The sequence below is a fragment of the Stenotrophomonas sp. KH_052 genome, assembly GCF_057838755.1.
The window spans coordinates 2,103,113-2,160,783 of the sequence record NZ_CM174475.1; the positions used below are offsets into that span (position 1 = coordinate 2,103,113).

Below are 57,671 nucleotides of genomic sequence, written 5' to 3' on the forward strand. Positions count from 1 at the left end.
GTGCGCAATTGGTTGCATCCGTAGCTATCTGCAGCGCGGCGGGGCTGGACGCTGGCGCGTGCCGCTGGCACGCTTGCCCGTTCTTCACGCCCCGCGCTGGACCGTCATGACCGATTCCCGCATTGCCTCGCTGCAGCAGGCCTGTCCCGGCCTGAAGCTGAAGACCGACCCGGCCGACCTGGAGCATTACGGGCGCGACTGGACCCGGCGCTGGACGCCGGCGCCGCTGGCGATCGCACTGCCGGCCACGGTCGAGGAAGTGCAGGCGGTGATGCGCTGGAGCGCAGGCGAGGGCGTGGCCGTGGTGCCGTCCGGTGGCCGCACCGGCCTCTCGGGTGGCGCGGTGGCCGCCAACGGCGAGCTGGTGCTCAGCCTGGAACGGATGAACAAAGCACTGGCCTACGACGCGGTCGATCGCACCCTGGTGGTGCAGGCCGGCATGCCGCTGGAGGCCGTGCACAACGCCGCGCTGGATCACGGCCTGATCTACCCGGTGGATTTCGCCGCGCGCGGGTCCTGCTCGATCGGCGGCAACATCGCTACCAATGCCGGTGGCATCCGCGTGATCCGCTACGGCAACACCCGCGAGTGGATCGCCGGGCTGAAAGTGGTCACGGCTGATGGCGAGTTGCTGGAGCTCAACAAGGGCCTGATCAAGAACTCCAGCGGCTACGACTTCCGCCAGCTGCTGATCGGCTCGGAAGGCACGCTGGGCGTGATCGTCGAAGCCACGGTGAAATTGACCGATCCGCCGCCGGCCAGCAATGTGATGCTGCTGGCCGTGCCCAGCTTTGAAGTTCTGATGCAGGTGTTCGCCGCGTTCCGCGCGCGCCTGCAGCTGCAGGCCTTCGAATTCTTCACCGACCGGGCGCTGGAGCACGTGCTGGCGCATGGCGCGCAGGCACCGTTCGACGAGGTGCATCCGTACTACGTGGTCACCGAGTTCGCCGCGGGCGACGAGGCCCAGGAAGCGGCTGCGATGGCCGCGTTCGAGGACTGCATGGGTAATGGCTGGGTCAGCGATGGCGTGATCAGTGCCAGCGACGCGCAGGCCGCGCAGCTGTGGCGCCTGCGCGAAGGCATCACTGAGTCGCTTGCCCGTTACAAGCCCTACAAGAACGATGTTTCGGTGCGGATCTCGTCGATGCCGGCGTTCCTGGCCGAGACCCAGGCGCTGATCGGGCAGGCCTATCCGCATTTCGACGTGGTCTGGTTCGGCCACATCGGTGACGGCAATCTGCACATCAATGTGCTCAAGCCGGACGACACCAGCGACGCTGATTTCGTGGCGCAATGCGAGCACGTAACCAAGCTGTTGGCGCAGGTGCTGGCCCGCTTCGATGGCAGCATCTCGGCCGAGCACGGTATCGGTCTGGTCAAGAAGGGCTACCTGGACAGCACCCGCGGCCCGGCCGAGATCGCGCTGATGAAGGCGGTCAAACGCGCGTTCGATCCCCAAGCGCGGCTGAATCCCGGCAAGCTGTTCGACGTTTGAGTCGGGCAAATCCTTCACGCACCCGTTACGCTCCACGCTTCCTAACAACCGGCTTCGAACCGATGACCCGTCCGCTTCTGCTGCTCGCCCTGCTGTCCCTGCCGCTGGCCGGCTCCGCTTCCAGCTTCGCCGGCACGTCGGCCGGTTCGGCCACGGGTGCTTCCTCCGGTTCCTCGGGCAGCAGCTCGGGTGACGACAAGGTGGTGCTGGCTGCACGCGACGATGCCGCTGCGTTCGTCGCAAGCGACGGCCAGATCCGTGGTGCCCGCCTGCAGGCGGCGCTGGTCCACCTGCGTGAGCAGAGCACTGCCGCACAGCAGCAGAGCGATCTGGAACTGGCCCGCACCCTGTTGGCACGTTGATCCGGGCCGCATGACACCCGTGTTGAATGCCGCCGGGCATCGCCCGGCGCCACCGAAACGCGGGTGGCTTGTCGCATTGGCGTGGCTGGGCATTCCCGCGGCATATGCCGCTGACCGCCTGCAGCTGGACCCCGCCGGCCTCGACCCGGCGCAGCAGCAGCTCGCCCGCCAGACCCTGGCCGATGTGCAGTCGCTGTTGCCGGAAGGCCTGCTGCACGCCTTGCCTGCGCAGGTGCGGGTGGCCTGGCGCGATGACCTGCCGGCCGACGTGCACGGCCGAACCTTCGACGGACGCATCGCGCTGCGACGAGGGTTGCTGGACGACGGCATGCCCGGCGCCCGCCGTGCGCGCCGCAGCGCGCTGGTGCATGAACTGACCCATGTCGCCGACCGTGGCGGTGCGAACTGGTCGCGCACTGCGCGTTGGCGGGACCTGGCTGGGTGGCAGCGCAAGCCGTGGCACTTCGGCCGCGGCGACAACGACTTCCGTGACCGCAGTCCGGATGCCTATGAACTGAAGAGTCCGGCCGAGTACCTGGCGGTGAACGCCGAGCATTTCGTGCTCGACAGTGAATTCGCCTGCCGGCGACCGGCACTGGCGCAGTGGTACCAGGCGCATTTTGGAACGCCGCCTTCGTTGCCGCAGCCGCATTGCGCTACGACACTGCCGTTGCTGCAGGCCGAACCGGAAGAGGGCGCGGCGTCGTTGCTGCGACTCGACCCGGCACGCGTCTACGCGGTGGACTACCTGTTTGCCGAAGGCAGCGCGCAGCCGATGAGCCGCTGGGGCCACAGCATGCTGCGGCTGGTGATCTGCCGGCCGGGCCGGGAGCCGGGGCCGGATTGCCGGTTGGACCTGGAGTACCACCGGGTACTGTCGTTCCGTGCGTTCGTCGGTGACGTGCAGATTTCCAACTGGCGTGGGCTGACCGGCGGTTATCCCTCGCGGCTGTTCGTGCTGCCGCTGCAGCAGGTGGTGGACGAATACACCAAGGTTGAGCTGCGTGGGTTGCAATCGCTGCCATTGCAGTTGGAGCGCAGCGAGATCGCCAGCCTGCTCGAGCGCACCGCACAGGTGCACTGGAGCTACGACGGACGCTACTACTTCGTCAGCAACAACTGCGCGGTGGAAACCGCAAAGCTGCTGCAGGCCGGCGTGCCGAGGCTGGGCGAGGCCGGGCTGGCCCAGCTCAGCCCGCGTGGCCTGAAGCGCCGGCTGGCACGGCTGCAGATGCTCGACGAACAGGTGCTGGTCGATCGCGGCGCGGCGCAGGCGCAGGGCTATTACTTCGCCTCGGCGCGTGATCACTACCAGCAGTTGTTCGGCGTGGCGGCAGCCCAGCTGGCATTGCCCGCACGCGATGTACGCGGCTGGTTGAAGCTGCCTGCACAGCAACGGGCACCGTGGTTGCTGAAGGGCGACCTGCGCGCCAGCGCCGGCCTGCTGCTGCTGGAACAGGCCGCACAGCGGCGTGCCGAGCTGCGCGCACGTGACGTGCTCAAGCGCCGGTTGCTGGCCGCGCCCGACAGCGCAGAAACCCGCAGCCTGCGTGGGCTGCTTGAGCAGAGCGGGCAATGGCTGCGCCCGGGCACCCTGCTGCGGGACGCTGGCTACGGGCTGCCGTTGGCCGACGAACAGGCGGTGCTGACCGAGGCCGTGTCCACCGCCAGCGCACAGGCAGTACCGGCGTGGCAGGCGCTGCGCGTGCAGCTGCGTCAGCGGCTGCCGGTGAAGCAACGCGATGAGATGGATGCGATCGATGCCAATCTGGCCGCACTGGGTTCACACCTGCGCACGCAGGCAGCCAGTCCGGCTATTGACGCGGCAGTTCGATGACGAAACGGCTGCCGCCGGCACTGCCCGGCGAGCAGTAGACGCGGCCGCCGTGCGCGTCTGCGATGGCCTTGACCACCGCCAGACCCAGTCCGCTGCCGCCGCCCTGGCGTGAGCGCGAGCCATCGGCGCGCATGAACGGGGTGAAGATATCGGCGTGCAAGGCCGGGTCGATGCCCGGGCCCTCGTCCTCGATCGCCACCTGCACATGGCCGGGCGTGTCGTGCACGGCAATCCGCACCTTGCCCGGGCTGGCGTAGCGGCGGGCATTCTCCAGCAATGCCAGCAATGCCTGGCGCAACCGGGTCGGATCGCAATGGGCGGTGTGCTCTTCGCGGCTGGTTTCCAGTTCCAGCACGAAGCCGGCGGCGCGGAACTGGGGGTCGACCAGGGTCATCACCGAATGCACCTCGGCCACCACATCGGTGCGCGCACGGCGTACATCCAGCCGTGCGTTGTCGGACAGGCTCAGCACGCGCAGATCTTCGATCAAGCGCGACAGGCCTTCGACCTGGGCAAGCAGGCTGCGGAACTGGGATTCGTCCGGCTGGAAGACTCCTTCGGCCAACCCTTGCAGGCGGCCGCGAAGGATCGTCACCGGTGTGCGCAGTTCATGGGCGATGGCCGCATGCCACATCGCACGCTCGCTCTCCACGTGCTGCAGCCGCCGCGCCATGGCGTTGAAGTCCTCGACCAGGGTCGCCACTTCGCCCGGTGAGTTCTCTTCGACGCTGGCGCGCGCACCCAGATCGCCGCCGGCCAGCGCGCGCACGCTGTCCACCAGCGAATTCAACGGTGACAGGATGCGGTGGGCGAGGCGGAACGAGGCGGCGATGGCCAGTGCCAGGCCGGTCAGGATCACGCCGACCATCCATGCCAGTTCAGGGCCGGTCGGCAGCCAGCTTTCCGGCTCCTCGGTAGTGCCGGGGAAAAATTCGACCAGCACTGCATACAGCAGCCACGACGACAGGATCATCATCACGATGACGCCGATCACCATCAGCGACATCGAGACGATGATGTGGCGGCTGAGCCCGGAGCGGCGCAGGCGGGCCATCAGCGGTCGGCCATCAACCGGTAGCCGACGCCACGCACGCTGGCCGGCACATTGACCATGCCCACTTCATCCAGCTTGCGGCGCAGCTTGCTGACATGGCTGTCGACCGTGCGCTCCAGTGCCTCGCTTTCCGGCAGGCATTCATGCATCAGTTCGCTGCGGCTGAAGATGCGGGTCGGCGCCAGCGCCATGCAGTGCAGCAGCTTGAACTCGGTGAGCGTGAGCAGCACTTCGTGGCTGTAGCCTTCGCCCTCCACGTGCACGGCATGGGTGGCCGAGTCGATCAGCAGCGGGCCCGCCCGCAGCGCGGTCGGGGCGTCCACGCGCGAGGCGCGCAACGTACGCCGCAGCACGGCGCGCACGCGCGCCGCCACTTCGGCCGGATTGAATGGTTTGACCACGTAGTCATCAGCGCCCATGCGCAGTGCGGTCAGCTTGTCCAGGTCCTGGTCCAGTGCGGTCAGCATGATCACCGGCGTCTCGCCGCGCTGGCGCAGCTGGGTCAACACGCTCCATCCATCCAGGCGCGGCAGCTGCACGTCGAGCAGGACCAGGTCGGGGCGGGCGCTGCGATGCAGGTCCAGTGCGCTGTGGCCGTCGGCGGCGCGCAGCGTACGCAGTCCTTCGCGTTCCAGATAGGCGGTAAGAATGTCGGCGATCTCGGCCTCATCCTCGACGATCAGGACGAGGGCGGCGAGGGCAGGGGAGGCTTGCATGCAGGGGCGGGGCCTTAAGGTGCTTGCCTCCATCGTATCTCCACAGTTCCTCCATCGAAACCCCATCATCGCCACGCAGACTGCACGCTTCAGAACCTATCAGCCGCTTGCGCGGCATTGTGCACAGCAATGAGAACCTTCAGGACTCCGGTCGCGTTGATCGCGGCCCTCGCCTTGGCCATGACGGCCTGCTCCAGCCCCGAAGCCACGCCCGAAGCCGCACCCCGCGTGAGCGTGGTTACCGTCGGCCCGCAGGTGGTGCAGCGTGACGACGAACTGCCTGGCCGCGTGGCCGCCGTTCGCACCGCGCAGATCCGAGCGCAGGTGGGTGGCATCGTGCAGCGCCGCCTGTTTGACCAGGGCGCGGAAGTAGACGCCGGGCAGGCCCTGTTCCAGATCGATCCGGCGGCCTTCCGTGCCGATGTCGATTCGGCACTGGCCGCGCTGCAGCGCAGTGAGGCTGCCCTGGGCCGCAGTCGCGTGCAGTCGCAGCGCCTGCATGCACTGGCCGCGGCACAGGCCGTCAGCCAGCAGCACCGCGACGATGCCAGTGCCGAGTACGAACAAGCCCGTGCCGCGGTGAATGAAGCGCGCGCGATCCTGGCGCGTCGCCAGCTCGACCTGCGCTATGCCACGGTCAGCGCGCCGATTGCCGGCCGCATCGATCAGGCGCTGGTGACAGAAGGCGCGCTGGTCGGCGTGGCCGATACCGAGCCGATGGCGGTGGTACAGCAGATCGACCAGGTCTACGTCGATGTGCGCCAGCCGGCCGCCCAGCTGGAATCGCTGCAGCGCAGTGCTGCCGGTGGTGGCGAGCTGCCGGTGACGATCATCGGTGCCGCCGGCAAGCCGCTGTCCGAGCGTGGCCAGATGCTGTTCTCCGGCATCAACGTCGATGCGCGTACCGGTGATGTGATCCTCCGCATCCTGGTCGACAACCCGCAGCGCCAGCTGCTACCCGGCATGTATGTGCGCGCGAAAGTGCCGCGGGGTGCGCCGGCCAGTGCGCTGACCGTGCCGCAGCAGGCCGTGCTGCGCAGCGCCGGTGGCCAGGCCTATGCCTGGGTGATCGGTGGCGATGGCAAGGCGGTGATCCGCACGCTGGAGGTCGACGGCAGCGTTGATCGCCAGTGGCTGGTGCGCACCGGTCTGAAGGCGGGCGAAAAGGTGGTGGTCGAGGGCCAGGAACGCCTGCAGGAAGGCGTGGTGGTCGATGCGCGCGATTGGCAGATGCCGGTCGCCAGCGCCGGCGCGGTGCAGGCCGGCAGCAAGGGCTGAGCCTTTCCCGGGCCAGCCCCTCCAGGAAAATCCAACATGGCACGTTTCTTCATCGATCGCCCGGTGTTCGCCTGGGTGCTGGCGATCTTCATCATCCTGGCCGGTGTGCTGGCGATCCCGCGGCTGGCGGTGGAACGCTATCCGGCGGTTGCACCGCCCAGCGTCAGCATCTACGCCAGCTACCCGGGTGCTAGCCCGCAGACGCTGAATGACGCAGTGGTCGGCCTGATCGAGCGCGAGCTGTCCAGCGTCAAGCACCTGCTGTACTTCGAGTCATCGGTGGACACCTCCGGCGAAGCCTCGATCACTGCGACCTTCAAGCCGGGCACCAACCCGGAGCTGGCGCAGGTGGACGTGCAGAACCGGATCAAGGCGATCGAGCCGCGCCTGCCGCGCAGCGTGCGCCAGAACGGCTTGTTCGTGGAGGCTGCCGATTCCGGTTTCCTGATGCTGGTCGGCCTGCGTTCGCCGGATGCCAGCGTGAGCGAGGCGGCGCTGGGTGACTTCATGGCGCGCAACATCATCGAGGAGCTGCGCCGCATCGATGGCGTCGGCCGCGTGCAGCTGTTCGGTGCCGAGCAGGCGATGCGGGTGTGGCTGGACCCGACCCGGTTGACCGGCTACGGGCTGACCATGGGTGATGTGGCCAGTGCCATCGAGCAGCAGAACCTGGAGATCTCGCCAGGGCGCATCGGCGATTCGCCGGGCGTGCCAGGCCAGCGCATCACCGTGCCGCTGAGTGCCGATGGCCAGCTGTCCACACCGGAACAGTTCGCTGCGATCGTGCTGCGCGCCGGCGCCGATGGTTCGCGCGTGCTGCTGGGTGACGTCGCCCGCATCGAGCTGGGTGCGCAGAGCTATGCCTGGGGCACCCGCGAGGACGGCCATCCGGCGACGGCGGCTGGCGTGCAGTTGCGTCCTGGTGCGAACGCAGTGCGCACCGCGTCGGCGGTACGCGAGCGCATGGCCGAGCTGGCGCCGCTGCTGCCGCGTGGTGTGCAGTCGAGCATTCCGTTCGACACCGCACCGTTCGTCAAGATCTCGATCCAGAAGGTGGTGCAGACGCTGCTGGAAGCGATGCTGCTGGTGTTCGCGGTGATGTACCTGTTCCTGCAGAACTGGCGCTACACGCTGATTCCGGCGCTGGTCGCACCGATCGCGCTGCTCGGCACCTTCGCGGTGATGCTGGCGCTGGGCTTCTCGATCAACGTGCTGACCATGTTCGGCATGGTGCTGGCGATCGGCATCATCGTCGACGACGCGATCGTGGTGGTCGAGGGCGTGGAGCGGATCATGGCCGAGGAGGGCCTGCCGCCGCGCGAAGCGACCATCAAGGCGATGCGCGAGCTTACCGGTGCGGTGATCGGCATCACGCTGGTGCTGACCGCCGTGTTCATCCCGATGGCCTTGGCCAGTGGCTCGGTCGGCGCGATCTACCGCCAGTTCACCGTGGCAATGGCGGTGTCGATCCTGTTCTCGGCACTGCTGGCGCTGAGCCTGACCCCGGCGCTGTGCGCGACCCTGCTGCGCCCGAATACCCATGGCCACCATGGTCGGGGTGGGCTGTTCGGTGCTTTCAATCGTGGCTTCGAGAAGATGACCGGGCGCTACCAGCGTGGCGTGGCCTCGGTGCTGCAGCGTAGTGGGCGGGTGATGGGCGTGTTCGCCGCACTGGTGGTGGCACTGCTGCTGGGCCTGCACTGGTTGCCCGGTGCGTTCCTGCCGGAAGAAGACCAGGGCTATTTCATGACCTCGATCCAGCTGCCGGCCGAAGCCACCGCCGAGCGCACGCTGGCCGTGGTCGAAGCCTACGAGCAGCACGTGGCCTCGCGTCCGGGCATCGGCTCCAACCAGTCGATCCTCGGCTACAGCTTCTCCGGCTCCGGTCCGAGTGCGGCGCTGACCTACACCATGCTGAAGGACTGGGGCGAGCGCGCCGGTGCCACCGCGGCCGGAGAGGTGGAGGCCGCGCAGAAGGCCATGTCCACGCTGGCCGAGGGCGAGGTGATGAGCGTGATGCCGCCGGCGATCGACAGCCTGGGACGCTCCTCCGGTTTCTCGCTGGCCCTGCAGGCGCGTACCGGGGAGAGCCAGGCCGAGTTGCGAGCGGCACTGCAGCGGCTGCTGAAGCTTGCCGAGGCAAGCCCGCTGCTGTCGGAGGTGCATGCCGATGGCCTGCCTGCAGGCACCAGTGTGCGGCTGGACATCGACCGCGCCAAGGCCGAGGCGATGGGCGTGGGCTTCGCCGATATCAGCAGCACGCTGTCGGCAGCGATGGGTTCGCAGTACGTCAACGACTTCCCCAACAAGGGACGGCTGCAGCAGGTGATCCTCCAGGCCGACGCGCCGCACCGGATGGAACTGGAGGACGTGCTGAAGCTGTACGTTCGCAACAGCGAAGGCGGCATGGTGGCGTTGTCCGAGCTGGTGACCCCGCACTGGACCGAGGCGCCCCTGCAGCTGCAGCGCTATCTCGGTTTCCCGGCGCTGAACCTGTCCGGCGCACCGGCATCCGGTGTTTCGACCGGCCAGGCGATGGCGGAGATGGAGCGGTTGGCGGAGAAGCTGCCGTCCGGCTTCGCCCTGCAGTGGACCAGCCAGTCGCTGCAGGAGCGCGAATCCGGTGCGCAGGCGCCGTGGCTGTTGCTGCTCTCGATGCTGGTGGTGTTCCTGGTGCTGGCGGCACTGTACGAGAGCTGGTCGATTCCGCTGGCGGTGATGCTGGTGGTGCCCTTGGGCCTGCTCGGTGCGGTCGCGGCCGTGTTGTTGCGCGGCATGCCCAACGACGTGTTCTTCAAGGTCGGCATGATCACGGTGATCGGGCTGTCGGCGAAGAACGCGATCCTCATCGTCGAGTTCGCACGCCAGCTGCAGCAGCAGGGCCGTGGCCTGGTGGAAGCGGCGCTGGAGGCGGCACGGCTGCGCCTGCGGCCGATCGTGATGACCTCGCTGGCGTTCGCGCTGGGCGTGGTGCCGCTGATGCTGGCGCAGGGCGCATCGAAGGAAACCCAGCAGGCGATCGGCACCGGCGTGTTCGGCGGCATGGTCAGCGCGACCGTGCTGGCGGTGTTCTTCGTGCCGGTCTTCTATGTAGTGGTGCAGGGCGCGCGGCAGTGGATCGCGCAGCGCCTGCGCAGACGCCGGCCGACGCCGGAAGGATCCGTGGATGGAACGGAACATCGTTGAAGATCTGCATGAACTGTAATTGAGGGCGCTGGAGCAGCGCCTGTGCGAAGCGCTGCTGGGTGATGATCACGATGCGCTGACCGCGCTGGTATCGCCGGCCTTGTTCATGATGGACGGGCAGGGTGGGCGCATGCTCGACCTGCCGTGGTTGCGCGAGTGGCTGGGCGGCCGCCTGCAGGTGCTTGGCCTGCAGTCCTGCGCGACGGAAACGCTGCTGTGTGGCCGCTTGGCGCTGCTGTCCAGCGATGTGCGCTTGTCGGTGCGCGAGCAGGGCCAGGAGCGCGAACTGAAACTGCGCCTGCTGCGGGTCTGGACCTGCAGTTCCGGCGACAGTGGTGCGCAGTTGCTGTCGATGGCGGTGCTGGCCGCATGACCGCGGTCAGGCCGCTTTCAGGCCCCGCTCACCGCCAGATGGTAGGGTCGAGCATCTCTGTAGTGTCGACAAGGAGTCGAGCCATGCGTGTAGTTCCCAGTCTGTTGGCAGCCTCCCTGGGGTTGGTCCTGGCCGCGTGCCAGCCAGCCCAACCGCCCGTCGCGGGCAGCAGCAACCCCGAACCGGCCGCCCCTCAGCCAAGCCCCAGTACCGGTGCTGGCAGCGAGACCACCTATCGCTGTGGCGATCTGGACGTGCGCGCAACCTTCAACGGTGAGGATGCGGCCACGGTGGTGATCGGCGACCGTACCTTCGCCATGACCTCCGAGCGTGCGGCTTCCGGCGCCAAGTACGGTGATGGCCAGGGCAATACCTTCTGGACCAAGGGCAGCGATGACGGCCTGCTGAGCCTGAAGGGTGAGGCCGACCGCGAGTGCCATGCGGTGGAAGCCACCGAAGGCGATGGCAGTGCCGGCAATGCAGCGTTCCGTGCCACCGGCAACGAGCCCGGCTGGCTTGCCATCGTTGACGGCGACACGCCCGGCCTGCAGGTGGAAGTCGACTACGGCGAGCGCCGCTTCGATGTGGCCAAGCCCACCGAAGGCGCTGACGGCTGGAGCGGCAAGGCGTCCGATGGCACCGACGTCAAGCTCAGCTTCCAGCGCACTACCTGCCAGGACGACATGAGTGGCGAGGCCTTCGATGCCAAGGTGAATCTGACCATCGGAACCCGCCAGTATCACGGCTGCGGCAACTTCGGCGCGAAGTAACGCGTGATTGCGCGGATCGGTGGCGCCGGGCGATGCCCGGCGTCGCTTTCTGCGGCCGCTGCGCTCGCCGGGCATGGCCCGGCGCTACCGCATGATGCATGTGATGCACGGGATTGGGCGCGGTCCCGTCCCGGTGGCGCCGGGCGATGCCCGGCGTTGATCGATCAGCCTTCGCAGGGCTTCAGGTCGAGATCGAAGTCCAGGTCATAGCGGCTGTTGATCCCGATCAGCGCTTCGCGGATCGCACAGTCACCGCGATGACGCGCGACCAGGCCGGTGAAGATCTTCTTGCGGCCCTCGCAGTACTTCGCGCTGGCCTCTTCCAGTTCGCGGCGACGCTCGTCGTCGTAGGGTTCCTCACCCGCAAAGTGCTGGCAGGTGTTTTCGCGCGCGAGGAAGGCCTGCACGTCGGTCGGCATCGCGCAGTAGATGCGCACGTCGTCGACGTCATACACATCCTCCGGAACCGGGCAGCCAGCGGCTGCACGTGCCGTGTCCAGCGCCTCATCGCCCGAGGACAGCTCGGCAGTGGGCTCCGCTTCGGCGGTAGCCTCCACGGCGGCCGGTGCCTCCACCACCGGTGCTGCCGTCACGGCCGGTTCGACAGACGCTGCGTTCGGCGCAGCATCGGCCGTGCTGTCCGTTGCCTGCGGCGAACACGCCGCAAGCAGGGACAGGCAACCGATCAGCGCAAGGCGCTTAGTCGGCACGGCCAGCGAATTCGCCGGTGGCGGTGTTCACCAGCACGCGCTCGCCGTTGACGATGTACTCCGGCACCATGATTTCGATGCCGGTGTTGAGCTTGGCCGGCTTCGGGCGCTTGGTGGCGGTGCCGCCCTTCAGTTCCGGCGGCGTCTCGATCACTTCCAGCACCACCGAGGCCGGCAGCTGGATGGCCACCGGCTGCTCGTCGATCACCTGCACGTAGATGCCGGTCAGGCCGTCGGTGATGTAGCCGGCGTCGTCGCCGATCACGTCCGCATCCAGGGTGTACGGGGTGTAGTCCTCGTCATCGAGGAACACGAAGGCGTCGCCGTCCTTGTACGAATAGGTGGACTGGCGGCGCAGCAGTTCGACTTCGACCAGGTTGTCGTCGGCATCGAAGCTGGCGTCGAGCTTGTTGCCGCCCGGCACGCTGTACATGATGAAGCGGAAGCGGACGTTGCCGCCGCGACCCTGCGGCGAGCTGCGCTCGATGTCGCGGATCTGGTACACGCCGTTGTTGAACTCGACGACGTTGCCCTTCTTGATGTCGTTGGCTTTCATGGTGATCTAGGTCGTTGGGGGAGGGCGCCGTCCCGGCGCCCGGGGGGGAATCACTTCGGAGCGAGCCGGGTGGCGCCGTCCAGGCGGATGGTCTCGCCGTTGATGTAGGTATTGCCGAGGATATGGCCGACCAGGCTGGCGAAGTCTTCCGGCTTGCCCAGGCGCGACGGGAACGGGATCGAGGCGGCCAGCGATTCCTGCACGGCTTCAGGCATGCCATCGACCATCGGGGTCCAGAACACGCCCGGCGCGATGGTGTTGACGCGGATGCCGAAGCGCGAAAGCTCGCGTGCCATCGGCAGGGTCATCGCCACCACGCCGCCCTTGGAGGCAGAGTAGGCCGCCTGGCCGATCTGGCCTTCATAGGCGGCCACGCTGGCGGTGTTGATGATTACGCCGCGCTCGCCGTCCACGCCGGCTTCGTTGTGCTGCATGCGGTTGGCCGCGGCCTTTGCAACGTTGAAGCTGCCGACCAGGTTGACCATCACCGTGCCCTGGAAGCCGGCCAGCGGCATCGGGCCCTCTTTGCCCAGCACGCGACCGGCGCCGAGGATGCCGGCGCAGTTCATCGCCACGTTCAGGCCACCCAGGAAATCGTGGGCCTGGTCGATGGCAGCCGAGACGGCCGCTTCATCGCTGACGTTGACGTTGAAATAGCGGGCCTTGTCGGCACCCAGCCCGGCAACGGCGGCAGCACCCTTGTCGTCGTTGAGGTCGAACAGGGCCACCTTGCCGCCCTGGGCGACGAGGTGCTGGGCCACGGCCAGGCCGAGGCCGGAGACGCCGCCAGTGATCACGGCACGTACGGAAGACAGCTGCATTGAACGGTCCTGCAGGTTCGAGAACCGCCGATTCTAACGGAAGCCGCGACCGTCGCCGTTGTGCACTGCGCCGCCTTTGCGGGGCGGCGCATTGCGGTGGTCAACCGGCCGCGGCCAACGCCTGCCCGGTGCGGCTGGCAGTGGCGCGGCCGAGCAGGCCGGCCAGCCAGCGACCGGTCTCGGCCAGCGCCGGCAGGTCCACGCCGCTGTCCAGGCCCAGGCCCTGCAGCAGGTAGGCCACGTCCTCGCTGGCGACGTTGCCGCTGGCCCCCTTGGCATACGGGCAGCCACCGGCGCCGGAGACGGCGCTGTCGACCACGCGCACGCCTTCTTCCAGGCAGGTGGCGATGTTGGCGATGGCCTGGCCATAGGTGTCGTGGAAGTGCACGGCCAGTGCATCCATCGGGATCTCGGCGGCAACCGCCTGCAGCATCGCCCGTGCCTTGCGCGGGGTACCGACGCCGATGGTGTCGCCCAGCGAGATTTCGTAACAGCCCATCTGGTGCAGGGCGCGTGCCACGCGCACCACGTCGGCCAGCGGTACCTCGCCCTGATAAGGGCAGCCGAGCACGGTGGAGACGTAGCCACGCACGCGCACGCCATCGGCGGCGGCGCGGCGCAGGATCGGCTCGAAGCGGGCCAGCGACTCGTCGATGCCGGCATTGGTGTTGGTGCGGTTGAACGCCTCAGAGGCGGCGGTGAACACCGCCACTTCTTCCACGCCCACCGCACGGGCGCGGTCGTAACCCTGTTCGTTCGGGACCAGCACCGGGTAGTGGATGCCCGGCCGGCGCTGGATGCCGGCATAGACCTCGGCGGCGTCGGCCAGCTGCGGGACCCACTTTGGGCTGACGAAGCTGGTCGCCTCGATGCTGCGCAGGCCAGTGGCCGACAGGCGATTGATCAGTTCGATCTTGTCGGCGGTGGAGACCGACTGCTTTTCGTTCTGCAGGCCGTCACGCGGGCCGACCTCGACGATGCGGACGTAATCGCTCATGCGCTCACCCCAGCGGCAGGGCGATGGCAGACCGCCTCGATGTTGTTGCCGTCCGGGTCGAGCACGAAGGCGCCGTAGTAGTCGGGGTGGTACCACGGGCGCAGGCCCGGCGCGCCGTTGTCACGGCCACCGGCGGCGAGGGCAGCGGCATGGAAGGCGTCCACCTGGGTGCGGCTGGCGCAGGCGAAGGCCACGTGCACGCCGTGGCTGGCGGTGCCGCCATTGCCAAGCCAGAAGAACGGCTTGCCGTCGCTGCCGAAGCCGATGTGGTCGTGGGCGCCGGTCTGTTCGGCGGTGACTTCCATCACCACGCCGATCTGCAGCGGTGCCAGTGCCTGCAGGAAGAAGGTCTTGCTGCGCGCCAGGTCGGCGCTGGTCAAACCAAGATGATCGAGCATGTTCAGGCTTCCGTGACCCAATGGGGGGCGCGCTTGTCGAGGAAGGCGCCCAGGCCCTCCTGGCCCTCGGCGGACACCCGCAGGCGCGCGATCAGGGCGGCATTGTCGCGATCCAGCGTGTCGCGGTCATGGCTGTCACGCACCTGCCGCACCAGCTGCTTGGCGCTGGAAGAAGCGATCGGGCCGGCCTTGTCGAGCAGGGCCAGCTGGCGCTGCACGGCCTCGTCCAGGCGTTCCGGCTCGACCAGCTGGTGGACCAGGCCGATGCGCAGCGCGGTCTCGGCGTCGAAATGCTCGCCGGTGGCGAACCAGCGACGGGCCTGGCGCGGGCCGATGGCCTCGATCACATAGGGCGAGATCACCGCCGGCAACAGGCCGAGGCGGCTTTCAGTCAGGCCGAAGCGGGCCGAGGTGCTGGCGATGGCGATGTCGCAGCAGGCGACCAGGCCGACGCCACCGCCAAAGGCCGCGCCATGGACCCGGGCCAGGGTCGGCTTGGGCAGCTCATCCAGGGTGCGCATCAGTCGTGCCAGCGCCAGCGAGTCCTCGCGGTTGTCGGCCTCGCTGGCGGCAGCCATGCCGCGCATCCACTGCATGTCGGCACCGGCCGAGAAGGAGGCACCGTGGCCGGCCACCACCAGCGCGCGTACCGAATCATCGCGCCCGGCCGCCTCCAGGGCGGCGGTCAGCCGGGCGATCAGGCCAGCGTCAAAGGCGTTGTGCAGCTCTGGCCGGTTCAGCCAGAGGGTGAGGACGGCGCCACTGCGCTCGATCTGCAAAGCATCGTTCATGGGATTCCAGGGTCACTCCATACCTGTATGGATCATAGCGGGCCATTGGTCATGGGCCATGACGCGACGCGGGAATGTTAGAATCGAGAACCATTTACATCCAGCAGAGAACACGCTAGATGACGCTGTCCGAACTGCCGCTGCACACCTCGGCCGTGGTCGAATCCGTGCAGGACCTGCATGCCAACGATGCCATCGCCCGCCGCCTGCGCGAGCTGGGCTTCGTCAAGGGCGAGGAAGTGCGCCTGGTGGCCAAGGGCCCGGTGGGCGGTGAGCCGCTGCTGGTGCAGGTCGGGTTCACCCGGTTCGCGCTGCGGATCAGTGAAGCCAAGCGCGTCGTTGTCGACGCCGCCAGCCAGGAACGACGTGCATGACTGCCACTGCCACCACCGCCCCGCTGCGCATCGCGCTGGTCGGTAATCCCAACAGCGGCAAGACCGCGTTGTTCAACCAGCTGACCGGCAGCCGGCAGAAGGTCGCCAACTACACCGGCGTCACCGTCGAGCGCAAGGAAGGCCGCCTGCGCGCGCCGTCCGGCCGCGAATTCGCCGTGCTCGACCTGCCCGGTGCCTACAGCCTGCATCCAGCCAGCCTGGACGAAGCGATCACCCGTGACCTGTGCCGGGGCTTCTACCCGGGCGAGGCTGCGCCGGACGTGTTGCTGTGCGTGATCGACGCCACCAACCTGCGCCTGCACCTGCGCTTCGCGCTGGAGTTGCGCGAGCTGGGCAAGCCGATGGTGGTCGCCCTGAACATGGTCGATGCGGCCCAGCGCCGCGGCATCCAGGTGGACGTGGCTGCGCTGGAACGCGAACTGGGCGTGCCGGTGGTGGAGACCGTGGCGGTGCGCAAGCAGGGTGCCAAGGCCCTGGTCGAGCGCCTGGACACCATGGTGCCGCACCTGGATGCACCGGTGCCGGGCCCGGAAGGCGGCATCGACTACCACGCCAAGGTGCGCGAGATCCTGTCGGTGGCCGTGCGCATGCCGGCGCGTACTGCAAAGGTCGACGACGCGCTGGACCGCTGGCTGTTGCACCCGGTGTTTGGGCTGATCAGCCTGGCGGTGGTGATGTTCCTGATCTTCCAGGCGGTGTACGCCTGGGCGACACCGCTGATGGACGGCATCGAGGCCGGTTTCGCCTGGCTCGCGACCTTCGTCGGCAGTGTGTTGCCGGAAGGCCCGCTGGCCAGCCTGCTGACCGACGGCATCATCGCCGGCGTCGGTGGCGTGGTGGTGTTCCTGCCGCAGATCCTGATCCTGTTCTTCTTCATCCTGGTGCTGGAGGAATCCGGCTACCTGCCGCGTGCGGCGTTCCTGCTCGACCGCATGATGGCTGCCGCCGGCCTGTCTGGCCGCTCGTTCATCCCGCTGCTGTCCAGCTTCGCCTGTGCGGTGCCGGGCATCATGTCCACGCGCAGCATCCAGGACCCGCGTGACCGCCTGGCCACGATCCTGGTCGCGCCGCTGATGACCTGCTCGGCGCGCCTGCCGGTGTATGCGTTGCTGATTGGCGCGTTCATCCCTCAGAAGACGGTGTGGGGCGTGTTCAACCAGCAGGGCCTGGTGCTGTTCGGCCTGTATGCGGCTGGCATTCTCAGTGCGCTGGCGATGTCGTGGATCATGAAGAGGTGGCGCCGCGACAAGAGCGAGCACCCGCTGATGCTGGAGCTGCCGTCGTACCGCCTGCCGCACCTGCGCGACCTGGCGGTGGGCCTGTATGAGCGCGGCATGATCTTCCTCAAGCGCGTCGGCGGCATCATCCTGGCGCTGACCATCCTGCTGTGGGTGCTGCTGTCGTTCCCGGCGGCCCCGGTCGGCGCCACCATGCCGGCCATCGATTACAGCTACGCCGGCCAGATCGGCCATGCAATGGCGGTGTTCTTTGCGCCGCTGGGCTTCAACTGGCAGATCTGCATCGCGCTGATTCCGGGCCTGGCCGCGCGCGAAGTGGCGGTGTCCTCGCTGGCCACCGTGTACGCGCTGTCGGCGGCCGATGACGATGCCGCCAGCCAGGCACTGACCCCGCTGATCAGCGACGGCTGGTCGCTGGCCACTGCGCTGTCGCTGCTGGTCTGGTACATCTACGCCCCGATGTGCATCTCGACGCTGGCCACCATCAAGCGCGAGACCAATTCGTGGAAGACGATGGCCTTCTCGGCGTTCTACCTGTTTGCTGCGGCCTACGTGGCGGCGCTGATCACCTACCAGGTGACCAAGGCGCTGGGGGGCGGCTGATGGACGGTGGACTGCTGCTGCAGTACCTGATCATTGCGGTGGCCGTGCTGGTCAGTGCCTGGGTGGTGTTGAAGAAGCAGTTCCCCGGCACCGTGCGCAAGCTGCGGGGGGCGCTGGCGCTGGCCCTGCTGAAGCCGCGCCGCGCCGCCTGGCTGCAGGCGCTGGGTAGGAAAATCGCGCCGCCGGCCACGGGCGGCGGTGGTGCCTGTGGCGGTTGCGACAGCTGCGGACCGACGCCGCCCAAACAGCACTGACTCTGCCTTGGTAGGTGCGAATCTTGGTTCGCACGCTCCCGGGGTTCAGACCTCTCTGCGGATGATCGCCCGGAAGTTCCCGTCCTGATTCAATCGCCGCACCGATTCCCGGTTTCCATGGGTTGCCGCGAAGCCCGCCACGTCGGCAAGGGCGTCGAGCAGCAGGCATTTCATCCCATCGCGATTGCCGGCCTCCAGCAGATCATCCAGATCCTGCTGGATGAAAGCCCGGCGCAGGCCGGGCGTCTCTTCGATCCGCCAGTCGACATGGGGCGTGGGAATGCTGGAGCGGTACCGGAAAGCCGTCTCAAGATCGTCAGGCGCGAGGGGATACTCGAGCAGCTCCGGAAAGTAGAGTCCAGCATTCACATAGAAGCCCCGGCATTCGCTGGCGCGCTGGTGATTCACGACAAGTAGGGCGGCATCCAGCAAGCGGTAGCGGGTCGTCGACGTGCCGGAAAAGCCGGTCTTCCTCGCGCACTTGCTGAAGACGGTCGAGGATTTCATGAGCGCTGCCTGGGCCGGAAGAAGGGCCCACAGCCTTGAGGCGCAGCGCTTTGGGGTCAATTGGCAAACGCGACACGCGCAACGAATGCCCCGGGTGGGTGCAAACGTTCCAGGTGGGTGCGAACCTTGGTTCGCACGCTTTACCCATGGCGGCGGATCTACCCGGCCCGTGAACCCAGCTCCGCTGCCAGCGCAAGCCATCGCTCCCGCTGCGCCGGGCTGCTGCTGCGCACCGCCCCCAGCCGGCTGACCCGCACCGGGCGGATGCCGCAGAATTCCAGGATGGTGGCGCGGATCTGGGTGATGCCCGGGTCGCGGTAGATCCAGCGGTAGTACCAGGGCGGCGTGTCCAGCGTGGTGATCACCCGCGCGCTGCGGCCGGCCAGCAGCCGGTCCCACCACACCGAATCACGCCGGTAGCGGAAAGCGAAGCCCGGCAGCAGCACGCGATCGAAGAAGCCCTTCAGCAGCGCCGGCATCGCGCCCCACCAGGTGGGATAGACCAGCACCAGGTGATCGCAGGCCTCGATCGCATCGGCGGCGTTCTGCAGATCGGCTTCCAGCGGCTGGATCTGGCGATAGCCGTGACGCAGCACGGGATCGAACTCAAGGTCACCCAGTGCGATCAGTCGCACCCGATGACCGGCGTTCTCGGCGGCGGTGGCGTAGCACTGGGCGAGGGCGCCGCACAGGCTGTCGCGGTCGGGATGGCCCAGCAGGATCAGGATGGAGCGGGACACGGCAACCTCGGGCAATGGAAAGTGCGCGAGGGTGCGGTCTGCCCCAGGGGCAGAGTCAAACGCCGGCGGGGCAGCCGCTGGGTTGCAGGACGCAATCAGTGCCGCCGGAGTGCAGCCATTGCTGCAGTTCATCGCGGACCTGCCGCAGGGCGAGGTCGACCTGTTCCAGCCGCGCCCGCTCACTGGCAATGCGGGTGCGCTGTTGTTCCAGCAAGGCCAGTACCGCAGGCCAGTCGAGCCGTCCATCGCGACCCTGCAGGCGGGATATCGCGGCCAGGGTGATGCCCAGCCCCAATGCCTGGCGGATCAGCTGTATCCAGGCCACGTCCTGTTCGCTGTAGTCGCGATAGCGGTTCAGTCGTGGCACGGGCGGCAGCAGGCCGCGTGCTTCATACAGGCGGATGGCCTTGGCGCTGGCACCGGTCAGGCGGCTGACTTCGGAGATGCGCATCTGTTCAGTCCCGCACCAGTCCGCCATCCACCACCAGGTTCTGCCCGGTCACCGCGCGTGACCACGGGCTGGCGAAGAACAGCGCGGCATCGGCGAATTCGGTCGGGGTGGTGACGCTGCGCAGCGGGGTGTTGGCGGCGATGTAGTCGAATACCGCTTCGGGCGTGGCGGCGCTGGCATCGGTGGTGCGCAGCAGGCCGCCGGACAGCATGTTCACGGTGATGCCGTGCGGGCCGAGGTCGCCTGCCAGGGTGCGGGTCAGCGACAGCAGCGCGGCCTTGGCGGCAGTGTAGTCGTGATAGGGCACCACCGGATTCTGGAACAGGTTGGTGCCGATGTTGATGACGCGACCGAAACGGCGCGCCTGCATCCCGGGCAGGGCGGCCTGCACGGTGTTCAGCGCACCGCGCACACTGCCTTCGAACTGTGCCTGGAAGGCCGGCCAGCCGATGTCGGCAGCGCTGTCGCGGGCGTCGCCATTGAACGAGAAGGCGGCCAGCGCGTTGTTGACCACGGTGGTGACGCCCTGGCCGAAGTGCGCCAGCGCGTGCTGCAGCATTGCATCGACCTGGGCGCGGTCGGTGACATCGGCCGGCAGCGCAATCGCCTGGCCACCCAGCTCGCTGGCCAGCGCACGTGCGGCGGCCTCGCTGCGGTGGTAGTTGATGATGACGCGGGCGCCCTGTGCGGCGAAGGCGCGGGCGATGTGCTTGCCAAGGCCGCGGCCGGCGCCGGTGACCAGCACCAGCTGTTCGCTGATCTGCATGGTGGAACTGCCATCCATTGCATGAAAGGGCATGCAGCGTAGCAGCGATGGCGCTTGCCGGAGCAGGCTTGCTGCCGCTAGCCTGCAGGCATGAACCAGACTCCCCTGCGATTGCTCATTCACGGCGCTTCCGGGCGCATGGGCCAGGCCCTGCTGCGGCTGGCCGCCGAACATCCCGAATCCCTGCAGATCGTGGCCGCGGTGACCGGCCGTGCGCCGGCCCAGCGCGTGGTCGACGGCGTCCCGTTCTTTGCTGCCAGCGAGCTGCCCGGTGCGCCGGCGTTCGACGTAGCGATCGACTTCAGCCTGCCGGAGGGCTTCGACCCGCTGCTGGCGCTGTGCGTGGAGCGGGGTGCGGGCCTGGTTTCAGGCACCACCGGCATCTCCAGCAGCCAGCGGCAGGCGCTGGAGGCCGCGGCAACGACCATCCCGCTGGTCTGGGCCTCGAACTTCAGCCTGGGCGTGGCGGTGCTGGACGAGCTGGTCGAGCGCGCCGCGCAGGCGCTGGCCGGCTGGGACTGCGACATCGTCGAGTCGCACCATACGCAGAAGAAGGACGCGCCGTCGGGCACTGCGCTGACCCTGGGTGCGGCCGCGCAGCGGGGCGGGGCGGAGCCGCATTACGCCAGCCTGCGTGCCGGTGACATCGTGGGCGAGCACCTGGTGCAGTTCACCGGGCTGGGCGAGCGCGTCGAGCTGGTGCATCGGGCCACCAACCGCGACATCTTCGCCCGCGGTGCCCTGTTCGCCGCCCGCCAGCTGCAAGGGCGGGCCCCGGGCAGCTATCGGGTTCGGGACCTGCTGCAGTAAGGCGGTAGTGCCGGCCGCTGGCCGGCAGCTTCCGGGCGTCCGAAGGCGTGGGGATTGCCGGCCAGCGGCCGGCACTACCAGGCGCCCGATGGCATGCAGATTGCCGGCCAGCGGCCGGCACGATCTGGCGGCGGACCCCGCATACGCCGCCGGGTTGAAATGAATACGCAATCGCCTGTTCATGAAGCTCGATAACCGCTGGCGCGAGCGCCCCGGCAGCGCTACAATTCGCACTCGCCGAATCACGAAAGCCGGACCGGTCCCAGACCGTACGTCCGCGCTTTTTTGCAACCGGATTTCCGTGAAGCGCAGGCGTGACTTCGGCAGCCCCCTCGGTAGCCAAAGTGAGATTCCCGTGACCCAAGCCGCAATCCTCGTCCTCGAAGACGGCACCGTATTCGAGGGCGAATCCGTAGGCGCGCCCGGCCTGTCCGTCGGTGAGGTGGTGTTCAACACCGCCATGACCGGCTACCAGGAAGTGCTGACCGACCCGTCCTACGCCCGGCAGATGGTCACGCTGACCTATCCGCACATCGGTAACACCGGCATGACCGACCAGGACGATGAAGCGTCCAAGGTGTGGTCGGCCGGCCTGATCGTGCGCGATGTTCCCCGCCGTCCCAGCAACTGGCGCAGCCAGGTGTCGCTTCAGGACTGGCTGATCCAGCGTGGCGTGGTCGCCATCGCCGGCATCGACACCCGCAAGCTGACCCGCATCCTGCGCGAGAAGGGCGCGCAGAACGGTGCGCTGATGGCCGGTGACATCGACGTGGAAAAGGCACTGGAAGCCGCCCGCAAGTTCCCGGGGCTGAAGGGCATGGATCTGGCCAAGGTCGTCACTACCGAGAAGACCTACGTCTGGACCGAGGGCCAGCTGGACCTGGATGCCAACGCCTTCGTCAGCGTGCCGGCCAAGCACAAGGTGGTGGCCTACGACTTCGGCGTGAAGACCAACATCCTGCGCATGCTGGCCGAGCGCGGCTGCGAAGTCACCGTGGTGCCGGCGCAGACCCCGGCCGCCGAAGTACTGGCGCTGAAGCCGGACGGCGTGTTCCTGTCCAACGGCCCGGGTGACCCGGAGCCGTGCGACTACGCCATCGAAGCGATCAAGACCTTCATCGAGCAGAAGATCCCGACCTTCGGCATCTGCCTGGGCCACCAGCTGCTGGGCCTGGCCTCGGGCGCGAAGACCATGAAGATGGGTCACGGCCACCATGGCGCCAACCACCCGGTGCAGGACCTGGACAACGGCCGGGTGATGATCACCTCGCAGAACCACGGTTTCGCGGTCGATGAAGCGACCCTGCCGGCGACGCTGCGCGTGACCCACCGTTCGCTGTTCGATGGCACCAACCAGGGTATCGCCCGCACCGACGTGCCGGCGTTCTCGTTCCAGGGCCACCCGGAAGCCTCGCCGGGCCCGCACGATGTCGGTCCGCTGTTCGACCGTTTCGTGGTGCTGATGGAAGAAGCCAAGGCGTGATCAGTACGCCGCCGGCCCCCCGGTGGCGTCGCGATGGACCGTAAGCCCCCGCATCGCTGCTGCCCCTGGCGCGGCGCTGCGGATCAAGATTCCTGATCGACAGCGTGCGATCACCCCCCTTGTCACGCTGTACTGACTTAGAGAAGAAAATGCCCAAGCGCACTGACCTCAAGACCATCCTCATCATCGGTGCTGGCCCGATCGTCATCGGCCAGGCCTGCGAGTTCGACTACTCCGGCGCGCAGGCCTGCAAGGCCCTGCGTGACGAGGGTTACCGCGTGGTGCTGGTCAACAGCAACCCGGCCACGATCATGACCGACCCGGAGATGGCCGACGCCGTCTACATCGAGCCGATCAACTGGCAGACGGTCGAGAAGATCATCGCCAAGGAAAAGCCCGATGCGCTGCTGCCGACCATGGGTGGCCAGACCGCGCTGAACTGCGCGCTGGACCTGGCCGACAACGGCGTACTGGAGAAGTACAACGTCGAGCTGATCGGCGCCAAACGCGAAGCGATCCGCATGGCCGAAGACCGCGAGCTGTTCCGCGTGGCCATGGGTGAGATCGGCCTGGAATGCCCGACCGCCGCCGTCGCCCACACGCTGGACGAAGCGCTGGAGATCCAGACCCGCGTCGGCTACCCGACCATCATCCGCCCCAGCTTCACCCTGGGCGGCAGCGGTGGCGGCATCGCCTACAACCGCGAAGAACTGGTCGACATCGTCAGCCGTGGCCTGGAGCTGTCGCCGACCACCGAAGTGCTGGTGGAAGAGTCGGTGCTGGGCTGGAAGGAATTCGAGATGGAAGTGGTCCGCGATACGGCGGACAACTGCATCATCGTCTGCTCGATCGAGAACCTGGACCCGATGGGCGTGCACACCGGTGACTCGATCACCGTGGCCCCGGCGCAGACCCTGACCGACAAGGAATACCAGCGCCTGCGCGATGCCTCCATCGCCGTGCTGCGCAAGATCGGCGTGGATACCGGTGGCTCGAACGTGCAGTTCGGCATCAACCCGGACACCGGCCGCGTCGTGGTGATCGAGATGAACCCGCGCGTGTCGCGTTCCTCGGCGCTGGCTTCCAAGGCCACCGGCTTCCCGATCGCCAAGGTCGCCGCCAAGCTGGCCGTCGGCTACACCCTGGACGAACTGAAGAACGAGATCACCGGCGGCCTGACCCCGGCCTCGTTCGAACCGTCCATCGATTACGTCGTCACCAAGATCCCGCGCTTCGCCTTCGAGAAGTTCCCGGCCGCCGATGCGCGCCTGACCACCCAGATGAAGTCGGTGGGTGAGGTGATGGCGATGGGCCGCACCTTCCAGGAATCGATGCAGAAGGCACTGCGCGGCCTGGAGACCGGCAAGGTCGGCTTCGACCCGACCGGCCTGGACCTGACCAATGAAGACGATCTGCAGACCCTGCGCCGCGAGCTGAAGGCACCGGGCCCGGAGCGCCTGTTCTTCGTCGCCGACGCATTCCGTGCCGGCATGAGCGTGGAGGACATCTTCAAGCTGTCCTACATCGATCCGTGGTTCCTGGACCAGATCGAAGAGATCATCGCCGCTGAAGCCGCTGTCGCCGCCGACGGCATTGATGCGCTGGACGCTGCGCGCCTGCGCAAGCTGAAGCGTTCCGGTTTCTCCGATGCGCGCCTGGCGCAGCTGACCGGCACGAATGAAGCGGCCATCCGAGCGCTGCGCCGTGCGCACAAGGTGCGCCCGGTCTACAAGCGCGTTGACTCCTGCGCGGGTGAATTCTCCACCGGTACCGCCTACCTGTACTCGACCTACGAGGACGAGTGCGAGGCCGCGCCGAGCAACCGCGACAAGATCATGATCCTGGGCGGTGGCCCGAACCGCATCGGCCAGGGCATCGAGTTCGACTACTGCTGCGTGCACGCGGCACTGGCGCTGCGCGAGGATGGTTATGAAACCATCATGGTCAACTGCAACCCGGAAACCGTGTCGACCGACTACGACACCTCCGACCGCCTGTACTTCGAACCGCTGACCCTGGAAGACGTGCTGGAAATCGTCGAACTGGAACAGCCCAAGGGCGTGATCGTGCAGTACGGTGGCCAGACCCCGCTGAAGCTGGCGCGGGCGCTGGAAGCCAACGGCGTGCCGGTGATCGGTACCAGCCCTGATTCCATCGACCTGGCCGAAGACCGCGAGCGCTTCCAGCAGCTGGTCGACAACCTGGGCCTGAAGCAGCCGCCGAACCGCATCGCCCGCAACGACCAGGAAGCCCTGCTGCTGGCTCGCGAGATCGGCTACCCGCTGGTGGTGCGCCCGAGCTACGTGCTGGGCGGCCGCGCCATGGAAATCGTCTACGGCGAATCCGACCTGGCCCGCTACGTGCGCGACGCGGTGAAGGTGTCCAACGATTCGCCGGTACTGCTGGACCGCTTCCTCGACAATGCCGTGGAAGTGGATGTGGACATCATTGCCGATGCACAAGGCAACGTGCTGATCGGCGGCGTGATGGAGCACATCGAAGAAGCCGGCGTGCATTCGGGCGATTCGTCCTGCTCGCTGCCGCCGTACTCGCTGTCCGCCGCCACCCAGGCCGAGCTGCGCCGCCAGGTGGTGGAGCTGGCCAAGGCCCTGAACGTGGTCGGCCTGATGAACACCCAGTTCGCGATCCAGACTAGCGACGAGGGTGATGACACCATCTACCTGCTGGAAGTGAACCCGCGTGCCTCGCGCACCGTGCCGTTCGTGTCCAAGGCCACCGGCATGCCGCTGGCCAAGATCGCTGCCCGCTGCATGGCCGGAAAGACCCTGGCCGAGCAGGGCGCGACCAAGGAAATCGTGCCGGATTACTACTCGGTGAAGGAAGCGATCTTCCCGTTCGCCAAGTTCCAGGGCGTCGATCCGATCCTCGGGCCGGAAATGCGCTCCACCGGTGAGGTGATGGGCGTAGGCCGCACCTTCAACGCCGCCTTCGCGCGTGCGCAGGAGGCGGGCGGCATCAAGGCACCGCCGGTCGGCAAGGCCTTCGTGTCGGTGCGTGATCCGGACAAGAAGCGCGTACTGCCGGTGGCCAAGGCACTGCTGGCACGTGGCTACAGCCTGGTTGCCACCCGTGGCACCGCCGCGTGGCTGCAGCAGCACGGCATGGACTGCGAGATCATCAACAAGGTGGTCGAAGGCCGTCCGCACATCGTCGACTCGATCAAGAACGGCGAGATCGTCTACATCGTCAACACGACCGAAGGTCGTTCGGCGATCAACGACTCGTTCTCGATCCGTCGCGAGGCGCTGCAGCACCGCGTCACCTACTCGACCACCATTGCCGGCGCCAAGGCGCTGGTGGATTCACTGGAATTCCGCGGCACCGGCCCTGTCTGGTCGCTGCAGGAGCTGCACAAGGAGTTGAATGCATGAGAGCCCCCATCACCATGAAGGGCGCGCAGAAGCTGCGCGACGAACTGGATCACCTGAAGTCGGTCAAGCGCCCGAAGGTGATCGCCGCGATCGCCGAAGCGCGTGAACATGGCGACCTGAAGGAGAACGCCGAGTACCACGCCGCGCGCGAGGAACAGGGCTTCATCGAAGGCCGCATCAAGCAGCTGGAAGGAGAGCTGTCGCATGCCGAGATCATCGACGTGAGCAAGCTCAATGCCGGCTCCAAGGTGGTGTTCGGTGCCAGCGTGACCCTGGCCGACGTGGAAACCGACGAAGAACGGAAGTACCAGATCGTTGGCGACCTCGAGGCGGACATCAAGCAGGGCCTGATCGCGATTTCCTCGCCGGTGGCGCGCGCGATGATCGGCAAGCTGGAAGGCGATTCGATCGTGATCGACGCCCCGGCAGGCCAGCGCGAGTACGAGATCGTCAGCGTCAGCTACCTGGACTGACCGCGTGGCGACGGCGACCCTGCTGTTGCCCGCGCGCAGCCGCTTTGCCGCGGCTGTGCTGCCCGATGATGTGGCCCGTGCCCTGGGCCGCGCCAACGCCTCGCAGCATGAGGCGGGCGAGCGTGCGCAGCTGACGCGCCATTTCACGGTCGCCGCGCCGCACTGGCCGGTGGCCGCTTTGACCCGCCAGCGTGACGTCGGCGATGCCGCCGGCGCCAGCTGGCTGCGGGCCGATCCGGCCTGCATGGTGCCGGACATGCACGGTGCGCGGATGATGGCCTATGGCGAAACGCTGCGGCCGACGCTGGCTGACTGCCTGGCACTGCTGCCGGTACTGCAGCCGTTGTTCGCCGACGCCGGGTTCGCGCTGGATGCACCGGACCCTTCGCGCTGGTACCTGCGGCTTCCGATCGACAGCGAACTGCCGGACGTCGACAGTCCGGACGAGGTGCTCGGCGATGACCTGTTCGCGCACCTGCCCGAAGGCGAGGTCGGCCGCCGCTGGCGTGCCTTGATGACCGAGGCGCAGGTGCTGCTGCACAACCATTCCTGGAACCAGCAGCGCGCCGCGCAGGGACAACAGCCGATCAATTCGCTGTGGTTCTGGGGCGGCGGCGTGATGCCGGTGTCGGTCAACACACCGCACGCGCAGGTGCGCAGCCGCGATGCATTGCTGCAAGGTCTTGCGCTGGCAGCGGGTGTGGCGGTGGATGGCGATCAATCCGTGGATGCGCTGGTCGATCTGCGCCAGCTGCGATCACTGCAGCAACTGGGCAGCGACGCGATCCGGCCACTGCTGGCCGCGCTGAAGCGTGGCGAACTGCAGCGGCTGGTGCTGGATTTCGAGGATGGCATGCAGTTCCAGCTGGACCGCGGACAGCGCTGGCAGTTCTGGAAGAAGCCGCGGCAGCTTCACGATTGATCGGGGTCGGATCCGTTTTCCATGGGAAAACGGCTCTGACCCCCGATGTTTGCCGGGGTTGCCGGCCAGCGGCCGGCACTACCGCAGGTAACGGGCGAAGGCGGATGCCCTACCGGAATTCAGTGATATAGGTCGGCAGTCGCCAAGTGGAAGCTCCAGCGCCACTGCAGGTGCCACCAACGTACTCCATGCTCAGCTGCATCCGCTGGCCATCCCATGCCCAGTAGCGCCCCGTTCCGCAGCGATCCCGGTCGGTCTCCACGGTCTCTTCAACGAACATCAGCTCCCGTGAGTACGGGAACAGTGCGCCCTGGGTAATGAAAACGGGATTGAACGGCGCCTGGTCGTTGATCGCCCATGTACCCCCCGGCACATTGAACCCCGGAATGTGGCAGACAACGGAGGCCAGTACGTGATGGTCGTCCAGGCGCTGGATGGCGATGTAGGGTTCGCTGGTCTGTGGTACATCCGCAGCGCACGCCCAGTCCGCCTTGTTGCCGGGCCGAAGCAGCCGGCGCAGGTCCTCGCGTTCGCCCAGGCGCGCATCCTCCTCACGCGGAGGCACCCGCTTGGATGGCATGGCCAGCACCGGCTTCGGCAGAGCTGGCGGCACGCTCGACTCCGGTCGGCTTCCGCGTTGCACCAGTGCACCGGGCGTATCCAGACGCTGCTGGATCTGATCCATCTTCAGCATCAGTGCGGCTGCGCCGGATGCAGACAGCGACCATGTCTGCCCCCTGCCATCGGTGATGCTGATGCGGGATTGCCTGATGAGGGCGGTGTTGAACGCCTGCACTTGAGCCGGGGTGAGCTTTGCATGCTCCGTGGCTGACTCAAGTGCCCCAATTCTGCCCTCGCGTTTCCCGTCCAGGAGCAGCTGCAGTGTGCCAACAGGTGACTGAGCCTGTGCCTCGGGATCGTCAGCGTCGTCGCGGGCGAGTACCAGCCGGATCTCCACCGCTTCCCCGGGTCCGCCATTGCGCTCGATCAGCGTGGCCAGTCTCAGCGGTGCGGAGGCGCCGACACCGGCGATACGGCAGGCACGCGTGTTGTCGCACACCATGAACCAGTCGCCCTCGGCGAACGATGCACCAATCGGAGCCGTGGCCCAGGCGGACGAGGACATCGCCAGCAATCCCAGCAGGAACAGCGGCAGTTGCGGCAGAGCAGGGGAGTGCATTCAACGAACCTCGCTGACCAGGGTCGGCAGCATCCAGTGACCGCCCGGCATGCCACGGCACAGCCCGGTGCTGAAAGCACTGCTTGGCTGGAATCGGCGGCCATCCCATGTCCAGTCCGAGCCGGAGACGCAGTCGCCGATGCCTCTGCCTTTGGAGCGTGCGTACAGCGTGCGCTCGAAGTGCGAAAAACCCTCCGCTTCGAGCGTAACCGTCTGCGGGGCGAACGGAGGGCGATCACGCGCGATCCAGAAACCATTGCTGTAGTTGTATGCACCCATCTGGCACAGCGCCTGCACCAGTACATGGCTGTCGTCCAGCCGCTCGATCACCATTTCCGGGGTGCCCTTGTACTCGATCAGACGCGGACAGTCGTCACCGTCGTCGAGCGTGGCAATCAGCGCGTCGCGCAGCGCTTCGCTGCTACCCAGTGTGTTGTCTCCGGGGCGAGTGGCCGCCAGCGTGGCACGCATGATCACGGGCCTGGTCTGCGCAGCCGGCACACTCGCTTCAGCACGCGTGCCACGCCGTACCAGGGCGCCGGGCGTGCCAAGGCGCCCTTGTACTTCGTCCATCTTCAACAGCACGGCGGCGGCACCACGATCGGAAATCGGCCAGCGCGTGGCCCTGCTGTCGATCACCTCGATGCGCGCCTTGCCGGGCAGAGCGGCGAGCAGCGCACCAACCTGCGCCGGCCGCAGCGTCACGGATTCGTCGGCACCGGTGTCCTGCACGGGCCCCAGATCACGGCCGTTCACCTGCAGGCGCATCGCGCCTTCGGGCATTGCACTTTCGCCATCCTCGCCCACCCGCAGTCGCGCCTTTACTGCCGTTCCGGGACCGCCGACACGTTCCAGCATCAGGCCCAGCGAGCTGTCTGCGCTCTCCGGACCATAACCGGCGGCGCGGCAGGTGCCGGTGTTGTCGCAGGCCAGGAACCAGTCGTGATGCACGAACTCGATGCCGGGTTCCAGTGGCGCATTTCCGGTATGGCCGGCGAGCGGCAGCAACAGGCCGACAATCAGTGCGGACAGCAGGCGGTACATGGCGAATTCCATTTCAGAAGCGGACAAGCATGGGCGATCACCACGCCTGCGCCAAGCCCGGGAAGAGCCTGGCAAGCCGAGCGGGGTATCATGCGCGGGTCTTCCGTAACCCGGCGATGCCGATGTCCCTTGCCGCCGATGCCGTGCAGCCCTCCTCTGATACGCCGACGATCCGCCGCCGCGATGCGGTCGCGCCCGCCAACTGGCCGGAGGGCACGCTGCCACTGCTGGCGCGGCTCTACGCCAGTCGCGGTGCCGGTACCCCGGAGCTGGCGCTGCCGAAGCTGGGCAGCCTGCATGCGCCCGAGCTGCTGACCGGCATCGAGGCTGCGGTGGGCCTGCTGGTCGAGGCCATCGCCAACGACAAGCGCATCCTGGTGGTCGGCGATTTCGATTGCGATGGCGCCACCGCCTGTGCGGTCGGCGTGCGCGGCCTGCGCATGCTCGGCGCACAGCACGTCTTGCACGCGGTGCCGAACCGCATGGTGCACGGCTACGGCCTGTCGCCGTCGCTGGTGGAGGAGCTGGCCGAGCTGCAGCCGGACCTGCTGGTCACGGTTGACCATGGCATTGCCTGCCACGCGGGTGTGACTGCGGCCAAGGCCCGTGGTTGGCAGGTGCTGGTCACCGACCACCATCTGCCCGGCCCGCAGCTGCCGCCGGCAGACGTGATCGTTGATCCGAATCTGGATGGCGATGCGTTCCCCAGCAAATCGCTGGCCGGCGTCGGCGTGATTTTCTATGTGCTGATGGCATTGCGCCGGCAGATGCGCGAGGCCGGCGTCTTCGCCGATGGCAAGGGCCCGGACCTGACCACACTGCTGGACCTGGTGGCGGTCGGTACCGTCGCCGACCTGGTAGCGCTGGATCCGAACAACCGTGCGCTGGTCAGCGCGGGCCTGCGCCGTCTGCGCGCGGGGCAGGGCTGTGTCGGCCTGCGTGCGCTGATCGAAGCCAGCGGCCGTGATGCCGCGCGACTGACCGCCACTGACATCGGCTTCGCGCTCGGCCCGCGCCTGAACGCAGCGGGTCGGCTGGAGGACATGGCGCTGGGCATCGCGCTGCTGCTGACCGAGGACCCGCGCCAGGCGCGCGAGATCGCGCAGACGCTGGAGCAGATCAATTCGGAACGGCGCGCCGTGCAGCAGTCGATGACTGACGACGCCGAGCAGGCGTTGACCCGCGTGGTGCTGGACATGGCCGGCCAGCGACCGGTGGCGGCCTGCCTGTTTGACGCCGATTGGCACCCGGGCGTGGTCGGTCTGGTCGCGTCGAAGATGAAGGATCGCCTGCATCGCCCGGTGATCGCCTTCGCGCCTGCAGAACCCGGTGCCGACACGCTGCGCGGTTCGGCGCGCTCGATTCCCGGCCTGCACATCCGTGACGCGCTGGCACTGGTCGACGCGCGCCATCCGGGCCTGATCGAACGTTTCGGTGGGCATGCCATGGCGGCTGGACTGAGCATGCGGCTTGATCATCTTGATGATTTCAAGGCCGCCTTCGTCGCCGTGGTGCTGGAAATGCTCGACCCGGCGGCGCTGCAGCAGCAGGTGCTGAGCGATGGCGAACTGGCCGCAGATGAGCTGGATCATCGCCACGCCGATGCGCTGCGCCTGGCCGGCCCGTGGGGCCAGGGCTTCCCCGAGCCGCTGTTCGACGGCCACTTCGAAGTGGCCAACTGGCGTGTGCTGAAGGAACGCCACCTCAAGCTGGAACTGCGCCTGCCAGGCGTACCCGGCACGATCAACGCGATCCATTTCGGCGGCTGGCACGGTAACGCGCCCGGCCGTCACGTGCATCTGGCCTTTCGGCTGGCCTGCGATGACTATCGTGGCGGCAGCGCCATCCAGTTGATCGTCGAGCACTGCCTGCCTGCATGAAAAAAGGGGACGGAGGGGATTAAGTCGCTTGTGCCTTGTTTGCCACTTGCGACTTAATCCCCTCCGTCCCCATTTCTGTGGCGTCAGCGGACCTCGCTGACCAGCGTCGGCAGTTCCCAGGTGCCACCGGGCACGCCCCGGCATAGCCCAGGTGCCACCTCGGACGTCGCGATGAAGTTCGTCCCGTCCCACGTCCAGGCTGCGTGCGAAATGCAGTCAGCGAGGCCGCGGCCCTTCTGCGCGGCAATGATCTGGCCGTCGGCGTAGTCGATCGCATCGCTGGTCACCCATTGCGCCTGGAACGGCGCCTGCGGGCGGGCGATCCAGTAGCCATCGCCGATGTTGTAGGCCCCGCGCCAACACGGGACAGTGACCAGCACATGCTGCGCGTCCAGGCGCTGGACCTGCAGCGGGGAGTTGCTGAGCGGAACGTCGGCGTCGGTTTCCTGCAGGCCTTCGCATCTATCGTCCTCCAGCGTGGCACGCAGTGCCGCGCGCAGGGCGGGTGAGGCGGCCAGCCGAGCAAACGCAGGATCATCCGGAGTCGAGTCCAGGGTAGCGGCCTTGCGTACAACCGGCACCGGAAGTGCGGTGGGAACGCCGGACTCAGGCATGCTGCCCCTGCGCATCACGGCGCCGGGCGTGCCGAGGCGGCCCTGGTATTCATCGATCTTCAGCAGCACGGCTGCGGCACCCTTGCCCGACAGCGGCCAGCGATGGCCAGCGCCATCGGTCACGCTGATCCCTCCATCGCGTACCAATGCGGACAGCACCGCGCTGGTCTGTGCGGCATTCAAGCTGTGCGTGCCTTCGCCCTTCACGGGAGCCAGTACGCCCAGGTCCTGGCGCTGGATGCGCAGATGCAGCGCGCCCTTGGGCTGGGTCTGGCCTTCTTCCGGCTGCAGCGACAGGCGGCCCTGGATGGCCTGGCCCGGGCCGCCCTTGCGGATGAGCAGCACACTCAGGGTGCTGTCATCGTCGGCGGCGTAGCCGGCCGCGCGGCAGGTCAAAGTGTTGTCACAGGCCACGACCCAGTCGTGGTGCTGGAAATACAGGCTCTTGGCCGGAGCCGCAGCAAGGGCGGTCAGGGGGCAGGCCAGTGCCAACAGAGTGGCCAGCAGGGGCAATCGCATCGGCATCCTTGCGCGTGTGGGAGCGTGGGGAATGGTGCCTGTGGGTGAGGGCAAAGAAAAGCCGCGCACGGTCCAACCCCATTCCGGCTGTCCGTGCGTTCAAATGTCCACGATCCCACTGGAGCCCTGTCATGGTCTTCGTCCGTTGCTGCGCTGTGTTGCTGCTGGCCCTCGCGGCTGGGCCTGTCGGCGCTCAGTCGCCACGTATTGCCAGGCCGCAAGCCACCACCCCGCTGTTGATCGCGCCCGCCGCCGAACAGCCGGTGCAGCTGCAGCGTGCCCGCATCGAAGGCGAGGTCCAGGCCGGCATCGCCCAGACCAGGATCACCCTCGAATTCCACAACCCGACCCGACGCGTGCTGGAGGGCGAGCTGCAGTTCCCGCTGGCCGATGGCCAGCAGATCACCGGCTTTGCACTGGACATCAACGGTGAGCTGCGCGATGCGGTGCCGGTGCCCAAGGACCGCGGCCGCCAGGTATTCGAGGAAATCGCCCGCCGCGGTGTCGACCCGGGCCTGCTGGAACAGACTGCCGGCAACCAGTTCCGCCTGCGTATCTATCCGCTGCCGGCCGGTGGCAGCCGACGCGTGCAGCTGGTGATTCGCGAACCGCTGGCCTTCGCCGGCCAGGGCTGGCAGTGGACGCTGCCGCTGCAGTTCGCCGCTGGCGCTGCATCGGTTGAGCTGAAGCTGCAGGCGCCGGAAGCGGCCACCGCAGGTACGGCTCCGTTCCGCATCAACGCGGGCCAGCTGCACTGGCAGGGCAGGGGCGCGCAGTTGCCGACGCAGCTGCAGTGGAGCCTGCCGGCGGCACGCCAGGCACAGGTGCAGGTGGCGCCCTGGCAGGACGGGCACTACCTGTTGGCGCAGCTGCCGGTGTCGCCCAGCAGCACGCCCCGCACGTTGCCCAGCGATATCGGCCTGCTGTGGGACGGTTCCGGTTCGGCGGGCCAGCGCGATCGCACACGTGAGTTCGCCTTGCTGGATCGCTATTTCGCAGCGATGGGTGACGGCACCGTGGCGTTGACCGTGCTGCGCGACCGTGCCGAACCGATGCGTCGCTTCCGTGTCCGTGCAGGCAACTGGAGCGAGCTGCGCGCAGCGCTGCAGGCCGTACGCCCGGACGGTGCCAGCGCGCTGGCGCAGTGGCAGCCGCAACCGAGCGTGAAGGAGTACCTGCTGGTCAGCGATGGCCTGCTGACCTATGGACCGGAAGCACTGCCAGCACTCGCACCGCAGCAGCGCCTGTTCGCGGTCAGCAGTGCTGGTGCGCGAACCGATGCAGTGCGCCTGCGCGGCTGGAGCGAAGCGCATGGCGGTCGCTTTGTCGCGCTGGGCAAGGATGTTGATGCGGCCGCTCGCGAACTGCTGTCGTCGCCGTTGGACGTGCAGGTCGATGCGGGCCGTGGCGTACAGGATGTTGTGATCGATCGTCGCAGCGAGGCCGAAGGCTGGCTATGGCTGCATGCCCGCCTTGCGGCGGACGGCGTGCCGATGCGGGTGCGCGTGGGCGGCGGTGAATGGCAGGCGCTGCCGGCAACGCAGAAGAGTGACGACGGTGAACTACTGGCCGGCTTGTGGGCGCAGGCCCGTCTGCAGCAGCTCGGCGCCGACCGTCGAGGCAACCGCGAGGCAATGCAACTGCTGTCGCAGCAGTTCGGCCTGGTCGGACCGGACACCTCGCTGATCGTGCTGGAGACCCTGGAGGACTACCTGCGCTACGCGATCCGCCCGTCCGGCAAGCTGCGCGCCGAGTACGATGCCCGCTTCGCACGGCAGGTGAGCGATCGCGCCGCTGCCGATCGCCAGCGCCTGGACCAGGTTGCCGCACGTTGGAAGGAGCGCCAGCAGTGGTGGAGCCGAAGCTGGCCGAAGGGAGCGCCTCCGCAGTTGAAGGGCGGGGCGCTGGAAGTTGCATCCGCGGACTACGCGATGGACTCGGCGCCGGTGGCGATGCTCGCTGCGCCGGCCCCCGCGGCACCGCCCGCGCCGGCACCGATGGCCGCCGCCGAGCAACGCATGGAAGCCAGCAGCGCGCGTGCACGTCGCTCAGCCTCCGCATCGAACAAAGCGCTGGATGTGGTCGCGCTCACCGGCAGCGTTGTCGCTGCATCCGCCGCCAACAATGGGGAGCTCGGCATCCAGCTGGCTGCGTGGCAGCCGGACTCGGCCATCGCCCGGCGGCTGCGCCAGGGCCCGGCGTCGCAACTGTATGACCGTTACCTGGCCGAGCGTGACGCACACGCCGACAGCAGCGCGTTCTTCCTCGACGTGGCCGATCTGTTGCTGGAGCAGGGCCAGCGCGAACTGGCACTGCGCGTGCTGTCGAACCTGGCCGAGATGGACCTGGACAACCGCCACCTGTTGCGTGTGCTCGGCTACCGGTTGATGCAGGCCGACGCGCCGACACTGGCGGTTCCGGTGTTCGAGCAGGTGCTGGCGATGGGCCAGGAAGAACCGCAGAGCTTCCGCGATCTTGGCCTGGCACTGGCGGCTGCGGGCAAGCCGCAGCAGGCGTTGGCGCCGCTGTATCAGGTGGTGGTGCGGCCGTGGGACAACCGCTTCGACGGCATCGCCCTGATCGCATTGGACGAGTTGACCAACCTGGTGGCAGGCAGCACGACACGGCTGGATACCCGCAGCATCGACCCGCGCCTGTTGCAGGCGATGCCGCTGGACCTGCGCGTGGTGCTGTCGTGGGATGCCGACAACAGCGACATGGACCTGTGGGTGACCGACCCGAACGGCGAGCGCGCGTACTACGGCAACCGCCTGACCTATCAGGGCGGGCAGATGTCGCAGGACTTTACCGGCGGCTATGGTCCCGAGCAGTTCTCACTGCGCAACGCCAAGCCGGGCAAGTACAAGGTGGAGGCCAACTACTTCGGCAGCCGCCAGCAGCTGGTGACCGGTGCGACGACGCTGATGCTGCGGCTGACCACGCACTGGGGCACGCCGAAGCAGAAGGACCAGATGGTGACGATGCGGCTGAAGGATCGTGCCGAGACCGTGCTGGTAGGCGAGTTCGAGGTGAAATGATCGATTCCGGGCTTTTGTAGAGTCGAGCTTGCTCGACTGCCTCAAGGTAGAGCCGAGCCTATGCTCGGCTCACGGCAGAAGCAGCCGAGTGTGGGCTCGGCTCTACAACGGCACCGAACTCAGCGCGCCGTTGCGGCGCGTGCAATCGGCGACGCTGGCGGATCGGCGCGCAGGCCGAACAGCGGGCGCAGCCAGCGCACACGTCGGATCAGCAGCTCGTGGATCAGCAGACAGGCGCTTATTGTGCCAGCCACCAGTAGTGCAGGTTCCAGCCACGGGCCCAGCTGCAGCGGGCGCAGCGCGTACAGCAGAACGATCAGCACAGTCTGATGCAGGATGTACCAACTGAACACAGCTTCGCGGCAGTAGTTCAGACCGTGCCAGGGACGGTCCAGCAGCACGCGCGCCCAGCCGAACAGGGTCAGCAGCATGCACCACGTATACAACGCGCGGCCGACGCGTTCGGTCTGGGCCCACGGCAGTGCCAGCACCCACGCATCCAGATCGCCCACATGCGGCAGGCGGGCCAGTGCGCGGATGCCCAGCTCCAGGCAGAGCCCCAACGCCGCCAGGGTCAGGGTCACGCGACGCCCGCGCACCAGCAGATCCCAGCCGCGCTGCCAGCGTGCCGCCAGGAAGCCGGCCAAGAACAGCGGCAGCGATTCGGCGTGCACGTATATGTCGTCCAGTAAGGCGTGGGTGGGTGGCCAGCGAGGCATCAGCACCAGCAGTGCCCAGGTCAGCCACGCTACCGGCAGCACCAGCAGCAAGGTGCCCAGCAGGCGATCACCGGGTTGCCAGCGCGGCAGCGCCCTGCGCAATGGTCGGAGCAGGCTGGCCAGCACGACTGCCAGTACGGTGTAGGGCAGAAGGTAGGCCAGGTACCAGAGATGATTCCAGGTGAAGCCGTAGGCGGCACCACTGAAGTGCGCGCCCGGCCACGGCCGGAACTGCCAGTAGCGCCACAGGAAATGGCCCAGCCCCGGTGCCACGTCACCCTTGTCCAAGGCCTCGCAGTAGGCCTGCAGGGACGCCGCCGCGACGATACCGAAGACCAGGGGCAGCAGCAGGCGCCAGCTACGGCGGAGCGTGTGCTGCAGTCGCCCGTGGTCTGGCAGGGAAAGGCCCAAGGCGATACCACTGATGGCAAACAGCAGCGGCATACGCCAGCGGTTCAGCGCGATCATCGGCCACTGCAGCCATTCGGCGGTGTAGGCGCTCTTGAGGTGGAAGTCCCAGCCGGCCACATAGGCCATGGCGGCGTGGTAGAGGATCAGCAACGCGAAGGCGGCGATGCGCAGGGTGTCCAGATCGTGGCGACGGTGCATGGCGATGGGCGTCAGGAGGATGCTTCACCTTCCGCCGCAAGGCTCAGCGTCGCCAGCGGATAGGGTGCAATGGCAGCCTTGCGGGGTCCAATGGAGGGGTTGTTGGGACCAATGGCCGATGCGGAAAGGGTCGGATGGGCAACAATGGCGGCATGGAAAATGGAGATCCGGCGGTCGATCCCGCCCTTGTTGCAGATCGTCCCAACCGCGCGGGCATGGCTGCAGTGTTCTGGTCGCTGCTGTTCCTGTGTACCGCTGCGGGCAATGTGCTGGCGCAGTGGATGCGGGCATTGCGGGACGCCCAGCCATTCCCGGGCCTTGCGGCGTCGATCGAGGAGTTCAGCAGTGCGCTTGCCAGCCTGGGCCTGCTGGCACTTCTGCATGCCGCCGCTCACCGCTGGCCGTTGCATGCAGACACCTGGCGGCGCCGGATCGGCTTCTACGTGCTGGGTGGCGTTGCCTGGTGGCTGTTGCATGTCAGTGCCATGGTGCTGATGCGCAAGCTGGCCTTCGCCCTGATTGGCCAGCACTACACCTATGGCGCCTGGCCGGCGCAGTGGTTCTACGAGTTCTTCAAGGACGTGCAGACCTACAGCCTGCTGGTGATTGCCGTGCACGCCGTGGCCTGGTTCGGCCGCCAGCGGCAGGGTGAAGCGCACCTGCTGACCGAGCCCGACGTCGGCCCGCCGGTGGAGCCGGTCGAGCGCCCCCAGCATTTCCTGGTTCGCAAGCTGGGCAAGGAATTCCTGGTGGCCACCGCGGACGTGGAGTACGCCCAGGCGGCGGGGAACTACGTGAACCTGCGGGTACGCGGCCACGACTACCCGCTGCGGATCACCATGGCGGTACTGGAACAGCGGCTGGACCCGGGCGAGTTCCTGCGCCCGCACCGCAGCTGGCTGATCCATCGCGGCCAGCTGCGCTCGATCGAGCCGCTGGACGGCGGCGAGGCCCTGCTGCATATGGCCGATGGGGCCAAAGTGCCCTGCAGCCGGCGCCAGCTGCCAGTGCTGCGGCAGGCGCTGGGCGGGGGGTAGAGTCGACTGTCAGTCGACCTGCGCGCGCAGCGCGGGCTTCACCACAACCTGAACGGAGAGCAGTCGACTGGCAGTCGACTCTACCGGCCGGCCCCCCTCATGCCGGTTTCGCCGGCCTGCGGTATCATTACCAGTCATCTTTTGAATGCATAACCGCCGACATGATCGAACTGAATCCTGTCCGCCAGCGCATCACCGATCTGACCGATCGCGTGCTGTCGCTTCGGGGGTATCTTTGACTACGACGCCAAGAAAGAGCGTCTTGAAGAAGTAACGCGGGAGCTGGAAAGCCCCGACGTCTGGAACAACGCCGAATACGCCCAGAACCTGGGCCGCGAGCGTTCCAGCCTGGAAAAGACCGTGGGCGGCATCGCCTCGGTGCTGGACGGCCTGGCTGATGCCACCGAACTGCTTGAGCTGGCCGAGTCCGAGCAGGACGAGGACACCGCACTGGCCGTGGTGGCCGACCTGGACAAGCATCAGGCGCATGTGGAGAAGCTGGAGTTCCAGCGCATGTTCTCCGGCGAGATGGACAACGCTGCTGCCTTTGTCGACATCCAGGCCGGTGCCGGTGGCACCGAAGCCCAGGACTGGGCCGAGATCCTGCTGCGCATGTACCTGCGCTGGTGTGAATCGCGCGGCTGGAAGACCGAGCTGATGGAAGTCTCCGGTGGCGACGTCGCCGGCATCAAGTCGGCCACGCTGCGCGTGGAAGGCGACTATGCCTATGGCTGGCTGAAGACCGAGACCGGCGTGCACCGCCTGGTGCGCAAGTCGCCGTTCGACTCGGACAACCGCCGCCACACCAGCTTCACCTCGGTGTTCGTGTCGCCGGAAATCGACGACAACATCGACATCACCATCAACCCGGCCGACCTGCGTACCGACGTGTACCGTTCGTCCGGTGCCGGTGGCCAGCACGTGAACAAGACCGAGTCGGCGGTGCGTATCACCCACATCCCGACCAACATCGTCGTGGCCTGCCAGACCGGCCGCAGCCAGCACCAGAACCGCGACAACGCGATGAAGATGCTGGCCGCCAAGCTGTACGAGCTGGAGATCCAGAAGCGCAACGCCGAAAAGGACGCCGTGGAAGCCACCAAGTCCGACATCGGCTGGGGCAGCCAGATCCGCAATTACGTGCTCGACCAGAGCCGTATCAAGGACCTGCGCACCGGCATCGAGCGTTCGGATACGCAGAAGGTGCTCGACGGCGACCTGGACGAGTTCGTCGAAGCCAGCCTGAAGGCCGGCCTGGCCGTGGGCTCCAAGCGCGTCGATGCCTGATCGACGTGCCTGTGCGGATATCATCGCCCTCGTGCGTGACGCCGAGGGTGGCTGAACCGGCTTTACTGTAGAGCTGAGCCATGCTCAGCTGCTGTTCGCGCGGTAGTAGATGCGTCGAGCATGGCTCGACGCTACAACAGGTACGGCGGTAGCGATGATGCGCAGCGAAAGTGAACGCAAGGAACTCGGCGGCTTCCTCAAGGCCTGCCGCGCCCGCGTCGACCCCGCCACGCTCGGCCTGCCGGCCGGGCGCCGGCGTACCCCGGGCCTGAAGCGCGAGGAAGTCGCACTGGCGATCGGCGTCAGCGTCAGCTGGTACACCTGGATCGAGCAGGGCCGCGAAGTACGCGCCTCGCCCGAGGTACTGGAGCGGCTGGCGCAGGTGCTGCGCATGAGCGACGACGAACGTGCTTATGCGTTCGCGCTGTCTGGCTACGGCGTGCCACTGGAATCTCCCGACGAGACGGTGACTGATGGCCTGCGCCAGCTGGTCGAGGCCATGCAGCCGATCCCAGCCTACGTACGCAATACCCGCTACGACATCCTGGCGTGGAACCCGGCCATCGCCGAGCTGTTCGTGGATTACAGCCAGCTTGCGCCGCACGAGCGCAACACGCTGCGGCTGATGTTCCTGTACCTGCCGTACCGCACGTTGATCCTCAACTGGGAAGAAATGACCCGCGGCCTGCTGGCAGGCTTCCGCGCGGCGATGGCGCAGGCGCCGGACAAGGCCCCGTTCCTCGCGCTGGCCGAGGACATCGCCGCGCACAGCGAGGAGTTCCGCCAGTGGTGGCCGGAGCACGATGTGCGCCGGTTCGACGAAGGCGCGAAGAAGCTGAACCATCCCACGCGCGGGTTGCTGGACCTGCAGTACGTGGCGCTGGTGCCGGAGAGCCGCCACGATCTGTCACTGGTGACCTACCTGCCGCGGAAGTAGGTTGGTCGGCAGGGCTGCGCCCTGCACCCACAGAGGCCGAAGCGACAGCAGCAGCAACAGCGGGCATTCCGTGGGATGGCGGGGCGGTGTGGGTTGGCAGGACACGCCGTAAACCCGTCCATGGGGGCTCGATGGCGCCTTGCTCGTGTGCGCTGTCCTGCGCACACGGCAAGACCGGGGTTGGGCGTCCTGCCCAACCCGCCCGAGGCATGCCTCGGGCCCATGGCGCCAACGGTCCTGCCAACCCACACCACCCCACCTCAGACAGATTTCGCGCGGTTGTTGGTAGGTGTCGACCTTGGCCGATACATCTGTCAGATATCGAAAGAAATTCCGGGGTCAGATCCGTTTTCCGTAGGAAAACGGATCTGACCCCAAGAGCATTTCCGACAGATCGCGGGAAATTGTCGAAGGCGGGGTGGGTCCGGTTGCGGGGGCGTGAGCGCCATGGATGGCGCGACCGAGGCTACATGGATGTATTCACGCCGTCCCCCGCAACCGGACCCACCCCGCCATCTCGCGGAATGCACGCTGTTGCCGTTGCCTTGGTTTGAAGCCTCTGCGGGTGCAGGGCGCAGCCCTGCCAGGACAACCCACCCCATTCAGGCAGGTAAGTGCAGGTCACAGGATAAGCAGACGCCTTGTTGTGCCCGCCCATCGGGTCCACATTCCTGTGCAGGAGACGGGCCACCGCCCGTTGTCGAGACACCAGGAGACCTGCATGTCCGCTGCCCCCACCACCGCCATTTCCCGCGATCCGGCCACTGGCCAGCAGATCGCCAGCCATCCCTTCGCCACCGACGCCGAACTGGAAGCGATCCTTGACCGCGGCCAGGCCGGCTTCGCGGCCTGGAGCGCCAGGAGCCTCGAACAGCGGGCGGAGGTGCTGCGCGCGATGGCTGCCGTACTGCGCCGTGACCGTGAAAAGCTGGCCGCGCTGGCCACCGCCGAGATGGGCAAGGTGCAGGCCGAATCGCTGGCCGAGATCGAGAAGTGCGCCGTGCTGTGCGACTGGTACGCCGACAACGGTGCGCAGTTCCTGCGCGACGAACCGACCCAGGTGCCCGACGACAAGGCTTACGTGTCCTACCTGCCGCTGGGCGTGGTGCTGGGCATCATGCCGTGGAACTTCCCATACTGGCAGGTGATGCGCGCGGCGGTGCCGATCCTGATGGGCGGCAACGGCTTCCTGCTGAAGCCGGCCGAGAACATCGTCGGTACCGCGCAGCTGCTCGACGCGGCGTGGCGTGATGCCGGTCTGCCGGACGGTACCTTCATTGCCGCCAACATCAGCCGCGAAGGCACCAGTCGTGCCATTGCCGATGACCGCATCGCGGCGGTGACCCTGACTGGCAGCGTGGCCGCCGGCCGCAGCATCGCCGCCCAGGCCGGGCAGGCGCTGAAAAAGGTGGTGCTGGAACTGGGCGGCTCGGACCCGTTCATCGTGCTGGCCGACGCCGATCTGGACGCTGCCGTCGAAGCGGCGGTGGCCTCGCGCTTCCAGAACACCGGCCAGGTCTGCATCGCCGGCAAGCGCATCATCGTCGAAGACGCGGTCTACGATCGTTTCGTGGCGCAGTTCTGCCAGAAGGTGCAGGCACTGACCATTGGCGACGGCCGCGACCCGGCGAACCGCATCGGCCCGATGGCGCGCCAGGATCTGCTGGAGCAGCTCGACGCGCAGGTACGTGCTTCGGTCGACGCCGGTGCGCAGCTGCTGGTCGGCGGTCACCAGCTGGATCGTCCGGGTGCGTTCTATGCACCCACCGTGCTGGCCGGGGTTGAGCCAGGCATGCAGGCCTTCGACACCGAAACGTTCGGGCCGGTGGCCTCGATCAGCCGCGCCCGCGACGCCGACCATGCGGTGGAACTGGCCAACCAGAGCGAGTTCGGCCTCAGCGGCAACCTGTGGAGTGGCGACCGCGCCCGTGCCATGCAGCTGGCGCGCCGGCTGCAGACCGGCGGCGTGTTCGTCAACGGCTTCTCCGCGTCCGATCCGCGCGTGCCGATCGGCGGCGTGAAGAAGAGCGGCTTCGGCCGCGAGCTCTCGCACTTCGGCATCCGCGAATTCGTCAACGCGCAGACGGTGTGGTTCGACAAGCGTTGACGCGCAGCTTTCATCCTTCCTGCAACGATCCATCATCAGTCCAGCGAAAAGGACGGCATTCCAATGTCCAAGGGTTCAGATCTGCTTGTCGCCGCGCTTGAGAACGAAGGCGTCGAGCGTATTTTCGGCATCCCCGGCGAGGAGAACCTCGACGTGGTCGAATCACTCCGCCATTCCAGCATCGAGCTGGTCATCACCCGCCACGAACAGGCGGCGGTGTTCATGGCAGCCACCTACGGCCGCCTGACCGGGAAGCCGGGTGTGTGCCTGGCCACGCTCGGCCCGGGCGCGCTCAACTTCACCACCGGCGCCGCGTACGCGCTGCTGGGTGCGTGGCCGGTGATCATGATCACTGGCCAGAAGGGCATCGTCGCCAGCAAGCAGGCGCGTTTCCAGATTGTCGATATCGTCAGCACGATGAAGCCGCTGACCAAGCAGGCGCGGCAGATCGTCTCGGCGCGCACCATTCCGACCATCGTCCGCGAGGCATTCCGTACCGCGCTGGAAGAGCGCCCGGGCCCGGTGCTGCTGGAGCTGCCCGAAGACATCGCGGCCGATGAGGTCGGGGACGTAGCGCTGATTCCGCCGCACGCGGTGGATCGTCCCATTGCCAGTCCGGAAGCACTGGACCGCGCGGCGGAGATCATCCGCAATGCCAAGCGCCCGCTGCTGATGATCGCCTCGGCGGCGTCGCGGCCGCAGTCCAGCGAAGCGTTGTCGGCCTTCGTGTTGCGCGCGGGTATTCCGTTCTTCACCACGCAGATGGGCAAGGGGGCGGTGGCCGGTGGCTCGGGCCTGTACATGGGCACCGCCGCGTTGACCGAGCGTGACTACGTGCATATGGCCATCGACCAGGCCGACGTGATCGTGACCATCGGCCATGAGGTCACCGAGAAACCGCCGTTCGTGATGCGCCCGGGTGGGCCGACCGTGATCCATATCGGCTATTCGCAGGCGGCGGTGGAGCAGGTGTACTTCCCGCAGGTGGAAGTGATCGGTGACATCGGCCGTTCGCTGACCCAGCTGGCCGACCGTATCGAAGGTGCAGTGCCGAACGCCGACGCGCTGCTGCCACTGCGCGCGACCATTCTAGAACACCTGGCTGACCGTGCCGAGGAAGCTGGATTCACCCCGCAGCGGCTGGTGCACGACGTGCGCCAGGTGATGCCGCCGGACGGCATCGTGGCGCTGGACAACGGCATGTACAAGATCTGGTTTGCGCGCAATTACCGCACCCAGGTGGCCAATACGCTGCTGCTGGACAACGCGCTGGCGACGATGGGCGCGGGCCTGCCGTCGGCGATCATGGCCTCGATCCTGTACCCGCAGCGGCGGGTGCTGGCGGTGTGCGGCGATGGCGGTTTCATGATGAACAGCCAGGAGCTGGAGACCGCGCGCCGGCTGGGCCTGAACCTGGTGGTGCTGATCCTCAACGATGGCGCCTACGGGATGATCCGCTGGAAGCAGGCGGTGGATGGCTTCACCGACTACGGCATGACCTTCAGTAACCCGGATTTCGTGAAGTATGCGGAAGCCTATGGCTGCAAGGGGCATGAGGTGACGGCCATCGAGCAGTTCATCCCGACGCTGGAGGCGGCGTTCAACGAGGGTGGGGTGCACCTGGTATCGGTGCCGATCGACTACTCGGAGAACCAGCGGGTGCTGGTGGACGAGCTGCGTCAGGCGTTCCCGGGGAACGGGTAGAAACAGGTGGTTGGTAGCGCCGGGCCATGCCCGGCGGATTTCTGCGACCTGTCCGCCGGGCATGGCCCGGCGCTACCGCGTTGGCGGACGGTAGATCCACGCCATGCGTGGATGGCGGACCGCATACATAGGCCACGGAAAAGCGCCAACCAAGGTTGGCGACCACCAGGGCAGGGCGCCGGCCCAGGGCTGGGGCGGGGCGGTTTTGGTATGCTGGGCAACCGGCTGTGCCGGGCGCAACATCCCCCCTCACTACACGATTCCCGCAGATCCATGAGCGAAGCTACCGATACCCCCCCCGTTGACGAAAACAAGTTGATCGCCGAGCGCCGCGAGAAACTCAAAACGCTGCGTGGGCAGGGCATCGCGTACCCGAACGACTTCCGTCGCGAGGACTTCGCCGGCCGCCTGCAGGAAGAATTCGCCGACGCCGAGCAGTGGACCGCTGAGGCCCTGGAAGGCAACGGCCGCCAGGTGAAGATGGCGGGCCGCCTGATGGCCAAGCGCATCATGGGCAAGGCCAGTTTCGCGCAGATCCAGGACGAGTCCGGCCGCATCCAGCTGTTCCTGCAGGGCACGGTGCTGGGCGATGCCTATACCGCCTTCAAGGGCTGGGACGTGGGCGACATCATCGCCGTCGAAGGCGGCCTGACCCGTACCAAGACCGGCGAGCTGTCGGTCAAGGCCGAATCGATCCGCCTGCTGACCAAGTCGCTGCGCCCGCTGCCGGACAAGTGGCATGGCCTGGCCGACGTCGAGCAGCGCTACCGCCAGCGCTATGTCGACCTGATCGTGACCCCGGAGTCGCGCGCGGTGTTCATCAAGCGCTCGAAGATCATCCGCGCCATGCGCGCGTGGCTGGACAACCGCGACTTCCTCGAAGTCGAAACGCCGATGATGCATTACATCCCCGGCGGCGCGGCGGCCAAGCCGTTCACCACCCACCACAATGCGCTGGACCTGGACCTGTACCTGCGCGTGGCGCCGGAGCTGTACCTCAAGCGCCTGACCGTGGGTGGCCTGGAGCGCGTGTACGAGATCAACCGCAACTTCCGCAATGAAGGCGTCAGCACCCGCCACAACCCGGAATTCACCATGATGGAGCTGTACGAGGCCTATGCCACGTACAACGAGATCATGGACCTGACCGAAGGCGTGATCCGTGACGTGGCCACGACCGTCAACGGTTCCACCGAAGTGGAGTGGGATGGCGCGAAGATCGACCTGGGCCCGGCGTTCCGCCGCTGGCGCATGGATGAGGCGGTCCGCCACCACAACCCGGAAATCTCCGCTGCCGACTGCACCGACCGCGATGCACTGCTGCGCCATTGCGAGCGCTTGAAGATCCGCGTCAAGCCGTCCTACGGCTGGGGCAAGCTGCTGCTGGAGATCTTCGAGGCCACGGTCGAGCACACCCTGATCCAGCCGACCTTCATCACCGACCATCCGGTGGAGGTCTCGCCGCTGGCCCGTGCCAACGACAACGATCCGGGCTACACCGACCGCTTCGAGCTGTTCGTCAACGGCAAGGAGCTGGCCAATGGCTTCTCCGAGCTGAACGACCCGGAAGACCAGGCCCAGCGTTTCCAGGCCCAGGTGGCGGCGAAGGAAGGCGGCGATGACGAGGCCATGCACTACGACGCCGACTACATCCGTGCGCTGGAGTACGGCATGGCACCGACCGGCGGCCTCGGCATCGGCGTCGATCGCCTGGTGATGCTGCTGACTGGCAGCAGCTCGATCCGTGACGTGCTGCTGTTCCCGTACATGCGTCCGGAGCAGTAAGTCGTCTTTTTGACTCCTGTTTGTGCGCGCCGTCGCGAAATGAGACGGCGCGATTGACGCCTCCCGCACTCGGCGTATCGTTAATGCACTACCTTGACGTCTGTTGTGGCTTGATCGGCGCCAGGGGGAGTGCGCATTGTGGAGAGTCCGCTTCACAATGTGATGACGATCATGAACCGGGACGCATGACACGGGAGTCAGGCCGATGCAGGGTGCGAGCGTTCGCAGCGGCAGGGTATCCTCGCCTGCTGATGATCCAGCATGGTCGAGAAACCAGGCAGAGTACGCGTTGAACATCGTCATTGTTGACGACCAGACGTCCGCCCGGACGATGCTGCGTCACGTCATCGAAGATATCGCGCCGGAACTGAGCGTGTATGACTTCGGTGATCCGCTGACCGCATTGGCCTGGTGCGAGGCGCATCCGGTCGACCTGCTGCTGCTCGATTACCGCATGCCGGAAATGGACGGGCTGGAGTTCGCCCGCCGTTTCCGTCGCCTGCCCAAGCATCGCGACATTCCGGTGATCCTGATCACCGTGGTCGGCGACGAGCCGATCCGTCAGGCGGCGCTGGAAGCGGGGGTCATCGACTTCCTGGTCAAGCCCATCCGTCCGCGCGAACTGCGCGCGCGCTGCTACAACCTGTTGCAGCTGCGCCAGCAGACCGAGAACGTGAAGCAACGCGCGTTGTCGCTGGAGCAGCGCTTGCTGGCCAGCATGCACGAGGTCGAGGAACGCGAGCGCGAGACCCTGTCGCGGTTGGCACGGGCGATCGAGTTCCGTGATGCCGGCACCAGTGCCTACCTCGAACGCATGGCGCGCGTGGCGGGGCTGATCGCCGAGCAGCTGGGCCTGCCCGAAGACGACGTGCGCCTGATCGAGATGGCCGCGCCGCTGCATGACATGGGCAAGATCGCCATTCCCGATGCAGTGCTGCTCAAGCAGGGCAAGCTCAACGACGAGGAGCTGGCGATCATGCGCCGGCACCCGCGCATCGGGCACGAGCTGCTCAGCGGTAGCCAGAATCGCTTCATCCAGGTTGGTGCGCTGATCGCGCTGCGTCACCACGAGCGGTATGACGGCAGCGGCTATCCTGATGGCCTGGTCGGCGAGGCGATTCCGCTGGAAGCGCGCATCGTCGCCGTTGCCGACGTTTTTGATGCCCTGATTTCGCCCCGTCCGTACAAGGAAGCATGGACCATGGAAGCCACACTGGCCTATCTGTACGCCCAGCGTGGCCGACTGTTCGACCCGCGCTGCGTGGATGCGCTGATGCGCGGTCACCAGCAGTTGATGGATATCTGCGCCCAGCACTCGACGGCATCGACGCGACCGGGTGGGTGACATGCAGGACCTGTTCGCACGCGTGAAGCGCCGGTTGGCGCAGCGTCCGGATTCGGAGCATGGCCAGGCGATCGTGCGGGTGGCGCTGATCTCGCTGATCCTGGTCTATGTGCTGCTGTCCGGAGCACGCCTCCACCGTCTGGAGCAGTACCAGGGCGTGCTGGCGACGGTGCTGACCGGATTGGGGCTTTCGCTGCTGCTGTTCGGTTGGCTGCTGTGGAAGCCGGAGCGCTCCGATCCGCGCCGGGTCGCCGGGATGCTGGCCGACTACGGCTTGATCGCCATCGGCATGATCCAGATGGGCGAGCCGCTGGCCTGGGTGTATGCGGTGGTGATGTGGGTGACGGTCGGCAATGGCCTGCGGTTCGGCTCGCGCTACCTGGCTGCGGCCATCGTGCTGGCGATGGCCAGTTTCGGTACGACCGTGTTGATGACCCCTTACTGGCAGGCCAACCTGGGCCTGGCCTTTTCCCTGTGGCTGGGACTGCTGGCGGTGCCGTTGTGCTGCTCGTCCCTGCTGCGCCGAAGGATGCGACATCCGACCATGGATACGACCCCCGCCGCTGCCTCCCCCAACCGCTCGTTGCTGGCCCGCTTCAAGCAGCGCCTGTCCGGGCGCGAGGACAGCGAGCACGCGCAGAACCTGATCCGCATCGTCATCACCGCGCTGTTCATCAGCTACCTGGGCTGGCGTTCGCTGAGCGGCGGTGGCGAAGCGCTGACCACGACCTGGTTGATCCTGGCCTTCGAGCTGACCATTTCCGCCGGCCTGCTGGCGGCGATCCTGGTCAATCCCGGCGCGTCGCATGTGCGCCGGGTGATCGGCATGCTGACCGATTACACCTGCATGGCCTGGATCATGACCATCCAGGGTGAGCCGGCGGCACCGCTGTATGCGGTGATGCTGTGGGTCACGATCGGCAACGGCATGCGCTACGGCAGCACCTACCTGCGCGTGGCCACGGCCATGGGCTGCCTGGCCTTCCTGTGCACGGTGATGCTGTCGCCGTACTGGCGCGGCCACGACTATCTGGGCTGGGGCCTGCTGCTGGGCCTGGGCGCGATTCCGCTGTACTTCGATTCGCTGCTGCATGCCTTGACCCGGGCGGTGGCAGAGGCGCGCCAGGCCAACGAAGCCAAGAGCCGTTTCCTGGCCAACATGAGCCATGAGTTCCGCACGCCGTTGAACGGGCTGGCCGGCATGACCGAAGTGCTGGCCACCACCCGCCTGGACGACGAGCAGCGCGAGTGCCTGAACACCATCCAGGCCTCGACCCGCAGCCTGCTGGCGCTGGTGGAGGAGGTGCTGGATATCTCCGCGATCGAGGCGGGCAAGGTGCGCGTGGAGTGGCACGAGTTCGCGCTGGCCGACGTGCTGCAGGCGATCAACCTGATCCTGACCCCGCAGACCCGCTCCAAATCGCTGGACTATCGCGTGCAGGTGGATGACAACGTGCCGCCGCGCCTGCTGGGTGATGCCGGTCATCTGCAGCAGATCCTGCTCAATCTGATGGGTAACGCGGTCAAGTTCACCGACAGCGGCTACGTGCATCTGCGCGTGTCCAGCCCCGATGTGCTGGGTAGCGAGCGGATGCGCCTGCGATTCGAGATCGTCGACAGCGGCATCGGCGTACCGGTGGCGCTGCGCGGCCGGCTGTTCAATGCCTTCGAGCAGGGCGATGTCGGCCTGGCCCGCCGCCATGAAGGCACCGGTCTGGGCACCGCAATTGCCAAGGGCCTGGTCGAGTCGATGGGCGGGCAGGTCGGTTATGCGCCGAACAGCCCGCGCGGCAGCGTGTTCTGGGTCGAGATCACGCTGGACGTGGCAGAGACCTCATCAGCCCCGGCGGTTCCGTCCGAGGTGGCTGAAGCCGGCAATGTCATCGCATTTTCCAATCCCTTCCTGCGTCATCGTGCCCGGGTGCGCAGCCTGCGCGTGCTGGTGGCCGACGACCACGAAGCCAACCGCATGGTGCTGCAGCGGTTGCTGGAGAAGGCCGGCCACAAGGTCACCTGCGTCAATGGCGGCGCCGAAGTGCTCGATGCGTTGGAGCAGGCCGGTTACGACGCAGCGATCGTCGATCTGCACATGCCCGGCATGAGCGGACTGGACCTGCTCAAGCAGTTGCGGGTGATGCAGGCCAGTGGCATGCCTTACGTTCCGGTCATGGTGCTGAGCGCGGACGTCACCCCCGAGTCCATCCTGCGTTGCGAGCAGGCCGGTGCCCGCGCCTTCCTTGCCAAGCCCGTGGTGGCCACCCGTCTGCTGGAAGTGCTGGCCGATGTCGCCGCCAACACCCGCGCCGAGTCCGGCATCCAGTCGGTGCCGGCATTGCCGGTTGGCGATGGCGTGCTCGATACCGCGGTGCTGGACGAGCTGGCGTCGCTGGGTATGGGCGATGGCTTCGAACGCAAGTTCATCGACCAGTGCCTGGTGGATGTCGACGCGAGCATGGGCCAGCTGCAGGCCTGCGGTGAAGGCCAGGCCTGGGAGGACTTCCGCGAGCACGCCCACGCCCTGCGCGGGGTGGCGAGCAACCTGGGGCTGGTCCAGGTTGCCGCCTCCAGTGGCGAGATCATGCGCATGGCGGACTGGCAGTTGAAGGGCGAGTGGGTGACCCGCCTCGGCAGTCTTGCCACCGCCCTGCGCCTCGGCAGGAATGCACTGGCCGCCCGCAGCGCGGACATCGCGCGCCGTGACGACAGCGAGCGCAGCCCGTCCTGAACCGCCGCGCTGTCAGGCCGGGTCGCCATTGCGCCGGGCCTGTGCCCGCACCAGCCGGTCCATGGTACGCAGGGACTTCTCGCCGAGCTGCATGGCGGTATCCACCCAGATCTCGGTGATCCGCATCATTTCGTGCAACGGCACCATGCTGGCGATCTCGTTGACCTCGCGCATCGCGGCCCAGGCATGCGGGATCCGCCGGCTGTCCTTGATCACCTGTTCGACCGCGGCAACGCCTTGGCCGACCGGCACCACGATGTCGACCAGCCCCATCTCCTTGAGCTGGCTGGCGGTGTAGAGGTTGCCTTCCAGCATGATCTTCTCGGCCAGGCGCGGGCTGATGCGCTGGCACAGGAAGGAGTAGGCGCCCATGCCGGGGAACAGGTCGAACAGCACCTCCGGCAGGCCCATCAGCACGCCTTCCTCGGCGACGATGGTGTGGCAGCTCAGCGCAGCTTCGAAGCCGCCGCCCAGTGCATTGCCCTGGACCAGGGCGATGCTGTGCGCACGTGCACCGAGCCCGGCATGGAAGGCGTGCACGCCGCGTACGCAGCGCTGGGCATAGTCGAGCAGGCGGGCGCGGTCGCCTTCGCGGATCAGCCGGCAGAACAGCTCGAGGTCACCACCCAGGTTGAACACGTCACTGTCCGAGGCCAAGACGACATGGGGTGACAGGACGTGCGAGGCGCTGAGGCGTTCGCCCAGTTCGCGCTGGTAGTCGACGATGTCATCGACCAGGCGCGAGGCGAAGCAGGGCCGGCCCGGCTGGTTGACCAGGTTGGCATGCATGTGGATCCAGTAGACATCCCGCTCGGGCTCTTCGGTAATGCGCAGGGTAGGGTGCAGCGAGGGGCGGGTGATGATGGGGCGTACTGCAGACATGGGAGTTCTCCGTGTGACCGTCCGGCCAACCGCAGAGCGGACGGAGAGGAGTGAGGGGAGGCGAGCTGAACGTGCGGCGGCGACTGATTCTATGCACCCGTCGTGAACCGCCCGCAAGCGCTGTGCCGGCCATGTTCCGGTAATAAAAAGACCCCGCCGTTGCCGGCGGGGTCCCTGTTCTGCTCGCTTGCCCGGAAACCCTTACGGGGCGGGCGTATCACGCAGCTCGCGACGGAGAATCTTGCCGACGTTGGTCTTCGGCAGCTCTTTTCGGAATTCTACGATTCTGGGGTGCTTGTAACCGGTCAGGTTTGCCCGCGCATGTTCCTTGACCATTTCGGCGGTCAGGTTCGGGTCTTTCTTCACGATCACAACCTTCACCACCTCGCCGGATTTTTCATCCGGGACGCCGACCGCGGCCACTTCCAGCACGCCCGGCATCATCGCGATGACGTCCTCTACCTCGTTCGGGTACACGTTGAAGCCGGACACCAGGATCATGTCCTTCTTGCGGTCGACGATGTAGAAGAAGCCCTGCTCATCCATCCTGGCCATGTCGCCGGTGTGCAGCCAGCCGTCGGCGTCAATGGCGGTGGCGGTCTCTTCCGGCCGCTGCCAGTAGCCCTTCATCACCTGCGGGCCCTTGATGCACAGTTCGCCCACTTCACCCAGCGGCAGGATGTTGCCGTTGTCGTCCTTGATGCAGGCATCCGTGGACGGGATCGGCAGGCCGATCGAGCCGTTGTACTCGGGCAGGGTGAGCGGGTTGATGCAGGCCGCCGGCGAGGTTTCGGTCAGGCCATAGGCCTCGACCAGGGTCACCCCGGTGGTCTTCTTCCAGCGTTCGGCCACGGCGCGCTGCACCGCCATGCCGCCACCCAGGGTGAACTTGACCGAGGAGAAGTCGATCTCGTCGAAGCCCGGGGTGTTGAGCAGGCCGTTGAACAGCGTGTTGACGCCGGTGATGGCGGTGAAGCGGGTGCCCTTGAGCTCCTTGACGAAGCCCTTCATGTCGCGCGGGTTGGTGATCAGGTGGTTGCAGCCACCGAACTTCATGAAGACCAGGCCGTTCGCGGTCAACGCGAAGATGTGGTACAGCGGCAGAGCGGTGATGATCACTTCCTTGCCCGGCTCGATGCCCGAGGTGGACAGCCACGCAGACGCCTGCTGCATGTTGGCGATCAGGTTGCGGTTGGTCAGCATCGCGCCCTTGGCCACGCCGGTGGTGCCACCGGTGTACTGCAGGAAGGCGATGTCGTCATGGTCGATCTCGACCGCCGGAAGCGTGTGCCGGCTGCCCAGCTTGAGCGCCTGCTTGAAGCGGATCGCGCCCTTGATGTGGTAGTTGGGCACCATCTTCTTGACGTACTTCAGCACGAAGTTGACGATCGCGCCCTTGGCGCCGAGCAGGTCGCCCAGGCCGGTGGTGATCACGTGCTTGACCGGCGTATCGGCGATGACCTGCTCGACGGTGTCGCCGAAGTTGTCGACCACCACCAGCGCGCTGACGCCGGCGTCGACCAGCTGGTGCCTGAGTTCGCGCGCGGTGTACAGCGGATTGACGTTGACCACGGTCAGGCCGGCGCGCAGCACGCCGAAGGTGGCCACCGGGTACTGCAGGCAGTTGGGCATCATCAGGGCGACGCGGTCACCCTTCTTGAGCTTGAGCTCGCCCAGCAGGTAGGCCGCGAACTGGTTGACCAGCGTGTCGGTCTCGCCGTAGGTGATGACCTTGCCGAAGCTGGAGTAGGCGGGACGGTCGCGGAATTTCGCGACGGAGGCGTCGAAGACCGAGGCTACCGAATGGAATTCGTTGACGTCGATTTCGGCGGGAACGCCTTTCGGATAGCTCTGCAGCCAGGGACGATCCAGACTCATATTCCCCCTCCAGGAATCGTGATGATTTAGGTTACGGCCCTGAGCGTATCGACAATGGCCGTTCATTGCAGCATACCCCGCCGTAGGGAAAACGCGAAGAGGCCCCGAGGGGCCTCTTTGCTTGGTAGTGCCGGCCGCTGGCCGGCATCTGCGCTCGATCGGGATTCCGGTGGATGCCGGCCAGCGGCCGGCACTACCGTGGCCCCAAGCGGGGCGCTTGCGTCAGCCCTGCTTACGTACCGGTGCGCCGTTGGCCTTGTAGTACGGCGCGGTGCTGCGGGCCAGCGGGGTACGGCCGCGGATCACGTCGGCCAGCTTCTCGGCGATCATGATGGTCGGCGCGTTGAGATTGCCGGTCACCACCTGCGGCATGATCGAGGCATCGACGATGCGCAGGCCTTCCAGGCCGTGCACGCGGCCCTGGCCGTCGACCACCGCCATCGGATCATCGGCGTGGCCCATCTTGTTCGAGCACGACGGGTGGTAGGCGGTCTCGGCATGCTCGCGCACGAACGCGTCGATCTGCGCATCGGTCTGCAGCGCACTGCCCGGGGAGATCTCGCGGCCGCTGTACGGCGCCAGCGCCGGCTGCGCGAAGATCTCGCGGGTGATCCGGATCGCGGCACGGAACTCGCGCCAGTCCTGGTCGTGCGACATGTAGTTGAACAGGATGCTGGGATGTTCGCGCGGATCCTTCGAACGCACGTGGATGCGGCCGCGGCTGGGCGAACGCATCGAACCGACGTGCATCTGGAAGCTGTGCGCCTTGATCGGGTTGGAGCCGTTGTAATTGATCGCCACCGGCAGGAAGTGGTACTGCAGGTTCGGCCAGTCGAACTCGGTATCGCTGCGGATGAAGCCACCGGCCTCGAACTGGTTGCTGGCGCCGATGCCGGTGCCAAGGAACAGCCACTCGGCGCCGATCGCCGGCTGGTTGTAGAGCTTCAGTGCCGGTGCCAGCGAGACCGGCTTCTTGCACTCGTACTGCAGGTACATCTCAAGGTGGTCCTGCAGGTTGGCGCCGACGCCCGGCAGGTGGTGCACCAGGTCGATGTCCAGGCTGCGCAGCAGGTCGGCCGGGCCGACGCCCGAGCGCTGCAGGATCTGCGGCGAAGCGATGGCGCCGCCGCACAGCAGCACTTCGCGGCGGGCGGTGGCACGCTGCGGCTGGTCGTTGTGCAGCCACTGCACGCCCACCGCACGCTTGCCCGAGAACAGGATGCGGTCGGTCAGCGCGTGGGTGACGATGGTCAGGTTCGGGCGCGGCTTGGCCAGGTCCAGGTAGCCACGGGCGGTGCTGGAACGACGGCCCTTCGGGGTCACCGTGCGGTCCATCGGGCCGAAGCCTTCCTGCTGGTAGCCGTTGAGGTCGTCGGTGCGCGGGTAGCCGGCCTGCACGCCGGCCTCGACCATCGCAGCGAACAGCTCGTTGTTGCCGGCCTTGGGCGTGGTCACGCGCAGCGGGCCTTCGCCACCGTGGTAGTCGTTGGGGCCGATGTCACGGGTTTCGGCCTTGCGGAAGTACGGCAGGCAGTCCAGGTAGGTCCAGTCTTCCAGGCCCGGCATGCCGGCCCAGTTGTCGTAGTCCATCGCGTTGCCGCGGATGTAGCACATGCCGTTGATCAGCGACGAGCCACCCAGCCCCTTGCCACGGCCGCAGTCCATGCGGCGGTTGTTCATGAAGGGCTCGGGATCGGTCTTGTACGCCCAGTTGTAGCGCTTGCCCTGCAGCGGGAAGGCCAGTGCCGCCGGCATCTGGGTACGGAAGTCGAGCCGGTAGTCCGGGCCACCGGCTTCCAGCAGCAGCACGCTGACATCGGCATCTTCGGTGAGGCGGGTGGCCAGCACGTTGCCGGCCGAACCGGCGCCGATGATGATGTAGTCGTACTCGTTATGGGTGCTCATGGTTGCTCTCCTGCAGGCCGGGGCGCGCTGCATGCAGGCGTCCCGGCGGAATGTCGGATCGGCACGATGGCCGGACGTGGGGCGCGCCCGGAGGCGCGCCGGTCAGAACACGCTGGCGTAGTCGCCCAGTTCCACCTGCACCGACTTGATGCGGGTGTAGTGGCCGAGGGTGGAGAGGCCGTTCTCACGGCCGACGCCGGATTCCTTGTAACCGCCAACCGGCATTTCGGCCGGCGATTCGCCCCAGGTGTTGATCCAGCAGATGCCGGCTTCCAGGCGGTGGATGATGCGGTGGGCGCGGCTGACGTCCTTGCTGACCACGCCGGCGGCGAGGCCGAAGGTGGTGTCGTTGGCACGACGCACCACTTCGTCTTCGTCGTCGTAGGCAAGGATGCTCATCACCGGCCCGAAGATCTCTTCCTTGACGATGGTCATGTCATCGCGGCAGTCGGAGAACACGGTCGGCAGCACGTAGGCACCGTTGGCCAGCGCGCCTTCGGTGGCACGGCCGCCGCCGGTCAGCAGGCGGGCGCCTTCGGCCTTGCCGCTTTCGATGTAGCGCAGCACGTTTTCCATGTGCGGGAAGCTGGTGAGCGGACCGAAGTTGGTCTCGGCGGCCATCGGGTCGCCGATGCGGATGCGCTTGACGCGCTCGACCACGGCGGCTTCGAACGCGGCCAGCATGCTGCGCGGCACGAACACGCGGGTGCCGTTGGTGCAGACCTGGCCGGAGCTGAAGAAATTGGCCATCACCGCGATGTCGGCGGCGCGGTCGAGGTCGGCGTCATCGCAGATCACCAGCGGCGACTTGCCGCCCAGCTCCATGGTCACTTCCTTCAGCGACGAGGACGCGGCGCTGGCCATGACCTTCTTGCCGGTGGCGACGCCGCCGGTGAAGGAGATCTTTTCGATCACCGGGTGCTCGGTCAGCCACTGGCCGATCTCGCGACCCGGGCCCTGCACGACGTTGAACACGCCGGCCGGCACACCGGCTTCGGTGTAGATCTCGGCCAGGCGGATTGCGGTCAGCGGGGTCACTTCGGACGGCTTGAACACCATCGCGTTGCCGGCGGCCAGGGCCGGGGCCGACTTCCACATGGCGATCTGGATCGGGTAGTTCCAGGCGCCGATGCCGGCGACCACGCCCAGCGGCTCGCGGCGGGTGTAGAAGAAGCTCGATTCGCGCAGCGGCAGCTGGATGCCTTCGATGGCGGTGGCCAGGCCGGCGTAGTACTCGACCACGTCGGCGCCGGTGACGATGTCCACGGTGGTGGTTTCGGCCAGCGCCTTGCCGGTGTCCAGGGTTTCCAGGTGCGCCAGTTCGTCGTTGCGCTGGCGCAGGATCTCGACGGCGCGGCGCAGGATGCGCGAACGCTCCATGGCAGTCATCGCCGCCCACACCTTCTGGCCTTCAGCCGCGCTCTGCACGGCGCGCTCGACGTCGGCCTGGCTGGCAACCTGCACTTCAGCGATCACGTCACCGGTGGCCGGGTTCACGGTCTTGAAGGTCTTGCCGCTGGTGGCATCGACGCGCTGGCCGTGGATGTAGAGCTGTTGGACGGGCAGGGTGGTCATGGGGCGTACTCCTTGGAAGGGGGCGGGTGCTGCAACGCTTATAGCGCGACAGCCTGCAACTGGAAGTCGATGTAGCCGTAAGCGATGCGCCGGGACTTCTCGGCATTGAACTGGCCGCCGACCAGGCTGCCGCGCAGCCACAGGCCGTCGATCATCGCGGCCAGGCCACGGGCGGCCAGGCGGGCCTGCGGGTGGGGCAGCAGGCGGTTGAACTGGTGGCACAGGTTGGAGAACAGGCGCTGGTCGTTGGCGCGCTGCAGCCGGGCCAGTTCCGGCTGGTGCATGCTGGCGGCCCAGAAGGTCAGCCAGACGCGCATCGCGGTGCCGTTGATCTGGCTGTCGTCGAAGTTGCCGTCGACGATGGCGCGCAGCTGGTCGCGCGGGTCGTCGCCGACGTCGGCGCGGTAGCGGGCGACCGCCTCCTTCAGTTCGCGCAGGATCTGCCGCATTGCAGCATTGAGCAGGCCGTCCTTGTCGCCGAAGTAATGGGCGACGATGCCGCTGGACAGCCCGGCCTTCTTCGCGATGGTGGCGACGGTCGCATCGGCCATGCCGATCTCGTCGATGGTCTGGAAAGTGGCCCGGATCAGCTGCTCGCGCCGTACCGGTTCCACGCCTTTCTTCGGCATTGTCTCTCCACGGATTGCGACCCGAAGGATCGGGCTGCCGATCATTATGCTTTTTATTGATTGAACGTTCAATCAATAAACCCTAGGATGCGCTCGCGCCCCACGCCATGGGCCCGGTTTACCGGTCCGGCCCCGCCCATGTGCTCCCTCGGACTTGATGAGACGACCCCATGTCTTCCCTGGCTCATCCCAAGCGTTCGCCCCTGCGCTTGAACCGTTTTGTCTTCTTCAGTTCCTCGGTGTCGATCGGCATCCTCGGGCTGCTCACCGTTCTCTATCCCGAAGGCAGCGAGCACTGGCTGCAATGGGCGCAGGCCGAGGTCTCGGCGGCGTTCGGCTGGTGGTACATGCTGCTGATCGTGCTGTGCCTGGGCTTCGTGCTGTGGCTGGCGTTCTCGCCGTACGGCCGCATCCGCCTGGGCCACAACGAGGAATCACCAGCCTTCGGTTACGTGGCCTGGGTCTCGATGCTGTTCTCGGCCGGCATCGGCATCGCGCTGCTGTACTACGGCGCGTACGAGCCGCTGGACCACTTCCTCAATCCGCCCGGGCAGCCCGGCGGAACGGTGGCAGCGGGCCGCGAGGCGATGGTGCTCACCTTCCTGCATTGGGGTCTGCACGGCTGGGCGCTGTACGCCCTGGTCGGCGTGGCGCTGGGTTACTTCGCCTACCGCCGGAACCTGCCGCTGGCGCTGCGCTCGGCGCTGTACCCGATCTTCGGTGAGCGCATCCATGGCCGCATCGGCGACATGGTCGATGGCTTCGGCATCCTCGCCACGCTGATCTCGATGGTCACCAACCTCGGCATCGGCGCGCTGGTGGTGCAGTCCGGCCTGGTCTACCTGTTCCACATTCCGGATACGCCGCAGGTGCTGGTGGCGATCGTGCTGGTGA

At 66.9% G+C, this 57,671-nt stretch carries 47 protein-coding genes (1 of these 47 cut by a window edge); 26 read left to right on the plus strand and 21 right to left on the minus strand.

Going from position 1 to position 57,671, the window contains the following annotated elements; genetic code table 11:
- The first annotated feature begins 106 nt into the window (after positions 1–106).
- The 3 genes from AC3ITW_RS09820 to AC3ITW_RS09830 all read left to right on the plus strand — a co-directional run bounded on the left by AC3ITW_RS09820 (position 107) and on the right by AC3ITW_RS09830 (position 3,694).
- Complete coding sequence (locus AC3ITW_RS09820) at positions 107–1,495, plus strand: FAD-binding oxidoreductase (RefSeq protein WP_032128778.1); 1,389 nt, start codon at positions 107–109, stop codon at positions 1,493–1,495.
- 62 nt (positions 1,496–1,557) lie between these two features.
- Positions 1,558–1,857 (plus strand): DUF2388 domain-containing protein, encoded by a 300-nt coding sequence (locus AC3ITW_RS09825; RefSeq protein ID WP_032969966.1) that lies wholly within the window; start codon positions 1,558–1,560, stop codon positions 1,855–1,857.
- A gap of 10 nt (positions 1,858–1,867) precedes the next feature.
- Entirely contained in the window at positions 1,868–3,694 is a 1,827-nt protein-coding gene (locus tag AC3ITW_RS09830) for a DUF7844 domain-containing protein (protein ID WP_489390287.1), read from the plus strand.
- Here AC3ITW_RS09830 and AC3ITW_RS09835 read toward each other — a convergent pair.
- The gene (locus AC3ITW_RS09835) at positions 3,672–4,748 is read right to left on the minus strand and encodes an ATP-binding protein (protein ID WP_006363825.1); all 1,077 of its coding nucleotides are present in this window, start codon (positions 4,746–4,748) and stop codon (positions 3,672–3,674) included. The two genes, AC3ITW_RS09830 and AC3ITW_RS09835, sit on opposite strands and share 23 nt — an antisense overlap.
- Positions 4,748–5,464, minus strand: a complete 717-nt coding sequence (locus AC3ITW_RS09840; RefSeq protein ID WP_489390288.1) for a response regulator — start codon at positions 5,462–5,464, stop codon at positions 4,748–4,750. The genes AC3ITW_RS09835 and AC3ITW_RS09840 overlap by 1 nt, the downstream gene beginning before the upstream one ends.
- Before the next feature lie 129 nt (positions 5,465–5,593).
- Between AC3ITW_RS09840 and AC3ITW_RS09845 the strand changes: the two genes are divergently transcribed.
- The 4 genes from AC3ITW_RS09845 (at position 5,594) to AC3ITW_RS09860 (ending at position 11,071) form a co-directional block, all read left to right on the plus strand.
- Entirely contained in the window at positions 5,594–6,742 is a 1,149-nt protein-coding gene (locus AC3ITW_RS09845) for an efflux RND transporter periplasmic adaptor subunit (RefSeq protein ID WP_012510913.1), read from the plus strand.
- 36 nt (positions 6,743–6,778) lie between these two features.
- Positions 6,779–9,928 carry a multidrug efflux RND transporter permease subunit gene (locus AC3ITW_RS09850; RefSeq protein ID WP_489390289.1) on the plus strand — a complete coding sequence of 1,050 codons (3,150 nt, stop codon included), beginning with the start codon at positions 6,779–6,781 and terminating at the stop codon, positions 9,926–9,928.
- 19 nt (positions 9,929–9,947) lie between these two features.
- The gene (locus tag AC3ITW_RS09855; RefSeq protein ID WP_489390290.1) at positions 9,948–10,301 is read left to right on the plus strand and encodes a nuclear transport factor 2 family protein; all 354 of its coding nucleotides are present in this window, start codon (positions 9,948–9,950) and stop codon (positions 10,299–10,301) included.
- Between the two features lie 83 nt (positions 10,302–10,384).
- Positions 10,385–11,071 carry a COG3650 family protein gene (locus AC3ITW_RS09860; protein ID WP_006363899.1) on the plus strand — a complete coding sequence of 229 codons (687 nt, stop codon included), beginning with the start codon at positions 10,385–10,387 and terminating at the stop codon, positions 11,069–11,071.
- 164 nt (positions 11,072–11,235) lie between these two features.
- On the opposite strand, the gene AC3ITW_RS09865 is transcribed toward AC3ITW_RS09860, so the two are convergent.
- From AC3ITW_RS09865 to AC3ITW_RS09890, 6 genes are all read right to left on the minus strand, one after another.
- Entirely contained in the window at positions 11,236–11,781 is a 546-nt protein-coding gene (locus AC3ITW_RS09865; RefSeq protein WP_489390291.1) for a hypothetical protein, read from the minus strand.
- Positions 11,771–12,337 carry an elongation factor P-like protein YeiP gene (yeiP, locus tag AC3ITW_RS09870; RefSeq protein ID WP_006363947.1) on the minus strand — a complete coding sequence of 189 codons (567 nt, stop codon included), beginning with the start codon at positions 12,335–12,337 and terminating at the stop codon, positions 11,771–11,773. Before yeiP ends, AC3ITW_RS09865 begins: the two co-directional genes overlap by 11 nt.
- 50 nt (positions 12,338–12,387) lie before the next feature.
- Positions 12,388–13,158 carry an SDR family NAD(P)-dependent oxidoreductase gene (locus tag AC3ITW_RS09875; RefSeq protein WP_012510917.1) on the minus strand — a complete coding sequence of 257 codons (771 nt, stop codon included), beginning with the start codon at positions 13,156–13,158 and terminating at the stop codon, positions 12,388–12,390.
- Positions 13,159–13,258: 100 nt separating this feature from the next.
- A complete protein-coding gene (locus AC3ITW_RS09880) occupies positions 13,259–14,155 on the minus strand; it encodes a hydroxymethylglutaryl-CoA lyase (protein ID WP_012510918.1) in 897 nt (298 codons plus the stop codon).
- A complete protein-coding gene (locus AC3ITW_RS09885) occupies positions 14,152–14,553 on the minus strand; it encodes a VOC family protein (RefSeq protein WP_012510919.1) in 402 nt (133 codons plus the stop codon). Before AC3ITW_RS09885 ends, AC3ITW_RS09880 begins: the two co-directional genes overlap by 4 nt.
- Positions 14,554–14,555: 2 nt before the next feature.
- Positions 14,556–15,344 (minus strand): enoyl-CoA hydratase/isomerase family protein, encoded by a 789-nt coding sequence (locus tag AC3ITW_RS09890; RefSeq protein ID WP_012510920.1) that lies wholly within the window; start codon positions 15,342–15,344, stop codon positions 14,556–14,558.
- Positions 15,345–15,463: 119 nt separating this feature from the next.
- On the opposite strand from AC3ITW_RS09890, the gene AC3ITW_RS09895 reads away from it, so the two are divergent.
- From AC3ITW_RS09895 to AC3ITW_RS09905, 3 genes are read left to right on the plus strand one after another with little or no spacing between them, the layout of a single operon-like run.
- Entirely contained in the window at positions 15,464–15,718 is a 255-nt protein-coding gene (locus tag AC3ITW_RS09895; protein WP_005409473.1) for a FeoA family protein, read from the plus strand.
- Complete coding sequence (feoB, locus tag AC3ITW_RS09900) at positions 15,715–17,580, plus strand: ferrous iron transport protein B (RefSeq protein WP_489390292.1); 1,866 nt, start codon at positions 15,715–15,717, stop codon at positions 17,578–17,580. Before AC3ITW_RS09895 ends, feoB begins: the two co-directional genes overlap by 4 nt.
- Positions 17,580–17,834: a DUF6587 family protein gene (locus tag AC3ITW_RS09905; protein ID WP_006364070.1), complete on the plus strand. Its 255-nt coding sequence runs from the start codon at positions 17,580–17,582 to the stop codon at positions 17,832–17,834. The genes feoB and AC3ITW_RS09905 overlap by 1 nt, the downstream gene beginning before the upstream one ends.
- Positions 17,835–17,879: 45 nt before the next feature.
- Here AC3ITW_RS09905 and AC3ITW_RS09910 read toward each other — a convergent pair whose 3' ends face one another.
- From AC3ITW_RS09910 to AC3ITW_RS09925, 4 genes are all read right to left on the minus strand, one after another.
- Positions 17,880–18,341 (minus strand): DUF4304 domain-containing protein, encoded by a 462-nt coding sequence (locus AC3ITW_RS09910; protein ID WP_012510922.1) that lies wholly within the window; start codon positions 18,339–18,341, stop codon positions 17,880–17,882.
- A 158-nt stretch (positions 18,342–18,499) separates the two neighbouring features.
- Positions 18,500–19,081, minus strand: coding sequence for an NAD(P)H-dependent oxidoreductase (locus tag AC3ITW_RS09915; RefSeq protein WP_032969992.1), 582 nt, complete (start codon positions 19,079–19,081; stop codon positions 18,500–18,502).
- A 55-nt stretch (positions 19,082–19,136) separates the two neighbouring features.
- Positions 19,137–19,532 (minus strand): MerR family transcriptional regulator, encoded by a 396-nt coding sequence (locus AC3ITW_RS09920; protein WP_012510924.1) that lies wholly within the window; start codon positions 19,530–19,532, stop codon positions 19,137–19,139.
- Positions 19,533–19,536: 4 nt separating this feature from the next.
- The gene (locus tag AC3ITW_RS09925; protein ID WP_428993157.1) at positions 19,537–20,298 is read right to left on the minus strand and encodes a 3-oxoacyl-ACP reductase; all 762 of its coding nucleotides are present in this window, start codon (positions 20,296–20,298) and stop codon (positions 19,537–19,539) included.
- 138 nt (positions 20,299–20,436) lie between these two features.
- Here AC3ITW_RS09925 and AC3ITW_RS09930 point away from each other — a divergent pair, with 138 nt between their 5' ends.
- The 5 genes from AC3ITW_RS09930 (at position 20,437) to AC3ITW_RS09950 (ending at position 27,378) form a co-directional block, all read left to right on the plus strand.
- On the plus strand, positions 20,437–21,108 hold the full coding sequence (locus AC3ITW_RS09930; protein ID WP_489390357.1) for a 4-hydroxy-tetrahydrodipicolinate reductase: 672 nt from the start codon (positions 20,437–20,439) through the stop codon (positions 21,106–21,108).
- 355 nt (positions 21,109–21,463) lie between these two features.
- Complete coding sequence (gene carA, locus AC3ITW_RS09935; RefSeq protein WP_100434562.1) at positions 21,464–22,591, plus strand: glutamine-hydrolyzing carbamoyl-phosphate synthase small subunit; 1,128 nt, start codon at positions 21,464–21,466, stop codon at positions 22,589–22,591.
- Between the two features lie 149 nt (positions 22,592–22,740).
- A complete protein-coding gene (carB, locus tag AC3ITW_RS09940) occupies positions 22,741–25,983 on the plus strand; it encodes a carbamoyl-phosphate synthase large subunit (protein ID WP_012510928.1) in 3,243 nt (1,080 codons plus the stop codon).
- An 8-nt stretch (positions 25,984–25,991) separates the two neighbouring features.
- Positions 25,992–26,456, plus strand: a complete 465-nt coding sequence (greA, locus tag AC3ITW_RS09945; protein WP_174238326.1) for a transcription elongation factor GreA — start codon at positions 25,992–25,994, stop codon at positions 26,454–26,456.
- Between the two features lie 4 nt (positions 26,457–26,460).
- On the plus strand, positions 26,461–27,378 hold the full coding sequence (locus AC3ITW_RS09950; RefSeq protein WP_489390293.1) for a phosphoglycerate mutase: 918 nt from the start codon (positions 26,461–26,463) through the stop codon (positions 27,376–27,378).
- Positions 27,379–27,487: 109 nt separating this feature from the next.
- On the opposite strand, the gene AC3ITW_RS09955 is transcribed toward AC3ITW_RS09950, so the two are convergent.
- Positions 27,488–28,504, minus strand: a complete 1,017-nt coding sequence (locus tag AC3ITW_RS09955) for a DUF1176 domain-containing protein (protein ID WP_489390358.1) — start codon at positions 28,502–28,504, stop codon at positions 27,488–27,490.
- A 54-nt stretch (positions 28,505–28,558) separates the two neighbouring features.
- Positions 28,559–29,602 carry a DUF1176 domain-containing protein gene (locus tag AC3ITW_RS09960; RefSeq protein WP_448122906.1) on the minus strand — a complete coding sequence of 348 codons (1,044 nt, stop codon included), beginning with the start codon at positions 29,600–29,602 and terminating at the stop codon, positions 28,559–28,561.
- A gap of 122 nt (positions 29,603–29,724) precedes the next feature.
- Between AC3ITW_RS09960 and recJ the strand changes: the two genes are divergently transcribed.
- Positions 29,725–31,482: a single-stranded-DNA-specific exonuclease RecJ gene (gene recJ / locus AC3ITW_RS09965; protein WP_012510932.1), complete on the plus strand. Its 1,758-nt coding sequence runs from the start codon at positions 29,725–29,727 to the stop codon at positions 31,480–31,482.
- 83 nt (positions 31,483–31,565) lie between these two features.
- On the opposite strand, the gene AC3ITW_RS09970 is transcribed toward recJ, so the two are convergent.
- The gene (locus AC3ITW_RS09970; protein ID WP_448122908.1) at positions 31,566–32,615 is read right to left on the minus strand and encodes a DUF1176 domain-containing protein; all 1,050 of its coding nucleotides are present in this window, start codon (positions 32,613–32,615) and stop codon (positions 31,566–31,568) included.
- A gap of 131 nt (positions 32,616–32,746) precedes the next feature.
- On the opposite strand from AC3ITW_RS09970, the gene AC3ITW_RS09975 reads away from it, so the two are divergent.
- Positions 32,747–35,653: a DUF2135 domain-containing protein gene (locus tag AC3ITW_RS09975; protein WP_489390294.1), complete on the plus strand. Its 2,907-nt coding sequence runs from the start codon at positions 32,747–32,749 to the stop codon at positions 35,651–35,653.
- A gap of 119 nt (positions 35,654–35,772) precedes the next feature.
- On the opposite strand, the gene AC3ITW_RS09980 is transcribed toward AC3ITW_RS09975, so the two are convergent.
- Positions 35,773–36,981 (minus strand): acyltransferase family protein, encoded by a 1,209-nt coding sequence (locus AC3ITW_RS09980; protein WP_489390295.1) that lies wholly within the window; start codon positions 36,979–36,981, stop codon positions 35,773–35,775.
- Between the two features lie 134 nt (positions 36,982–37,115).
- Here AC3ITW_RS09980 and AC3ITW_RS09985 point away from each other — a divergent pair, with 134 nt between their 5' ends.
- From AC3ITW_RS09985 to AC3ITW_RS10020, 8 genes are all read left to right on the plus strand, one after another.
- On the plus strand, positions 37,116–38,018 hold the full coding sequence (locus tag AC3ITW_RS09985) for a LytTR family DNA-binding domain-containing protein (protein WP_489390296.1): 903 nt from the start codon (positions 37,116–37,118) through the stop codon (positions 38,016–38,018).
- 161 nt (positions 38,019–38,179) lie between these two features.
- Positions 38,180–39,305 (plus strand): peptide chain release factor 2 gene (gene prfB / locus AC3ITW_RS09990; protein ID WP_012510936.1). Its coding sequence is split into 2 segments (ribosomal slippage): positions 38,180–38,254 and positions 38,256–39,305, totalling 1,125 coding nucleotides; the frame shifts between segments, so codons are not numbered across the junction.
- Positions 39,306–39,459: 154 nt separating this feature from the next.
- Positions 39,460–40,242, plus strand: coding sequence for a helix-turn-helix transcriptional regulator (locus AC3ITW_RS09995; protein ID WP_489390297.1), 783 nt, complete (start codon positions 39,460–39,462; stop codon positions 40,240–40,242).
- 721 nt (positions 40,243–40,963) lie between these two features.
- On the plus strand, positions 40,964–42,349 hold the full coding sequence (locus AC3ITW_RS10000) for an NAD-dependent succinate-semialdehyde dehydrogenase (RefSeq protein WP_489390298.1): 1,386 nt from the start codon (positions 40,964–40,966) through the stop codon (positions 42,347–42,349).
- A gap of 63 nt (positions 42,350–42,412) precedes the next feature.
- Positions 42,413–44,053, plus strand: a complete 1,641-nt coding sequence (locus tag AC3ITW_RS10005; RefSeq protein ID WP_012510938.1) for an acetolactate synthase large subunit — start codon at positions 42,413–42,415, stop codon at positions 44,051–44,053.
- Between the two features lie 273 nt (positions 44,054–44,326).
- Entirely contained in the window at positions 44,327–45,838 is a 1,512-nt protein-coding gene (lysS, locus tag AC3ITW_RS10010) for a lysine--tRNA ligase (RefSeq protein WP_049461174.1), read from the plus strand.
- A 205-nt stretch (positions 45,839–46,043) separates the two neighbouring features.
- Positions 46,044–47,183 carry a cyclic di-GMP phosphodiesterase response regulator RpfG gene (rpfG, locus tag AC3ITW_RS10015; protein ID WP_006364528.1) on the plus strand — a complete coding sequence of 380 codons (1,140 nt, stop codon included), beginning with the start codon at positions 46,044–46,046 and terminating at the stop codon, positions 47,181–47,183.
- Position 47,184: 1 nt separating this feature from the next.
- Entirely contained in the window at positions 47,185–49,908 is a 2,724-nt protein-coding gene (locus AC3ITW_RS10020) for a response regulator (protein ID WP_489390299.1), read from the plus strand.
- Positions 49,909–49,920: 12 nt separating this feature from the next.
- Here the strand turns inward: AC3ITW_RS10020 and rpfF are convergent, their stop codons facing one another.
- From rpfF to betI, 5 genes are all read right to left on the minus strand, one after another.
- Positions 49,921–50,790: a diffusible signal factor synthase RpfF gene (gene rpfF, locus AC3ITW_RS10025; RefSeq protein WP_485616583.1), complete on the minus strand. Its 870-nt coding sequence runs from the start codon at positions 50,788–50,790 to the stop codon at positions 49,921–49,923.
- A gap of 201 nt (positions 50,791–50,991) precedes the next feature.
- Positions 50,992–52,668: a long-chain fatty acid--CoA ligase gene (locus AC3ITW_RS10030; RefSeq protein WP_006364565.1), complete on the minus strand. Its 1,677-nt coding sequence runs from the start codon at positions 52,666–52,668 to the stop codon at positions 50,992–50,994.
- A 222-nt stretch (positions 52,669–52,890) separates the two neighbouring features.
- Entirely contained in the window at positions 52,891–54,573 is a 1,683-nt protein-coding gene (gene betA, locus AC3ITW_RS10035) for a choline dehydrogenase (RefSeq protein ID WP_489390300.1), read from the minus strand.
- Between the two features lie 102 nt (positions 54,574–54,675).
- Positions 54,676–56,148 carry a betaine-aldehyde dehydrogenase gene (gene betB, locus AC3ITW_RS10040; RefSeq protein WP_489390301.1) on the minus strand — a complete coding sequence of 491 codons (1,473 nt, stop codon included), beginning with the start codon at positions 56,146–56,148 and terminating at the stop codon, positions 54,676–54,678.
- Between the two features lie 38 nt (positions 56,149–56,186).
- Positions 56,187–56,777: a transcriptional regulator BetI gene (betI, locus tag AC3ITW_RS10045; protein WP_006364695.1), complete on the minus strand. Its 591-nt coding sequence runs from the start codon at positions 56,775–56,777 to the stop codon at positions 56,187–56,189.
- Positions 56,778–56,947: 170 nt separating this feature from the next.
- On the opposite strand from betI, the gene AC3ITW_RS10050 reads away from it, so the two are divergent.
- Positions 56,948–57,671, plus strand: the beginning of a protein-coding gene (locus tag AC3ITW_RS10050; RefSeq protein ID WP_065723202.1) for a BCCT family transporter. The gene runs 827 nt beyond the window's last position; 724 of the gene's 1,551 nt are visible here — the first part of the coding sequence; the start codon lies at positions 56,948–56,950; its stop codon lies beyond the right edge, outside the window.

Bases quoted from the DNA above. Each gene is read 5' to 3' on its own strand.
- rpfG (WP_006364528.1), top strand. From the start codon at position 46,044: ATGCAGGGTGCGAGCGTTCGCAGCGGCAGGGTATCCTCGCCTGCTGAT.
- AC3ITW_RS09930 (WP_489390357.1), top strand. From the start codon at position 20,437: ATGGGCCAGGCCCTGCTGCGGCTGGCCGCCGAACATCCCGAATCCCTG.
- AC3ITW_RS09845 (WP_012510913.1), top strand. From the start codon at position 5,594: ATGAGAACCTTCAGGACTCCGGTCGCGTTGATCGCGGCCCTCGCCTTG.
- yeiP (WP_006363947.1), bottom strand. From the start codon at position 12,337: ATGAAAGCCAACGACATCAAGAAGGGCAACGTCGTCGAGTTCAACAAC.
- AC3ITW_RS09860 (WP_006363899.1), top strand. From the start codon at position 10,385: ATGCGTGTAGTTCCCAGTCTGTTGGCAGCCTCCCTGGGGTTGGTCCTG.
- AC3ITW_RS09905 (WP_006364070.1), top strand. From the start codon at position 17,580: ATGGACGGTGGACTGCTGCTGCAGTACCTGATCATTGCGGTGGCCGTG.
- AC3ITW_RS10030 (WP_006364565.1), bottom strand. From the start codon at position 52,668: ATGAGTCTGGATCGTCCCTGGCTGCAGAGCTATCCGAAAGGCGTTCCC.
- AC3ITW_RS09995 (WP_489390297.1), top strand. From the start codon at position 39,460: ATGATGCGCAGCGAAAGTGAACGCAAGGAACTCGGCGGCTTCCTCAAG.
- AC3ITW_RS10020 (WP_489390299.1), top strand. From the start codon at position 47,185: ATGCAGGACCTGTTCGCACGCGTGAAGCGCCGGTTGGCGCAGCGTCCG.
- AC3ITW_RS09835 (WP_006363825.1), bottom strand. From the start codon at position 4,748: ATGGCCCGCCTGCGCCGCTCCGGGCTCAGCCGCCACATCATCGTCTCG.
- AC3ITW_RS09985 (WP_489390296.1), top strand. From the start codon at position 37,116: ATGGGCAACAATGGCGGCATGGAAAATGGAGATCCGGCGGTCGATCCC.
- AC3ITW_RS09880 (WP_012510918.1), bottom strand. From the start codon at position 14,155: ATGAGCGATTACGTCCGCATCGTCGAGGTCGGCCCGCGTGACGGCCTG.
- AC3ITW_RS09850 (WP_489390289.1), top strand. From the start codon at position 6,779: ATGGCACGTTTCTTCATCGATCGCCCGGTGTTCGCCTGGGTGCTGGCG.
- AC3ITW_RS10000 (WP_489390298.1), top strand. From the start codon at position 40,964: ATGTCCGCTGCCCCCACCACCGCCATTTCCCGCGATCCGGCCACTGGC.
- AC3ITW_RS09830 (WP_489390287.1), top strand. From the start codon at position 1,868: ATGACACCCGTGTTGAATGCCGCCGGGCATCGCCCGGCGCCACCGAAA.
- AC3ITW_RS10005 (WP_012510938.1), top strand. From the start codon at position 42,413: ATGTCCAAGGGTTCAGATCTGCTTGTCGCCGCGCTTGAGAACGAAGGC.
- AC3ITW_RS09885 (WP_012510919.1), bottom strand. From the start codon at position 14,553: ATGCTCGATCATCTTGGTTTGACCAGCGCCGACCTGGCGCGCAGCAAG.
- AC3ITW_RS09825 (WP_032969966.1), top strand. From the start codon at position 1,558: ATGACCCGTCCGCTTCTGCTGCTCGCCCTGCTGTCCCTGCCGCTGGCC.
- betB (WP_489390301.1), bottom strand. From the start codon at position 56,148: ATGACCACCCTGCCCGTCCAACAGCTCTACATCCACGGCCAGCGCGTC.
- AC3ITW_RS09910 (WP_012510922.1), bottom strand. From the start codon at position 18,341: ATGAAATCCTCGACCGTCTTCAGCAAGTGCGCGAGGAAGACCGGCTTT.
- AC3ITW_RS09975 (WP_489390294.1), top strand. From the start codon at position 32,747: ATGGTCTTCGTCCGTTGCTGCGCTGTGTTGCTGCTGGCCCTCGCGGCT.
- AC3ITW_RS09980 (WP_489390295.1), bottom strand. From the start codon at position 36,981: ATGCACCGTCGCCACGATCTGGACACCCTGCGCATCGCCGCCTTCGCG.
- AC3ITW_RS09820 (WP_032128778.1), top strand. From the start codon at position 107: ATGACCGATTCCCGCATTGCCTCGCTGCAGCAGGCCTGTCCCGGCCTG.
- AC3ITW_RS09875 (WP_012510917.1), bottom strand. From the start codon at position 13,158: ATGCAGCTGTCTTCCGTACGTGCCGTGATCACTGGCGGCGTCTCCGGC.
- AC3ITW_RS09920 (WP_012510924.1), bottom strand. From the start codon at position 19,532: ATGCGCATCTCCGAAGTCAGCCGCCTGACCGGTGCCAGCGCCAAGGCC.
- lysS (WP_049461174.1), top strand. From the start codon at position 44,327: ATGAGCGAAGCTACCGATACCCCCCCCGTTGACGAAAACAAGTTGATC.
- AC3ITW_RS09960 (WP_448122906.1), bottom strand. From the start codon at position 29,602: ATGTACCGCCTGCTGTCCGCACTGATTGTCGGCCTGTTGCTGCCGCTC.
- rpfF (WP_485616583.1), bottom strand. From the start codon at position 50,790: ATGTCTGCAGTACGCCCCATCATCACCCGCCCCTCGCTGCACCCTACC.
- AC3ITW_RS09955 (WP_489390358.1), bottom strand. From the start codon at position 28,504: ATGTCCTCGTCCGCCTGGGCCACGGCTCCGATTGGTGCATCGTTCGCC.
- betI (WP_006364695.1), bottom strand. From the start codon at position 56,777: ATGCCGAAGAAAGGCGTGGAACCGGTACGGCGCGAGCAGCTGATCCGG.
- feoB (WP_489390292.1), top strand. From the start codon at position 15,715: ATGACTGCCACTGCCACCACCGCCCCGCTGCGCATCGCGCTGGTCGGT.
- AC3ITW_RS09895 (WP_005409473.1), top strand. From the start codon at position 15,464: ATGACGCTGTCCGAACTGCCGCTGCACACCTCGGCCGTGGTCGAATCC.
- recJ (WP_012510932.1), top strand. From the start codon at position 29,725: ATGTCCCTTGCCGCCGATGCCGTGCAGCCCTCCTCTGATACGCCGACG.
- carB (WP_012510928.1), top strand. From the start codon at position 22,741: ATGCCCAAGCGCACTGACCTCAAGACCATCCTCATCATCGGTGCTGGC.
- AC3ITW_RS09970 (WP_448122908.1), bottom strand. From the start codon at position 32,615: ATGCGATTGCCCCTGCTGGCCACTCTGTTGGCACTGGCCTGCCCCCTG.
- AC3ITW_RS09890 (WP_012510920.1), bottom strand. From the start codon at position 15,344: ATGAACGATGCTTTGCAGATCGAGCGCAGTGGCGCCGTCCTCACCCTC.
- AC3ITW_RS09840 (WP_489390288.1), bottom strand. From the start codon at position 5,464: ATGCAAGCCTCCCCTGCCCTCGCCGCCCTCGTCCTGATCGTCGAGGAT.
- betA (WP_489390300.1), bottom strand. From the start codon at position 54,573: ATGAGCACCCATAACGAGTACGACTACATCATCATCGGCGCCGGTTCG.
- AC3ITW_RS09925 (WP_428993157.1), bottom strand. From the start codon at position 20,298: ATGCAGATCAGCGAACAGCTGGTGCTGGTCACCGGCGCCGGCCGCGGC.